General features: G+C 43.3%; 47 protein-coding genes, 2 pseudogenes and 1 riboswitch (1 of these 50 cut by a window edge). Of the genes and pseudogenes, 15 read left to right on the top strand and 34 right to left on the bottom strand.

Translation table 11 applies throughout. The features are described from left to right. A protein-coding gene (locus tag BK575_RS04970; RefSeq protein ID WP_078409175.1) for a methyl-accepting chemotaxis protein crosses the window boundary here: on the bottom strand, window positions 1-562 show its start. It extends 1,427 nt beyond the left edge of the window; 562 of the gene's 1,989 nt are visible here — the first part of the coding sequence; its start codon is at window positions 560-562; its stop codon lies off the left edge, out of view. 313 nt (window positions 563-875) lie between these two features. Continuing rightward, window positions 876-1,184, bottom strand: coding sequence for a hypothetical protein (locus BK575_RS04965; RefSeq protein ID WP_078409174.1), 309 nt, complete (start codon window positions 1,182-1,184; stop codon window positions 876-878). Between the two features lie 130 nt (window positions 1,185-1,314). Beyond that, window positions 1,315-1,417: riboswitch (SAM riboswitch) on the bottom strand. 876 nt (window positions 1,418-2,293) lie between these two features. Here BK575_RS04965 and BK575_RS04960 point away from each other — a divergent pair. Both BK575_RS04960 and lepB read left to right on the top strand, forming a co-directional pair. Beyond that, window positions 2,294-3,034: a YgjP-like metallopeptidase domain-containing protein gene (locus BK575_RS04960; RefSeq protein ID WP_078409173.1), complete on the top strand. Its 741-nt coding sequence runs from the start codon at window positions 2,294-2,296 to the stop codon at window positions 3,032-3,034. 275 nt (window positions 3,035-3,309) lie between these two features. Next, the gene (lepB, locus tag BK575_RS04955; RefSeq protein WP_078409172.1) at window positions 3,310-3,870 is read left to right on the top strand and encodes a signal peptidase I; all 561 of its coding nucleotides are present in this window, start codon (window positions 3,310-3,312) and stop codon (window positions 3,868-3,870) included. Between the two features lie 276 nt (window positions 3,871-4,146). Here the strand turns inward: lepB and BK575_RS04950 are convergent, their stop codons facing one another. Genes BK575_RS04950 through gloA2 form a run of 3 tightly spaced genes read right to left on the bottom strand, consistent with a single transcriptional unit; the run spans window position 4,147 to window position 5,943 of the window. After that, window positions 4,147-4,689, bottom strand: coding sequence for a chromate transporter (locus BK575_RS04950; RefSeq protein ID WP_235867309.1), 543 nt, complete (start codon window positions 4,687-4,689; stop codon window positions 4,147-4,149). 48 nt (window positions 4,690-4,737) lie between these two features. Continuing rightward, the gene (locus BK575_RS04945; protein WP_078409170.1) at window positions 4,738-5,547 is read right to left on the bottom strand and encodes a glycosyltransferase family 2 protein; all 810 of its coding nucleotides are present in this window, start codon (window positions 5,545-5,547) and stop codon (window positions 4,738-4,740) included. A 3-nt stretch (window positions 5,548-5,550) separates the two neighbouring features. Next, window positions 5,551-5,943 (bottom strand): SMU1112c/YaeR family gloxylase I-like metalloprotein, encoded by a 393-nt coding sequence (gene gloA2, locus BK575_RS04940; RefSeq protein ID WP_078409169.1) that lies wholly within the window; start codon window positions 5,941-5,943, stop codon window positions 5,551-5,553. Between the two features lie 278 nt (window positions 5,944-6,221). On the opposite strand from gloA2, the gene BK575_RS04935 reads away from it, so the two are divergent. Beyond that, a complete protein-coding gene (locus BK575_RS04935; RefSeq protein ID WP_078409168.1) occupies window positions 6,222-6,776 on the top strand; it encodes a CBO0543 family protein in 555 nt (184 codons plus the stop codon). A gap of 22 nt (window positions 6,777-6,798) precedes the next feature. On the opposite strand, the gene BK575_RS04930 is transcribed toward BK575_RS04935, so the two are convergent. Then, window positions 6,799-9,582 carry an EAL domain-containing protein gene (locus tag BK575_RS04930; RefSeq protein WP_078409167.1) on the bottom strand — a complete coding sequence of 928 codons (2,784 nt, stop codon included), beginning with the start codon at window positions 9,580-9,582 and terminating at the stop codon, window positions 6,799-6,801. 207 nt (window positions 9,583-9,789) lie between these two features. Between BK575_RS04930 and BK575_RS04925 the strand changes: the two genes are divergently transcribed. Next, complete coding sequence (locus tag BK575_RS04925) at window positions 9,790-10,152, top strand: PilZ domain-containing protein (RefSeq protein ID WP_078409166.1); 363 nt, start codon at window positions 9,790-9,792, stop codon at window positions 10,150-10,152. A gap of 139 nt (window positions 10,153-10,291) precedes the next feature. Here the strand turns inward: BK575_RS04925 and BK575_RS04920 are convergent, their stop codons facing one another. The 4 genes from BK575_RS04920 to BK575_RS04905 form a co-directional block, all read right to left on the bottom strand. Then, window positions 10,292-11,071 carry an SGNH/GDSL hydrolase family protein gene (locus BK575_RS04920; protein WP_078409165.1) on the bottom strand — a complete coding sequence of 260 codons (780 nt, stop codon included), beginning with the start codon at window positions 11,069-11,071 and terminating at the stop codon, window positions 10,292-10,294. Window positions 11,072-11,487: 416 nt separating this feature from the next. Beyond that, complete coding sequence (locus BK575_RS04915; RefSeq protein WP_078409164.1) at window positions 11,488-13,653, bottom strand: S-layer homology domain-containing protein; 2,166 nt, start codon at window positions 13,651-13,653, stop codon at window positions 11,488-11,490. A 381-nt stretch (window positions 13,654-14,034) separates the two neighbouring features. After that, a complete protein-coding gene (locus BK575_RS04910; RefSeq protein WP_078409163.1) occupies window positions 14,035-14,868 on the bottom strand; it encodes a hypothetical protein in 834 nt (277 codons plus the stop codon). 82 nt (window positions 14,869-14,950) lie between these two features. After that, window positions 14,951-15,547 (bottom strand): hypothetical protein, encoded by a 597-nt coding sequence (locus tag BK575_RS04905; protein ID WP_078409162.1) that lies wholly within the window; start codon window positions 15,545-15,547, stop codon window positions 14,951-14,953. A gap of 375 nt (window positions 15,548-15,922) precedes the next feature. On the opposite strand from BK575_RS04905, the gene tagU reads away from it, so the two are divergent. Then, the gene (gene tagU / locus BK575_RS04900; protein ID WP_078409161.1) at window positions 15,923-16,822 is read left to right on the top strand and encodes a polyisoprenyl-teichoic acid--peptidoglycan teichoic acid transferase TagU; all 900 of its coding nucleotides are present in this window, start codon (window positions 15,923-15,925) and stop codon (window positions 16,820-16,822) included. Window positions 16,823-16,865: 43 nt separating this feature from the next. Here the strand turns inward: tagU and BK575_RS04895 are convergent, their stop codons facing one another. The 19 genes and pseudogenes from BK575_RS04895 to BK575_RS04810 all read right to left on the bottom strand — a co-directional run bounded on the left by BK575_RS04895 (window position 16,866) and on the right by BK575_RS04810 (window position 35,936). Next, the gene (locus BK575_RS04895) at window positions 16,866-17,567 is read right to left on the bottom strand and encodes a CpsD/CapB family tyrosine-protein kinase (protein ID WP_078409160.1); all 702 of its coding nucleotides are present in this window, start codon (window positions 17,565-17,567) and stop codon (window positions 16,866-16,868) included. Beyond that, complete coding sequence (locus BK575_RS04890; RefSeq protein ID WP_078409159.1) at window positions 17,560-18,309, bottom strand: YveK family protein; 750 nt, start codon at window positions 18,307-18,309, stop codon at window positions 17,560-17,562. Before BK575_RS04890 ends, BK575_RS04895 begins: the two co-directional genes overlap by 8 nt. A gap of 264 nt (window positions 18,310-18,573) precedes the next feature. Then, entirely contained in the window at window positions 18,574-18,741 is a 168-nt protein-coding gene (locus BK575_RS28310; RefSeq protein ID WP_169907545.1) for a hypothetical protein, read from the bottom strand. A 327-nt stretch (window positions 18,742-19,068) separates the two neighbouring features. Further along, window positions 19,069-20,076 carry a methyl-accepting chemotaxis protein gene (locus tag BK575_RS04885; protein ID WP_169907543.1) on the bottom strand — a complete coding sequence of 336 codons (1,008 nt, stop codon included), beginning with the start codon at window positions 20,074-20,076 and terminating at the stop codon, window positions 19,069-19,071. A 569-nt stretch (window positions 20,077-20,645) separates the two neighbouring features. Continuing rightward, window positions 20,646-21,487: pseudogene (locus BK575_RS04880) on the bottom strand (NAD(P)-dependent malic enzyme); the annotation flags it as partial. Between the two features lie 103 nt (window positions 21,488-21,590). Further along, window positions 21,591-23,018: a DHA2 family efflux MFS transporter permease subunit gene (locus BK575_RS04875; RefSeq protein ID WP_078409157.1), complete on the bottom strand. Its 1,428-nt coding sequence runs from the start codon at window positions 23,016-23,018 to the stop codon at window positions 21,591-21,593. An 80-nt stretch (window positions 23,019-23,098) separates the two neighbouring features. After that, window positions 23,099-23,321: pseudogene (locus BK575_RS04870) on the bottom strand (2-oxoacid:acceptor oxidoreductase family protein); the annotation flags it as partial. Window positions 23,322-23,402: 81 nt separating this feature from the next. Then, window positions 23,403-24,362, bottom strand: coding sequence for a VOC family protein (locus BK575_RS04865; protein ID WP_078409156.1), 960 nt, complete (start codon window positions 24,360-24,362; stop codon window positions 23,403-23,405). A 46-nt stretch (window positions 24,363-24,408) separates the two neighbouring features. Further along, window positions 24,409-25,197, bottom strand: a complete 789-nt coding sequence (locus BK575_RS04860) for an SDR family NAD(P)-dependent oxidoreductase (RefSeq protein WP_235867308.1) — start codon at window positions 25,195-25,197, stop codon at window positions 24,409-24,411. A gap of 41 nt (window positions 25,198-25,238) precedes the next feature. Then, window positions 25,239-25,766, bottom strand: coding sequence for an aromatic-ring-hydroxylating dioxygenase subunit beta (locus BK575_RS04855; protein WP_235867307.1), 528 nt, complete (start codon window positions 25,764-25,766; stop codon window positions 25,239-25,241). A 21-nt stretch (window positions 25,767-25,787) separates the two neighbouring features. Beyond that, window positions 25,788-27,089, bottom strand: coding sequence for an aromatic ring-hydroxylating oxygenase subunit alpha (locus BK575_RS04850; protein ID WP_078409155.1), 1,302 nt, complete (start codon window positions 27,087-27,089; stop codon window positions 25,788-25,790). A gap of 39 nt (window positions 27,090-27,128) precedes the next feature. After that, a complete protein-coding gene (gene nadX / locus BK575_RS04845; protein WP_078409154.1) occupies window positions 27,129-27,914 on the bottom strand; it encodes an aspartate dehydrogenase in 786 nt (261 codons plus the stop codon). 16 nt (window positions 27,915-27,930) lie between these two features. Beyond that, window positions 27,931-29,376 carry an aldehyde dehydrogenase family protein gene (locus tag BK575_RS04840; RefSeq protein WP_078409153.1) on the bottom strand — a complete coding sequence of 482 codons (1,446 nt, stop codon included), beginning with the start codon at window positions 29,374-29,376 and terminating at the stop codon, window positions 27,931-27,933. A gap of 13 nt (window positions 29,377-29,389) precedes the next feature. Continuing rightward, complete coding sequence (locus BK575_RS04835; protein WP_078409152.1) at window positions 29,390-31,078, bottom strand: thiamine pyrophosphate-binding protein; 1,689 nt, start codon at window positions 31,076-31,078, stop codon at window positions 29,390-29,392. A 28-nt stretch (window positions 31,079-31,106) separates the two neighbouring features. Continuing rightward, a complete protein-coding gene (locus tag BK575_RS04830) occupies window positions 31,107-31,898 on the bottom strand; it encodes an SDR family oxidoreductase (protein ID WP_078409151.1) in 792 nt (263 codons plus the stop codon). 34 nt (window positions 31,899-31,932) lie between these two features. Next, a complete protein-coding gene (locus BK575_RS04825; RefSeq protein ID WP_078409150.1) occupies window positions 31,933-32,853 on the bottom strand; it encodes a VOC family protein in 921 nt (306 codons plus the stop codon). Between the two features lie 319 nt (window positions 32,854-33,172). Continuing rightward, window positions 33,173-33,706, bottom strand: a complete 534-nt coding sequence (locus BK575_RS04820) for a cupin domain-containing protein (RefSeq protein ID WP_028396735.1) — start codon at window positions 33,704-33,706, stop codon at window positions 33,173-33,175. A 417-nt stretch (window positions 33,707-34,123) separates the two neighbouring features. Beyond that, window positions 34,124-34,939 carry an IclR family transcriptional regulator gene (locus BK575_RS04815; RefSeq protein ID WP_078409149.1) on the bottom strand — a complete coding sequence of 272 codons (816 nt, stop codon included), beginning with the start codon at window positions 34,937-34,939 and terminating at the stop codon, window positions 34,124-34,126. Window positions 34,940-35,129: 190 nt separating this feature from the next. Next, window positions 35,130-35,936: an alpha/beta fold hydrolase gene (locus BK575_RS04810; protein ID WP_078409148.1), complete on the bottom strand. Its 807-nt coding sequence runs from the start codon at window positions 35,934-35,936 to the stop codon at window positions 35,130-35,132. A gap of 595 nt (window positions 35,937-36,531) precedes the next feature. Between BK575_RS04810 and BK575_RS04805 the strand changes: the two genes are divergently transcribed. From BK575_RS04805 to BK575_RS04765, 9 genes are all read left to right on the top strand, one after another. Continuing rightward, complete coding sequence (locus BK575_RS04805; RefSeq protein ID WP_078409147.1) at window positions 36,532-37,821, top strand: MFS transporter; 1,290 nt, start codon at window positions 36,532-36,534, stop codon at window positions 37,819-37,821. 243 nt (window positions 37,822-38,064) lie between these two features. Continuing rightward, entirely contained in the window at window positions 38,065-39,477 is a 1,413-nt protein-coding gene (locus tag BK575_RS04800; protein WP_078409146.1) for a sigma-54 interaction domain-containing protein, read from the top strand. A gap of 613 nt (window positions 39,478-40,090) precedes the next feature. Next, window positions 40,091-41,074: an agmatinase gene (speB, locus tag BK575_RS04795; RefSeq protein ID WP_235867306.1), complete on the top strand. Its 984-nt coding sequence runs from the start codon at window positions 40,091-40,093 to the stop codon at window positions 41,072-41,074. Next, window positions 41,064-42,482 (top strand): sodium:solute symporter family protein, encoded by a 1,419-nt coding sequence (locus BK575_RS04790; RefSeq protein WP_078409145.1) that lies wholly within the window; start codon window positions 41,064-41,066, stop codon window positions 42,480-42,482. Before speB (BK575_RS04795) ends, BK575_RS04790 begins: the two co-directional genes overlap by 11 nt. Before the next feature lie 145 nt (window positions 42,483-42,627). Further along, entirely contained in the window at window positions 42,628-43,614 is a 987-nt protein-coding gene (gene speB / locus BK575_RS04785; RefSeq protein WP_078414640.1) for an agmatinase, read from the top strand. 4 nt (window positions 43,615-43,618) lie between these two features. Then, the gene (locus BK575_RS04780; protein WP_078409144.1) at window positions 43,619-45,073 is read left to right on the top strand and encodes an aldehyde dehydrogenase family protein; all 1,455 of its coding nucleotides are present in this window, start codon (window positions 43,619-43,621) and stop codon (window positions 45,071-45,073) included. 92 nt (window positions 45,074-45,165) lie between these two features. Then, the gene (locus BK575_RS04775) at window positions 45,166-46,539 is read left to right on the top strand and encodes a purine-cytosine permease family protein (RefSeq protein ID WP_078409143.1); all 1,374 of its coding nucleotides are present in this window, start codon (window positions 45,166-45,168) and stop codon (window positions 46,537-46,539) included. A gap of 3 nt (window positions 46,540-46,542) precedes the next feature. Further along, a complete protein-coding gene (locus BK575_RS04770; RefSeq protein ID WP_078409142.1) occupies window positions 46,543-47,343 on the top strand; it encodes a carbon-nitrogen hydrolase family protein in 801 nt (266 codons plus the stop codon). Window positions 47,344-47,648: 305 nt separating this feature from the next. Then, window positions 47,649-48,884, top strand: coding sequence for a GGDEF domain-containing protein (locus BK575_RS04765; RefSeq protein WP_169907541.1), 1,236 nt, complete (start codon window positions 47,649-47,651; stop codon window positions 48,882-48,884). Window positions 48,885-49,154: 270 nt separating this feature from the next. On the opposite strand, the gene BK575_RS04760 is transcribed toward BK575_RS04765, so the two are convergent. The 5 genes from BK575_RS04760 to BK575_RS04740 form a co-directional block, all read right to left on the bottom strand. Continuing rightward, window positions 49,155-49,757, bottom strand: coding sequence for a class I SAM-dependent methyltransferase (locus BK575_RS04760; protein ID WP_078414639.1), 603 nt, complete (start codon window positions 49,755-49,757; stop codon window positions 49,155-49,157). 247 nt (window positions 49,758-50,004) lie between these two features. Further along, window positions 50,005-51,405 (bottom strand): amino acid permease, encoded by a 1,401-nt coding sequence (locus tag BK575_RS04755; RefSeq protein ID WP_078409140.1) that lies wholly within the window; start codon window positions 51,403-51,405, stop codon window positions 50,005-50,007. A gap of 279 nt (window positions 51,406-51,684) precedes the next feature. Beyond that, window positions 51,685-53,025 carry an aspartate aminotransferase family protein gene (locus BK575_RS04750; protein ID WP_078409139.1) on the bottom strand — a complete coding sequence of 447 codons (1,341 nt, stop codon included), beginning with the start codon at window positions 53,023-53,025 and terminating at the stop codon, window positions 51,685-51,687. 118 nt (window positions 53,026-53,143) lie between these two features. Further along, a complete protein-coding gene (locus BK575_RS04745; RefSeq protein ID WP_078409138.1) occupies window positions 53,144-54,604 on the bottom strand; it encodes a CoA-acylating methylmalonate-semialdehyde dehydrogenase in 1,461 nt (486 codons plus the stop codon). Between the two features lie 188 nt (window positions 54,605-54,792). Beyond that, entirely contained in the window at window positions 54,793-56,385 is a 1,593-nt protein-coding gene (locus BK575_RS04740; protein WP_169907539.1) for a PucR family transcriptional regulator, read from the bottom strand. 351 nt (window positions 56,386-56,736) lie between these two features. On the opposite strand from BK575_RS04740, the gene BK575_RS04735 reads away from it, so the two are divergent. Beyond that, window positions 56,737-57,671: IS110 family transposase (locus tag BK575_RS04735; RefSeq protein ID WP_078409136.1), on the top strand; the 935-nt coding region annotated here is incomplete at its 3' end.

Genomic DNA, 57,671 nt, shown 5'->3' with positions numbered 1-57,671 from the left:
TCAATTCGAGGTCAATCCCTAAAACACCTTGAATTTCATTGGTTGACGAATCAACAATCGCCTTTGAGAGCGTAATGACCTGCTTTTTCGTGATCGCATCTTCATACACTTGTGAGATGTGGACTTGATCAGGTCCGCTCACTGCTTCCTTATACCAGCCTCTCGTCGTCGGATCGAGTGTCCCAGATTCAGGAGCCCCGTAAAATTGCTTATTCGGTGTTCCTACATAAATGGCCATTACATTTTTGTATTCATCCAAATAGCGGCTAAAATCTTCTCTGACCGCTGTCCATGCAGCCAGATCCTCGCTCTCGTTAACGGTTTGGGAAAAATCTTTCAGAAGCTCTGTTTGACTATAATACTGCACCGTTTTTTTGTACTGGTCTAAATACAGCTCAATCCGTCCCTTTGTTCCGGATAAAGTACTTACAGCCTGCTCTTTTACTTGTTCTTCCATCTGTTTTTTCGAAATTTGATAACTTAATGTTGCCACTGTGGCAAGCATGATAACCATCATGACGGTTACAATGAAGTTAAGCTTAATACTGATTTTTCGAAACATGTTTCCTCCGCCTTTTCTCCCAATGTCTTAATTTAATGTAGTCATATTACTTTTCGACAAAATATGAGCGTTCTTTATAGGCAAAAAGATACATTGTAGACAAGAAAAGCGGAGGCGACTGTTCAAAGAAGGCCGACTAAGGTCGCCACGTTAATCACCAACATCGGCACCCACATCCTGTGACCCCAAGGAAACAGGGATTGACCCCGTATACACTTTTGCCTTATGAGGGCAATCATCTTTTCCATAACGAGCTAGGAGCCGCAGCTGGACCATTGAAAAAAGGAGCATGGATTTTAACCATGCTCCTCTCTTATACCCGGGCTTCCGTGCGAACACGAAGTCCGACCGTTTCCAACTGTCCAAGTAAGTACTGATCGACTGCATACGGCCCTTCTTCCTTTAATGTCGCTGCCTTATTAATATCTAAAGCAACAGCGTAAGCATGATGAAGGTGATAGACGACCACTTCATAAAAGTTTTCCAGCTTCTGAAGCGTCACTTTGCATCTCTCATCGTCCGCCCGAAAACGGCTTTCCAAACTTCCTGCTACCGTTTGTACTAGTTCATCCGTTAATTCCTGCTTACAAAGATATCCTCTTACTAATCCGCTTAAACTCATAATACCTTCACTCTCTTTCTATTTGATTTCCCTCACATTAACAGGCAGTAAGAACCCGCTGATGGGAGTTTCCTTTACCAAAAAACAAAAAAACTCTTTCCGCTTCAGATGCGAAAAGAGTTCCATTTCCGTCTTATCATCCAAAGCATATGCTTTGCTGGTAGGAGCACCTTGCTTTTGGCAGGTTGCTGTGACGTCATTGAGCCAGATCTCTCAGTCACTCTGGATAACTTATTGAATTATCTTATAATATAGCAGACTACGCTTTTCCTGTAAATACCTATTTTATATATTTTAAACCTTGAATTTGACAAGCAAGTCCTGCAAGTCTTGCGCCAGCTGACTCAAGAAATGCGTAGCACCTGAGATTTCTTCCATTGCTGTCAGCTCTTCAGACAACGCTGCAACCGCTCACTCTGTTTTTCTCACTTTCGTAATAAACTCCTTCATATTGGCGACCATGCCCCCATATCCGGTTGGTTTCAATGGACAAGATGTATTTGCGCGTAAATAGGTACATGATGAGGCTGCCCAATATAACCGATCCGAGAGTAAAAAGAAACGTCATGCATTTTAAATCCCTCATATTCTTCCCTTCAAACCCCATTGGATGAACAACTGAATTATAATCGCTGTCCTATACAAAGATGTAGCTGTTTTCTTTATATAAAAATCCCGTTTATTATCATTTTAAATCTAAGGCTGTGAATAAATTTGACTTTCATGATAACTCCCCCATACTAGAGTGTACTTTTTCCACCACAAGAAATGTAAGGCTCTTTCACCGGTATTTCCCGCAATGCCGAAAATTTTTTTTCTTACTCTATATATCGTCAAATTGTACTATATCTAAAGGGCCGAATGAAACAAGCAGTCATCTATAAGTTTTATCCAAATCCAATATTCACCATGACGTTCGTGTTATTCGCAAATTTTTTCTTCCATTTCCTGAAATTATTTCCAAAGGTTTACCTAGGCGGATGGCACCAACCGCCTAGGTCTATAAATGGGGGAATGGTTGCTCTTTGACCATTCCCCCATTTATAGATTGATATTATGATAGATTCATTATAGAATGAAGATTTGTAGAAGGGAGTTCGAATAAATCTATGTTTAGTTATGTATCTGGAAATATTTCGATTGACTATACGGTTGAAGCACGTCCGAATATACAAGAAATCACGGTACACGTTTGTCCGAAAAACGGAGTGAAACTTGTAGGTCCGAGAAGCTTGAACGAAAGTAATCACCATTTTGTTCTTGCTCAAAAAACAGAATGGATTTTAGAACAACTCGGGGAAGCGAAACCGGGGACAAAAGCGGAAAAAGCTTCGGCGGAAACAAAACAAGCAATGCCCCAAACGAAAGAAAAGGCGGCTGTCGTTCCTTCTTTTCAAGACGGAGACAAAATCCCTTATTTAGGGCGTCAATACCGATTGAATGTCGTAAAAGAAGACCGCGAAGATGCCGAGTTAACCTTCCGAGCAAAATTCATTGCTTCGCTTCCTGAATCATGGAACGATATGCAAGCAAACGAAGGTATACAAGCTCTTCTAACGGACTGGTATATGACTCGTGCCGGCGATAAACTTCAGGAATGCTTAAAAACACTCTCTAAACAAATGAACGATGTCCCGGCCCAAATTGAATGGGACGATTTTCAAAACGAGCCAAGTCGTGTAAAAGCGGACGGCACGATTGTGCTGAACTGGCGCTTGCTGTCAGCTCCAATGGCGACGATCGAGTTCGTTTTGGCACGTGCAATCGCGGGCAACAACGCAGCCGATCTTTTCGAAGATGCCGCTGACCGCCAGCAATGGCTGGAAAAAAACGAACTAGTGGTTTTTTAATAAAACATATATTTCATTAAAAAACCACAAAGGACCTTTACTGCACCAATTTGTTAATATATTAGTAATAGAGATGTAAAGGTCCTTTTTTAGAAGACTTTATAGCAGAAACCAAAAGAAGTCGGCAAGAACCCCTTACGGAACTTGCCGACTTCTTTTGTGTAACGAATGGGAATACAGAGCATCCCATTCGTTACGCGGATTTAAATGACATCGTCTCAACAAGTGTGCTAAACTTGTCATAGTGAAGGGTTTAGCGAAAAAGGGGTGAGAAGATGGAAAATGGAGTGAAAAAAGAAATTTGGTCATATATCAAAACGCTTGTCGTAGCTCTTATTTTATCTTTTTTAATTCAGCAGTTTTTATTTCAGCCGTATACAGTTAAAGGGCAATCTATGATGCCGAACTTAGAGGAAGGCAATAAAATCATTATTAACAAAATCAATTACCTGCACAGTAAGCCTGAACGTTTTGATATGGTCGTCTTAAAATCACCGAACGCCGATGAGTATTTAGTGAAGCGCGTAATCGGCTTGCCGGGAGAAACGGTAGAATACCAAGATGACGTGTTGTTCATCAACAGCAAGCCGCAAAAAGAACCTTACTTGGAGGATTACAAAAAACAACTGCTCCCCTTTGAACAATTAACCGCAGATTTTACATTAAAAGAGATTACCGATGAATCAAAAATTCCCGAAGGCTACATTCTCGTACTTGGTGACAATCGCCGTATCAGCCGGGATGGCCGTCATTTCGGATTAGTAAAAATAGATAGTGTGGTCGGCGAAGTAAATATGCGTTACTGGCCGCTCAAAGAAGTTGCCTTCATGAATTAAGAAAAGCGCAAGCGCCTTGATCAAAAGAAGGCCGACTAAGAGCGCCGCGTCCTGCGGCAACGTCGGCATGCCCCACATCCTGTGGCCCCAAGGAAATAGGGATTGACCCCGTATACGCTTTTTGCCTTATGAGGGCAATCGTCTTTTCCCCTGCTAAGCTAGGCGCTGGAGCTAGACACTAGTCACTCATCAAAAAATTATACTTTCTTATTCTCTGAAAAAACGGGTCCAATCGAAGAGAGGACCCGTTTTTTCAATTCATATGCTTTCATACCTTTATCTTAGCGCCACAGCCCCGATAATGAGAGCTCCGAGTACCCCCCATGCCGGATTGATGCCAAGATAATGCACCATGATAAAAAATGCCGCCGCCATCGCAAACGGCAAAAAGGACACGACCGAACCGCTGCTCGCCGTAAACGCGTACTTGGCAAAATCGAATGCCAGCATGGCGAGCATGACGAAAATAATGGGCTGCACACCTTTGATCATCCCTTTTATAATGGGGTTACCCTGAAATTTATGCAGTACCGAAACAAGCACAATCATTAAGATAGCAGTCGGCATGACCACCGCAACCAGGGCTACCATCGCACCGATCCAGCCGGCCACTTTAAAACCGATATAGGCCGCTAATTTCGTCGCAATCGGGCCGGGAAGCGCATTGCCGAATGCCAGCGCCTCCCCGAATTCCTTTGTCGTCATCCACTTATAATGATCGACGACCTCATTCTCGTAAAGCGGAATGGTTGACGGACCTCCGCCATATCCAAGCATGGTCGCGCGTGTAAAACTGATAAAGAGCTGCCATAATACCACATTCCTCTCCCCCTGCCCCATAGTGACTTTTTATCCATGCTCCCTGCATTATACAAGACGTGAAACGAGCGGCTTTCCGTCCCAAACGATTTCACTGCTCGCTTCCCGGCTTTTCACTTCCGGTTCCTTCAGCAGTACCCAGAAATTTTTCACGGGTAATTCACCAAGATTATGCTTGGCGCATAACCGCTTCAAATACATATTCCGTTGTTCATTCAACTGAAGCGACTGATTGTCTCCTGTTATTGAAAAAGCATACAGAACGCTCGCCACCGGAACACGTTTCACATGAAACCTCTCTGCGGCACGCAAAAAGAAATCCCAGTCCCAATAGTTATGTACATCTTCATCGAAATAGCCAATCTTATCATGAATGCTCCGTTTATAGATGCTGCCGGAAGGAACATAGGTGGAAAACTTACGCATTTTTTCAAGGCTCCACTCATAGGCAAACAATAGGCGCTGGTTCGGAATCCTCGTATGATCCTTCACCTCATAGCTGAACATTTCCGCATCTGAAAACGTAAAGTCGGCCTCTTCCATTTCCTTGACCATCCGCTCGATATGCGTATCCCACAATAAATCGTCATCATCACACAATAAAATATAGTCACCTGCCGCTCTCTGCACACCAATATTGCGGGCCTGCACATGTCCGGCGTTTTCTTTCAAATTGATGATTGTAAGTGGAAGTTCCGGATAGCAGGTTTTCAACATGTCGGGTGACGGACCTCCGTCGTTGACGATGATGATTTCAAACGGTTGATAGGTTTGCCTTGTCAGTGATTCTATGAGCTCACCAAGCGGATATAAACGATAATAAGTCGCAATCACGACAGATACAGTAGGTTGGTTCATGCGTTAAATCCCTTCCTCATATAATTCGAGCGGCAAACCATCCGGATCCGCAAAAAACGTAAACTTCTGCCCCGTTAATGGATCAATACGGATATCCTCCACTGCCACTCCTTTCTCCTGCAGTTCTTGCACCGACTTTTCAACATCCGGTACCGCAAAAGCCAAGTGGCGCAATCCCCTTGCTTCCGGATATGACGGGCGTTCTGCCGGATTCGGAAAGGAAAACAATTCGATTTGATGCCCCTTGCCTACCTCAAGGTCAAGCTTATATGATTCTCGTTCGGCGCGGTACGTTTCGGCTATCACCCGGAACCCTAGAAGCTCCGTATAAAAAGCTTTCGATCGTTTGTAATCCGAACAAATAATGGCCACATGATGAATTTGCTTTATATCCATTCCTATTCTCCCCATTTCTTTTTTGAGCTATGTTACAGCGGACTACCCAGACCTTTAAGGGCTCTCACCGGCTGTCTAAACATAAAGCCATCGTTCACATTTCGTGATTTATTTATTAAAATACAAATTTTGGCGATATGCAACTATAATTGCTCGAACGTTATGGACTGACAGAAACGGAATCATTCGAAAGAACCATCTGTCAGCGAAGTTTTTTCTTTCCTTCCGTATAAGAGGACAATCGTCGTACAAGCTATGAAGAGAAGAGAGGTGATGTCATGAAGCATGAAATGAGCACCGAAAGCACCGCCGCTTTTTATAAACAAATTGTACACATACACGAAGACTATTATGAATTTTGGAAAGAGCATACGCTATTTCATTGGGAATGGTGGCTCTCATTGGCCCTTGCAATCATTCCCTGGCTTATCTGGATGAAAGTACATCGAAAAGAAAGCAGAAACCGAATGCTGTATGCGGCTTTTTTCTTAATTATCATCTCTTCATCTCTTGATCTTGCCGGTGTCGTTTTAGGTTTGTGGTATTACAAAGGAAAAGTCTTGCCGCTTTTCCCTAGCTATATCCCCTGGGACTTTTGCTTGATTCCCGTTATCGTGACATTGATGATTCAATACAAACCCCATATCTCCCCATGGAAAAAAGCCGTTTTTTTCGGCGCCTTCACCTCTTTTATCGGCGAACCGCTTTTTGTCATGATCAATCTATATAAGATGGTCCATTGGGAGCATATCTATTCCTTCCCCATTTACATGATCCTTTATTTAGCCGCTGACCGCTTAAGCAAAGCAGAGCGCTTCTCTCCCTTAACATAACGGACAGTTCACACACTGTCCGTTAGAGCGCAGTGACAGTAGTCAAGGCGCAGGATTTACGTTCAATTTGGTCGGCTTTTGCGGCGAATTCCTCTACGGAAAGAGGGCGGCTGAAATAATAGCCTTGCATTTCATCACATTGTTCTTTTATGAGCAGCCTCGCCTGCTGTTCTTCTTCTACCCCTTCAGCGACAACCTCCAAATCAAGGCTTTTCGCCAGCATAATAATCGCCTTTACAATCGTTTCTTCCTTCTCATTATCCATTAATGCCTGCAGAAACGATTTGTCGATTTTCAACGCATGAATCGGAAGCTTTTGAATGTAGCTCAGCGATGAATAACCCGCTCCAAAATCATCGATGGAGATATAAATCCCCATCTGTTTGAGCATATGTAATTTTTCGATGACGACCTCCATATTTTTGATGGCAACGGTTTCGGTGATCTCCAGCTCCAAATATTGGGGATCGAGCTTCGTTTCTTTCAATGCATCCATTACCATCGGAATGAACGATTGTTCCCCGAAATCGACACTCGAAATATTGACGGCCACCCGCATCGGCCGCATGCCTTGCTCCTGCCACTGTTTATTTTGACGGCACGCCGTTTTCAGCGCCCATTCGCTAATGGCTAAAATGAAGCCCGTTTCCTCCGCTACCGGAATAAACTCCCCTGGTGATACTCTCCCAAGTGTTGGATGATTCCAGCGGATGAGAGCCTCCACCCCCGCAATGAAGCCGTTTTTCGAATCAATTTTCGGCTGATAATAAAGCTCAAATTCTTCATTCAACACCGCTCGGCGCAGTCCTTCTTCCAGCAGCATGCGTTTCGTGCTCTCTTCGTGCATAACCGTATCATAAAAGGTAAAGCTGTTGCGGTGGTGCTTTTTCGTATAATACATGGCGATATCCGCCTGATGGATAAGTGGATCCAGTGCCATGCCGTCATCCGGAAAAATGGTGGCTCCAATGCTCGCGCTGACATATACCTCGAAATCCTCATAGCGAAATGCGGCCCCAACGCGGTTCAATAGTTCCCCGATAATGTGGATAACTTGCTGGCGGTCACGGTTTTGAAGCAATACTAAAAAAGAGTCCAGTCCGTACCGGGAAATAAGATCTGTCGACAAAATCACTTGTTGAATGCGACGGGCCACCTCTTTCAGCAAATAATCCCCTACATGACGCCCATGTGTATCCGTCACATATTTGAACCGGTCAAGATCAATCAGCAGCAATGCAGCCGATCCCCCGTGTTTTTTCACTCGTTCCAATGCGTTGTTCGCTAATGTGTTAAAAATCCCGGCTGTCGGAAGTCCTGTCACTAAATCTTGATAGGCCATATATTGAACGGTTTGTTTCACTTTTCGCTGCTCTGTTACATCATGAAGAATCGTCTGGATGTAAGAAATCCCCTTCATTTTAATGATGCTCGATTTTGTCTGCACATACATTTCTTCTTTTTTAGCATTGAAAATGCGAAACTGGTTGTATACCGAATCTTGAGTCTGCGGGGAACCCGATAATTCCTGAACAAGTTTTTGCACCGCGTCATGTTCTTCCATCGCGATAAAATCAAACAATGATTTTCCGATAATCCCTTCCCGCTTGTCCACTCTAACCAATTTCACCGTTTCTTCATTAGCGGAAATAATCCGCCCGTTCCGATGAACCACCATCGCCAGCGGCGCGTCATAAAACAGCCGTTCGTATCGATGGGAAGTCTCGCTCAATTCCGCTTCCACTTGTTTTTGTTCCGTGACATCCCGCATGGAAAAGATATATTCCCGCTCTCCGTCCAAATCGACGCTCGTTACAGTTAATTCGATGATTTTGTCTTCTCTTTGGTTGACAGACAACTTCGTTTCAAGCCGCTTTCCCAACAGCTGATCAACCCCATCGAATTCAGACAAAAAGGAGAATATGGGCTGACCCGTTACATCCATATTAAACAGTGCATCGGCGACTGGATTCATTACTATAATTTCACTTTGTTCATTCGTGACGACAATCGGGTCAAGCGATGAATAAAAAATTGCTCGTTTGGCCTTTTGCTGTCTGCGAATTTTCCTTTCAAGCGTCGTCACGACAAACATGAGCAAAAAAAGGAAGATTAAAAATAAAAGAATGAACCCTGTCACCCATTCCGTCTGGATAGGGAGCCGGAACGAATGAAGCTCTTTGCCTTTCGCCGTCAAATCCAGGCGCAGTGCCAGCATCGCTGTATAATGAATCGCCCCTAATGCGAACGTGACCATAAGTGCCAGTATCGCTTTAGATATGACATACAGCCGGCGGAAACACATCCGGAAGAAAAGCAGCCATGTCGCCGCAAAAGATGTCAGCAGCGCAATCCCGATCGAAGCAGCAAGCCATGTCCTATCATAAGAGATCCCTATTTTCCCTACCCCAAGCAAACTGACATGACGCATAAAGAAAAAACCGCTGACAAGAACGAGATTCGCCGCTAGAAAAGCAAGCGTTCTCTTTCCCTCTCGTTTTACCAGAAGAAAGCTTACATAACTGCTTCCGACTCCTATGAAAAGCGCCAGCACCGCATAGCCATAATGGTAATAGCCATCGGTAAACACGGGAAACGCCAAAAAACTGACCGATTCCATCGCCCACAATCCACCCCCCAGTACAACCGCACTGCTCATGAGCCAAGCCTGTTTCCAATTCGATTCCGCTCCCATCATTTTAAAAGTCAATTCCAATGACGTATAACATGTCACAAACGTAATCAAAAAAGAGAGAATGAAAAGGGGGGAATGATATGTATCCGCTAATACCTGATTGTCGATCATCTATAACTTCCTTCCTAGCTATCCATCTATTCCACTTAATAGCTTTATCCAGCTTTACATCCCCATGATACTAGATGGGTCATTCAGCGTACAGACAGCACAATGCAATTTCAAGAAAATGTACTATTTTTTTCACGAATTATTACCATTTTCTTCACTTTCCATAGTATCATAGGATTACATAAATCATAGACGGAGGTCATCATCATGCAATTTAAACGACAAGAGGGTTTTCGCTATGCATTTAACCCTCCCATCAAAGGAACGTTCCAGCTTGTCAAACGAAATAACAACCCGATTGATGTTAAGCCGGGAGCGGCTGAAATTCTCGACTTCAGTCCAAACGGGCTCCGTTTTTCTACCTCATTAGACATTCCGACACAAGGAACAAAATGGGAGCTTGTAACGGTTTTTACGTTAAACGAAGCCCCGATTTCCTTATACGGTTCATTTATATGGAAGAAAACATCCGGCATGGATTATCATTATGGTATCTCCTGCCAAAACAGCATAGAAACACAGGAGATGATTATGAGAGAGATGAAACAATATATTAAATCCATTTTTTAAACATGCCATATGTCAACGTAGCGGAAAGGTGTCAACTGCTCGTTTCATCCCAAAGTTTATGCTCTGTTAGAAGAAAAAAAGTCACTATCATACAGATAAGAAAAAAGACCTTTTTATATAAAGGTCTTTTTTCTTGTTCTTAAGGCAAATGAATAAATGTACGGGCAATGGTTTTTGCCCATAACTCATGCCCCTTCTCATTTGGAAAACGCCGATCCTCTTTCAAGTACTTCAGCAAATCCGGAGAATTGACAGCCGGCCATGCCTGCCAATGGTCAATATAGTAAATCCCCTTTTCTTGGGCAAAGTTTTTCAACTCAGCCACCTCCCGTGGATATACTTCTGCGCCATAAATCGGATTAGGAGGCTGCAGCATGAGAATGAGCTTTGGATGTTCTTTTTTCAGTTGCTCGATGATGTTTGTCAAATGGGAAAAAGTATTGTAAATACCTACCAATCCATTATCATAAATCATCGGCGCTTCAAGCAAAATGATATCCGGTTGAAGCGCTGACAGCTTTTCCGTTACCTTTCCTGCATCTAAATCAGCTGTCGTTTGTCCCGGATACGACTGAATTTGCACGTGAAACATCTCTTTTCCATATGTATTTTCCAAGTTTTGTCCCAGCTTGTCCGCCCAGCTTACCTCCGCAGGTGCTTCACTCCCGGATTCCACAACCACAAACCGGATGGGCTTTTTCGTATCAGCCGCCTGATGAATCGTCTCCGCTAAAAAGGAAGGCAATCCTTTCGTATACATTCCAATATCCTTTTCCTGCTTCTCCTCACCCATCTGTGCCGTTTCGTCAGCCTCTTCGTTATTCGCATGGGCAGAAAGCTTCTCTTTCCAATGCTGTTGACCCATAACTAATACAATGGCACAAATCATGAAGGCAATCACATTGATGGCCAGTTTCAAAAAAATCCCTCCTTTTCTTCCAGTAATCTACCTACCATTATATAACATACGCATGGAATATTTACCCATTATAATCAGTGTTGTTTTGACAAAAAACGAGCACCTCGTGTCGAATCTAGCTGATTTTTCTATAAGAAGTCCTCTTTAACTCTTTATATCACCATCCCTTCTCCTCTCTTTCTCTTTTTTCGTCTTGAGTCAGCGTGTAAAGATTCTCGTATAAGCAGTTAGATAAAAATGGAAGCATCATCTCACTCAATGATTTGGGCTCCAGCTATTCCCCGCCGATACCTTCAAACATTTGCCGAGTGTGAAAATAAAAATTGATAAATCGTTTGCAGTTGGCTTTTCGGCTGCTTATGCATAAAAAAATAGGACATGGATGCATTCCCATGTCCTATTTTTTATGTGGATCATTATTCGTTGATGAACTTCAACGTTTTTAATGTCTCATCTAAAATCTTCACCATTTGTGCACGAGTTGTCGGTGCATATGGATCGAAGTTGCCATCTGGACGGCCTTCCATGATGCCTGCTTGCAACAATGTTTCGATGTCTTTACGAGACCATTCGAAAATTTTGCTTTCATCTTTGAACTTCTCCACCTTCAGCGTTGTGTCCAATTCTTTCTCTTTATCATATGACACAAACTCTAACGCACGATTAATCATAACTGCTGCTTGAGCACGGTTGACAGGAGTGATTGGATCAAATGTGCCGTCGACTTTTCCTTTAATGATGCCGGCATTCACGGCAGCCATCAATTCAGGTACGAACCACTCGTCACCTTTTACATCCTTGAAGCGGCCATCATAGGCTACATCTGTCGATAAGCCCAACGCACGAGTCAACAGAACCGCCAATTGTACGCGTGTAGTCGATACTTGCGGACCGAACGAACCGTCAGCACGTCCTTGAACGATGTATTTGTTCGCTAATTTTTCGATTTGTTCTTTGTTCCAAGCTTTAGAAAGGTCATTGAATGTTTTGTTATTTTCAACAACAACATATTGAGAGTTTGTCATGGACTTGAACTTCGCTTCATCTTCCTCAAAATAAGTAGGAAGTGCAGTAAAATCACCATCTGCCTCTAAACGAAGAGCAACAGACTTGTCAGCATCAAACGACTCGTCACCTTTGATTGTACGATCTACATACGATTTGAATGTTTTAAGCTCTTTCGTCTTCCCATTCACTTGTGCTTCTACTGTGAATTCAACTACATCAGAGACAGCTGTCAGCTTGTTATTGCCGATAACGTTCTTGTCGTCCTTGCCAACTTTAACAGTAATTTTGATTGATACCTTGTCTGCATCTCCGCCTAACTCTTTCGCAATATCCGCTAAGTTGATTTCACTTGCAGGTAAGCTGTAAGAACCAGCATCAGACACAACATCAATTGTTGCTTCTTTGTTTTTCGCGATAATAGCATTGATTACCGCAGGTGGTAATGTTACATTTTGGGCACTATTACTTATTGTTACTTGTAAGGTTTTAAACTCTTTTGCGTCTTTAATTGCTTTTGCTACTTCACTGGCTTTATCGCTGATATTACCGCTGCCGATTCCAATATTCCCCTTACCGTCGTCTTTAGGACCGCTGTCAGATGGGGGTGTAGTACCGCCACCTCCGCCGCCACCAGTGCTAGTACCACCAAGATCAACGCTTTCAGAAACAACTTGGATGTCGTCTTTTAAATATCCAGTAACGGTTACAGTACCTGTATATGAACTTGGAATGACTACACCTGTAATCTCCTGGCCATTAACTTTCCACTCTAATGCTGGTGCAATGTCAGCTTCTACTTTAACCGGGCCGGCATAATAAGGTACTTTAAAGCTTATTGTCTTATTGGAACTTACGTTGAAATCAGCTCCTTTTGAATTTAGAGCACTTGTTAGAAGTGCAGAACGGGCATCTTTATTGTCATCTAAGTATTTATCATTTAATTCTTCTTGCAAGTCAAATAACTCTTCCACTGATAAGCCGATATAGCCCAGCTTTCCTTGCATAGCTGTATGTTGATTCTTTATGTTATTAACAGCTGTACGGATAATAGCCGAATAAGAAAGGTTGTTTGTATTTTGGACAATCGCTGTTTCTAGCGCAGGTTCCATATCTTTAAGAAAAGCAATGAGTTGATCAACTGTTACTTGACCATTTTGCTCGAATACAAGATTAAATTCATCAGCAAAGTCAGCTCTATAATCCTCAATTGCTTCTGAGAATGCTATAGCACTTTCATGTTTAGTGTAAATAATCTTTGCTGTTTCTTGGATTATCGTCGCAAATGCAGCTTTTTTCTCTTGGGTGTCCAAGTTTTTGAACGTAATGTCTAAACTATCTGCTGTTGTTTCAATATTATCGTATGTTAGTTTACTAATATCATTTAATGGTGCTTCAACTTTAGACTTGCTTGCAGATTTGTAAAATTGGTAAAAACGGCTTGCAAGCTCCTGAATATCTGAGGAAGCCTCTACACTACTAGGAGCCACAATTCCAGTTGTCACAACCGGCGTTAACGCAATCGACGCAGCCAAAATGGCCTTTACTGCTTTCTTGCTAAATGGGTACTTTTTCATAAGTGTTTGTCACCTCTTAAATTTATTTGTGAAAAATTGAATATGTATAAAAACATTCATACCAGAGTAATAGAATGAAAGGCATGTCTTATATAGATCCAATTTCATTCTTTTGCTTTCATGGCTTTCTATGTTGTCTCCCTGTACAAGGCTGGAAAGGTTCTCGTATAAGCGGTTGGCAAAGAGCTCGTAAGGGTCTTGCCAACCGCTATTGAGTCCATGAAATGGCATTCCTGCCATTTCATGGACTCAATAGGACGATATTCATATATTAAACTATTATTTTCCATTATTCAACATCTTAATCTATTTTCCTGTTAAGTTTGTGTATTTGACATATGGCAGAAGGAAGCGAAGAATCTCTTCTCCTCCGTCGCCTTATTACTGTTTGCTTAGCTCGATCAATCCAAATATTTTCAGGGCCTCATACTCCTCGGCGCTCAATCGCGATTGGACGATCGATTTGATTTCTGTTTTTTCTTCTGATGTCAATCCGCCCTGTGCCATTTGCGCAAATGACGACATTTCTGACATAGAAAATTTGCTCATCACGAATTTTGTTGCTTCCGCACGTGATTCAAACATCGGGCGTTCCGAATTATCTGATTCGCTTGTCTGTTCTTTTCCGGATGAAGACTTTTCACTCGCGTTTGCAGACTGATTTTGCTCTTCCTTAACGGATGACGGCTTTTCATCCGTATTTGCCGAAACACTTGCTGATGAGTCCTTCTTTCCTGTTATGGCAGCGGAAGATGAATCAGCCGGTTCTTGTCCCTCCGTTTGAGGCGATGTACCCGTTTGTTTGAAGGTTAAATCATCGTCTGAAATGCCGGAAGTTGCAATTCCTGATGCTTCCACCTCATGATCTTTCAGCAGCTCGGCCGCCTTTTTTGTTCCCAATTCTTTTTCCATCATTTCTTGAACGGTCGGATCTTTCAGCAGCTCATTGATTTCTTCTTTTGTTACTTGCCCTGCCACTTCATTAACCAGTTTTTCGGACGCTTTATCCATCACGACTTCATAACCCATGAATCCGGGAATTAATAACAACAGCAAGGACGCTGCCAGGCCGAAACGTTTATAGCGCCAAAAAGGTCTTGTTTCCCGCCGGTGGTTTTTCCCTATTTTTTTGTAATACACCTTATTTTCAGAGTCTTTGAAATAGCGGATTCCGAACCATTTTAACGGTGTCCACACTTCTTTCATTCGAGGCATAACACCTGTCACCTGCACTTTACTTAGTCTCTCACTCTATATTTCGGCCGAGCGGCAAAAATGTTAACAGGGAAAATTCAACTTAATTCGAAACAGCTCGTTGAACAGCCGCAATTTCTTCAGCTGAAAACTTCGAATATGCTATACTCTTCAACTTTGCTTTTTCATCTGCGGTTAACCCGTCTGCCGCCATTTGGCGAACCTGATTCATCTCAGATGCCGAAAAACGGCTCATCGCAAAACGGACAGCCTCATTACGGCTTGAAAACTCTTTTCCTCCTGAAGGCTTTGACTGTTCCGCCGGGGGAGTTTTCTCGGGAGCAGGTGCCTTCACTGCCGTATCGGGATCCGTCGGCTTACCTGCCGTATTCCCATTATCACCAGCAGAAGACGAAGAACTTTCGCTCTCTCCATTTTCCTGCTCTTTTGCCGCTTGTTTCTGAGAACCCGATTCTTTCCCTGATTGCTCTTCGGAACTCACTCCTCCCCCCAATTGAGCCAGCTCTTTTTCATTTTTCTTGATTTCTTCTTCGATCTGTTTCATGACTTCCGGATTTTTCTCCAATTCCTCGGAAATTTTATCTGCCGCCAAATTCATTCCATAATGATAAGCGGCATAACCGCCGGCTCCCAATATAACAACAGCTGAGCCTAAAATTACGATCCATTTTCTCATCATATCGACTCTCCATTCTACCTAGTTATCATAACAAATAAATGAAGCACAGTAAATTAATACCATAATTATAATCTATATAACCCAAAATAAAGCGGTTGAACCCAAAATGCTTTTTGGTTCAACCGCTTTGTCTTAAAAGTATGAACGGATGTTATGAATCTTATATTACTCTTTAGCAGCCTTATGAACAAAAATATTAGTTAAAATAGCTCGCCCATAGCTGATTCCCTTTCTCATTTGAAGCTATGCGGTCTTCTTCCACGTACACTCATTGCATCTTCCATCCTTTTTACTGGTAACAAGTACCTTTGTTAGCTCATGATGAATCTCTTATAATCGAATCAAATTACACTAAATGAAAGAGGACGATTCTATATGACAACTAGAAGATTAAAGAAAAAGAATTGGCCTAAAATCTTGCTATTTACAGCCTTGGGTCTGGCCATTGCAATAGGAGCTGCTGCCTATTCAATTTATAACACTGTTCAAGAAACGGTCAATCAAACATATGAGCCGTTGAAACGCGATAAATCAGACAAGCGTACCGCATTTACTGAAACAGAGCCGATTTCCATTTTATTGCTTGGCGTGGACGAACGTGAAGGAGACCGCGGACGTTCTGACTCCCTTATTCTTCTTACGATCGACCCAATTGAAAAATCGTCAAAAATGGTAAGTATCCCGCGTGATACGCGCACTGAAATCATCGGAAAAGGGATAGAAGATAAAATTAACCATGCCTACGCATTTGGAGGGGTGGATATGACGATCGATACAGTAGAACACCTTTTAGATATTCCTGTTGATTATTACGTACAAGTTAACATGGAAAGCTTTCAAGATATTGTAGATGCAGTGGGAGGGATAACTGTAGACAACAAATTTGCCTTTTCCTATGGAGGAGTAGACTTTCCAAAAGGAACGATTACCCTGAATGGAGAAGAAGCATTAAAATATTCCCGCATGCGTTATGATGACCCAAGAGGCGACTTTGGCCGCCAGGACCGCCAGCGTCAAATTATTCAAGCAGTTATCAAGGAAGGTGCAAGCTTCTCTACTCTCGCAAATTACAAAAATATTTTAAATAGCATTTCCAAAAATATAAAAACAAATTTAACATTTAAGGAAATGCAATACATTCAAGCAAACTATAAAGATTCGGTCCATAACTTAAAACAAGTACAAATAAATGGAACCGGCACAAAAATGAATGGTATTTACTATTATATTGTATCGGAACAAGAACGCGATATGATTTCAAATACGTTAAAATAGCATCTTGAACATGAAAAAAGACGGCAATGTAAGCCGTCTTTTTCTACTTCGTTCCGTAATAATAGTAATATTGTCCTTCTTCTTGCTTTCTTTGATTCAATACGACACCAAGAAGCTTTCCTTTAGCGGCTTGAAGCAGTTCTTTCGATTTCTGTGCCGCTTCAATTGGTGTTTGGCCGCTATGCGTGACTAGTACTGAGCCGTCGCAAAGATTAGCAATGATTTGGGCATCTGTTACCGCTAAAATCGGCGGTGTATCAAACAACACGACATCAAACTGCGAATATAGCTCCTCCAGCAGCTCTTTCATGAAAGAAGAAGCCAATAGCTCGGCAGGATTCGGCGGAATCGGTCCGCTCGTTAACACCGATAAGTTGTCAATGTCGGATGAATGAATCGCAGAGCGCCAACTCGTCTGCTTTGTCAGCACATTCGTCAACCCAATATGGTTTTCCAGACGGAACGTATAGTGAACGGTTGGTTTGCGCAAATCCGCATCCACCAGTAATACCCGCTTTCCTTGCTGGGCAAATACAACCGCCAAATTGGCAACCGTTGTCGACTTTCCTTCCCCCGGCTTAGATGATGTCACCATTAACGACCGCATCTCTCCATCGACATTAGAAAATTGAATATTGGTGCGAAGTGTCCGGTATTGTTCGGAAATCGGCGACTTCGGCTGAAAATGAGCAATCAAAGAACGCTGCGGAGAAGGAGCTGAGACCTGTTTCTTTTTCTTAAACATGTGTCGACTCTCCTTTCACACGATTCATGGAAACCGAAGGTCTTTGACCGCGTTTTCCTGCCGCTGATTGATCGATTGTCGTAATCGCTCCTATAACCGGAAGCTCCAGTAAACGTTCCACGTCTTGTTCGCTTTTAATCGTATTATCCAAATATTCTAATAAGAACGCTAACCCAACCCCAGTCATTACCCCTACAACAAGCGCGATCGCCATATTCAATAAAGGGCGCGGCTTCACCGGGTTTGGCTCAGACGGTACATCAGCCGTTGATAAAATACTTACGTTATCGACATTCATGATTTTCACGATTTCTGTTTTAAATACATTGGCGGTCGTATTTGCAATTTTTGCAGCCATTGCAGGGTCTTCATCCTGTACCGTAATGGCGACAACCTGTGAATCCTTTTCGCTATTGACCTGAATTTGTCCTGTCAACGCTTCAATGGAACGGTCAAGCTTCAACTCGTCCTTCACAAGCTCCAAAATAGCCGGACTTTTAATAATGACATTGTACGTATTGATCAATTGCAAGTTTGTCTGTACCTCAGCCGGATTATAAAATTGCTGTTGTGACTTTTCTTGATTGACAAGAATTTGCGTGGAATTTTGATAAATGGGTGTTAGAAAAAAGAAGCTAAGCACTCCGCTCACCGTCGTGGCGATAATCGTAATCAACACAATGAGCCATAAACGTTTTTTGAGCGTCTGAAATAATTCACGCAGACTAATGGTTTCTTCCATGATGACCCTCCAAGTATTCTCGTTTAAAAAACTACATATCCCATTATAATAGACCCATTGACAGATATCTACCAATTTTTCATAGGGTATGAGAAAATTAATACAACCTTTTCACGATTTCCCGCTGTAAGAGCAGGCTTCACCAAATTACTGAAAAAGAACCTGTTTCTTCTATTATATATTGCAATCGCTTTCTTTCGTTTTTCTGATCATAAAAAAATCCCTAACAGCTCAGCTTCAGGGATTACATCTACCATCTTTTATTCACTCGGCCGCCTTTCGGCTGTACAGCATTTGCAGCTTTTCTGAAATACCCTGTACAAACGTTTCCACCTTTACATCTTTCGTTTCCTTTCCCTCCACTTCACATTGCTGGAGCAGCTGAAGAAACTCTTGCTGGGAAATTGCTGATTCTTTCATTTTCAAACTCATGATTCAAAAAATCCTCCTAGTAACATTCATCGTTACTGTTTTATTCCCTTTTTTCGAATATTTACACGTATAAGCGTCAATTTACACTGAATTATAGCAAACTATTATTCTCCTGTAAATATCAGGATTTTATTCCTATATAAATCAATGGCCACGGGTACTCATGCCCATTGATTTATATAAAGATTGTCAAGCTACAATTCTGTTTTGTCATGATAGACATCTGCACCCAGCAGGAACCCTCTTCATTGTTTTCTGTAAAGCCTCCCCTGGTGTACTGTGGTGGTACCTAATATGTTGGCACGATGATCGAGACTACTCCATGAATCATAAGATAGATTCTACTACAATCACAGACCATCCCTTCCCTTTATAAGCGTTATAGCCTTCCGTTAAACAGTAAGCATATATTTGGTTATTTTCAAGCGTATAACTGCGTGTTTCTCTTCCCGATAGCACATTTTGAACGGCTTTCAAGTGCGTGAGCTTCGTTTTTAAAATCTCTGATCGATCCTTTGAAGCAATGACATAACCTTCCGAGTTAATGACATAAAGCTTGCTTTTTTCATCAATTTTTACACGCTCAATAATGTCGTAAATAAATTCCCAGTTAAATCTCGTCGTAAATACACCAATGATTTCTCCGGCATCATTACGAACAGGACTAGAATACCCCATTGTATATCCTTCCGCAACAGAAGAATAGTACATGTCAGTCACGTGAACATCATTAGTCTGAATGGTTTTCTGAAACCATTCTCGTTCGGACATATTTCTTCCAACTTGATTTTGGTTTTGAGCTGCTGCAATGATTTCACCCGACATATCAACGACAAATAAATCAAAATACACCTCATAGATTTCGTGAATGTTTTTCATAAATAATTGCGCGATTTTTTTCGACTTTACTGTCGGATCGATTAGACAATCTTTAATCGCGTCAAATGTAGCCCATGCTTGAACATCACAGTTTCTTTCGAATAAATTCCGATCAATCTTATCAATCGTATCAAATGCAATATCAACCGTTCGCAAAGCGATAATCTCATTTGCTTTATTCTGAATGTTTTTTATAATACTTTCGCTCTCCTTGCTTGCTTTTAAGCTTTCTTCCGCGAATTTCTTAATTTCTTTCGCAACAACAGAAAACGCTCTGCCGGCCTCTCCTGCGCGAGCGGCTTCAATCCCTGAATTTAAGGCTAAAATATTTGATTTCAATGATATATCTTGAATCTTCTTCATGACACCTTCCATTTTACGGTTATCCTGCTTCAATTCATTCATTACTGCCGAAACATTCAAGCTGCTCTCTTGGGTATGCTCCACTGCTTCCATCTCCTTTTATGAATAAAAATTCATTTCCAGCCCTCTACTATAGACTGAAATACAACATAATGATATTTTGCTATGCCGGTAGATTGAAAAGTGACAACTTATTCATATATACCTATATATAATTCACATAAATAATTTAACATGGATAAAGAGCGCCCATGTCACATTTTCTAAATCGATCTATATAGGTAATTATAGCTATTAATTTAGCAAAGCAGCTCATAAAAGTAAATGATAAAGACGAACATTTCACAAAATTTAAAAAACATTGTTAGGGTTTCTGACAATCCTGTTGTGACAAAACGTTATTTTTGATAATCATTTTTATAAACAGCATATGAAAACATTTTTTTCGTATAACCTTAATAATTGGTTTAAGGGTCGCAGCTATTATTTGTTAATCTTTTGACTATTACAATCCTATAAAACATTTGTCCCTTCAGGAGAAACTGAGAGGCTTTTATTTGTATCCAACATGAAGGAAGGCCCCGCAGAGATCCTTTCTCCACAGAGCCTTCTTTTTCGTAGTAATACATTCAACAACTTTGAGCTGACAGGACCTAAAAAGGTTATAAAAAAAGGGGGTGTTTTTCCGCTCCTAATGTTAATTGGCTATTTTTGATTTCTTCTATATCTACATGCTTCCGTGAAACACCCGTTTCTATTGCAGCGGCAGCAACAGCCGCTGCTACATCGGCCGCTACCCGGCGGTCAAATGGATCAGGTATGACATAATCGGCATGAAGGTCTTCATCTGGAATCAACTCAGCAATGGCATAAACAGCTGCAAGCTTCATTTCTTCATTGATTTCTGTTGCGCGAGCGTCTAAGGCACCGCGGAAGATACCCGGGAATGCCAATACATTATTCACCTGGTTCGGGAAATCCGAGCGGCCCGTCCCCACTACAAGTGCTCCCGCTTCTTTTGCATCCTCCGGCATAATTTCCGGCACCGGATTGGCCATCGCAAAAATGATTGGATTATGATTCATGGAGCGAACCATTTCTTTCGTCACGGCACCTGCAGCGGATACCCCGGTAACGCATCTGTCAATGACCCTTGCTTTTGTTCTTTATTGGTGATGCGGGCCATTTCTTCTTTAAATGGATTCATTCCAACAGGGCGGCCTTCATAAATGATTCCTTTTGTATCACATAAAATCACATCTTTTACACCCATGTGAAGCAATAACTTAACAATCGCTACGCCTGCGGCCCCCGCACCGTTTGCTACAACTCGAATATCTTTAATGTTCTTGTCAGCCAATTTAAGAGCGTTGATCAATCCGGCTGCCGTCACAATGGCTGTACCGTGCTGGTCATCATGGAAAATCGGGATGCTGCAATCTTTTCGTAATCGATCTTCAATTTCAAAGCATTGCGGTGCTGCAATGTCTTCCAAGTTCACTCCGCTTTATACCATTCCAAACTTGATTGCTCAATACTGAGCATAAAACGATCGTTTGTAAGGGAACGACCTTGCATTGGATCGAAAACGATTTCTCCCTTGTTCTCTAGCTGGCTGTTCTTTCATTATTTTTTTCCATTCCGCTTCTTTTGTCCTTCTGCAGCAGAACCGAAAGTGAAAGGGCCATCATCAGAGGAATCAGTGAATAAAAAAACGCATCTCCAACCGCAAAGCTCGCAGCAGCCGGCATACTGTTCCCTTCCTGGACATGTACAGAAATCTGATAAGCAAGCAGCGTCGAAAAAAAGGCAATTGAAAATGACGCACTGCATTGACGTACCCAGTTGTTCATGGCCGAGGCGTATCCCGCAATTTCCAGCGGCACGGCTGACATTCCGGCATTGGTGATGGGCATATTACAAAGTGCAATACCGATATAGCGGACAGATGTCCAGATGATGATATAAACGGTCGTTGATTCAATGGATAGGCTGCCCAGCATATACGTACCAACCATCATGAGGAAAATTCCCGCAACAATGAGCGGCACTGGGCCGGTTTTATGATAAAGTTTTCCTGACACCGGCGTAAACAGCACCATCATCAGTGCGCTCGGCATCATAATCAGTCCCGTTTCAAAAGCGTCAAGCTGAAGGCCTGTCTGCAGAAAAATCGGGAGCAAGAAAGCACCGACATACAAGCCCGTTGACAGCACTGCTTTTAGCAGTAAACTATACACAAACTTTCGATGTGACAATACGCTGAAGTTAAGCAGCGGAAATTCCACTCTCAGCTCCCGTCTTACAAATAAAGCTAAAAATAGTATGGCAAAACCGGCGGTCATCAAAGTCTTCGAATAGAGCCACCCCCAGGATCCCCCTTCTGAAAAGGTGATCAAAAGCAGCATACTTCCGATAAACGAAAACAAAAAACCCGGAAAATCAAAAGGTGTTTTCGCACCGGCCTCTGTATCAGGCAAAAATTTCATGGCCGCTGCCATCGCAATGGCGGCAATCGGCAAATTCAAACAAAACATCGCCTTCCAATCAAACAAGTCGATTAAAAATCCCGCGAGAACCGGACCAATTGCAGGTGCAAGTCCCGCTGACAAACTCCAAAGACTAAGGGCGTACGCCTGCCGTTTTTTTTCAATCGTCTGATACACGAGCGTCATTGTAGAAGGCATTAATATGCCGCTGCATATCCCCTGCATCATTCGGAAGAAAATCAAGCTTTCAATCGTCGGGGCAAAAATACAAAGCACAGAGAAAACAAAAAAACCACCCAATACACTTATGTACACTTTTTTATAACCGAACCGTGTACCGAACCATCCGGCAGAAGGAGCAGCCGCCCCTGCCGCAAGCATAAATCCCGTAATCGTCCACTGCGCCATCGACAGTTCAGCCGAAAATTCCGCCATAAAAGCCGGAACTGCCACATTGACAGTAGATGTATTCATGACCGCCAAAAAATTCCCGAAAAAAATGGCGGAGATGATCGGCCAAAATGCTTTTTCGTCTTTACTTTTCATACAACCGCCGCCTATAAATCAATTCTTTACATAAACTATTTCATCAATTTGTTAAAATGATTCAGATCAATGGTTTCCTAATCAAAGGCTACTAATCTATCAAGGTCATCAGCAATTGTACTTACTCGGCTCGTACTCACTCGAATCTTATTGTTTGTATGACCGCCTTTAATTCGAGATGAAAAGCGGCGGTAACCGTATAAAAAATAGCCAAGTCGGTTTAAATGCCGTAGAAAAGATTTCGCCCGTGCTCTCAATCCCTTCCCCCTGCTGGCCCCCGACTTTCCATGAAAGTTGTTTCACTCCTTATTATGCAAGTCCAGTTATTCAGATAATGCCTTATAAACAGGACCCTATTTTTGCTGATGCTTAAATAACAAATGTTTACGCATCAAAACGCTCCAGCAGTTCAATGATCACTTTATATGTCGATGTCGTATCCATATAGGCGTATCGGCCTTTTCCGTTAAAGAAATTTCCTGTCTGAATGACCGGATAGCCCATCTCTTCCAGCATCTTCATTTTCTCTTCCATATCCTTCACGACAAACGATATATGGTGAACACCTTCCCCATACGTTTCAAGATGGTGCTTCCACGTACTCGGAGAATCGCCTGGCTCAATCAACTCGATTTGGATCAACGGCGTATCGATGAACATATATCTTGATGTGCCTTCCGTCGGCTTTCCTTCATACATCACATTTGTTAATTCAGGAGGCCCTGAATGGATGACCGGCGGCTTTTCAACGCCAAGCAATGTACAATAGGCATCTGCAGCCGCATCCAAATCTTTTACGACAAAGGCAAGCTGTTCCACTTTGTTCGTTCCTAAAAGCGGCTGTATATGATCATCTTCCGGCTGTTCCCACTCCGTTTGTCTCGGCTCTGCACTTTCAAGCAGTTCCACCAACGTTTTACACTCATCTTTTGTATCTACATACACATACCGGCCGTCACTCGAGGTAAACTCACCCGTTTGCAATACAGGATATCCATGTTGCTCCATCACAGGAAGCCTCTTTCCGATTGCATCCACATCAAACGCGATATGATGAATGCCTTCTCCGACCGTATCTAAAAACTCACGCATCGTTCCCGGATGCCCGTCCGGTTCAATCAGTTCGAATTGGACGGTCGGTGTATTGAGAAACGCCAGCTTCGAACGTGAATTCGTTGGTTCATCTTTAAACACGACTTTCGAAACAGAGTGGTCACCCGTCAGAAATGGTTCCACCTTCTTAATGCCCAGCAATTTTGTAAAAGCTTCATTGGCAGATTCGATATCCTTTACGACAAAGGCAAGCTGATTAATCGTTCTGTTACCTGCTAATGGTTCCGTCATCTTCATCAACCTTCTTTCTACCAATCTAGTTTATGCCGGAATGAACTTAACCGAGTCCGCGCACCGACAATCCGCCGTCACTGGAAATGACTTCACCGGTGATGGCACGTGCTTCGTCAGAGGCCAGCAATACATATGCACCTACGTGATCTTCCGGCATCTGGGCAAGTTGAAGAACATTTCGTTTTTTAATGCTGCTTGCTTTCATATCATTATCGACGATTTTCACAAATGGACGCAGCGGCGGAATAACCGACAATGCCGTCAGTGTTCCCCCCGGGGCCACCGCATTGACCCGGATAGACGGCGCGAGTTCAAACGCCAGCTGGCGCATCAAGCCGATTTGGGCGTGCTTGCTTGCCGTATACCAAACGCCGCCCCCATCCGGATAAAAACTTGCACCGGACACCGTAAAAATAATATTACCATTCGTTTTTTGCAGTTCTTCAAGAGCTGCCTTCGCACTGAAAAATGAGCCTTTTACGTTAATATTAAGAAGAAAATCATACGCTTCGGAAAGCGCCTCGGGCGTCACATCGGCAAATTTGGCAAATCCATCGAACACGCCTGCATTCGCAACGAGAACATCTAGCTTGCCGAATTGTTCGACCGTAGCTTGTACCGCTCGCTCATTGTCTTCGTATTTGCTGACATCTCCCTGACAAGTAAGAATATCTTCACCGAATTCTTCCTTCATTTTCTCTAACGTTTCTTTAGAGCGGCCGATGATGCCCACCTTTGCTCCTTCTTGGATAAAACGGCGCGTGACCGCTTCTCCGATTCCTGACGCGCCCCCTGTAATTAAGACAACTTTATCTTTTAAAGCCATTGCCATTGTCTTCACCCCTCCTGTTAGCTTTCATCCGTGATTAATCGTTATATAAAGATGGCAAGATTTCTTGTATTGATGGTCGTTTGATCCACAATGAATACCCGCTTGGAAAGTTTCCATTTTCCATCTTCGAATAGAAACTCGTCATGTCGTTCGCCCGAAATCAGATCATGGTGAATATCGGTGCTGCGGCTTCGGTAAATAAGCAAATAGCTCTTGACGACGGCATTGGTCCCTTCCACATAGTCTTTTACGCGCACATTGCTGACAAAGCGGCGCGTTCTGGAAGGAGGAATTTCCGCCCATGCATAATCCGTTTTCAAACGTTCTACGCGAAGCTTCAACAATTCGATATCATCGTTGAACGTAAACATCTCCATCGAATAGTCCGGGCGCTCAACCCCTTCTTTATTGACCCGTACAGGCATTTGATAACGCAAGCTCGGGTGCATGAGATTGAACCAATCATCAAACTCGATATCATCCAGTAATTGCGCTTCATGATATAACCACTGTTCAAACTCATATTGCAGCAGCATGTTTTCCACATTCATTGTTTTTTCCATGTTCATACTTTTCCCTCCTCCCGCTTATCACTTCGTCATTAATTCCAGCCAATATTGATAGAAGTTACGCTGACTCGCTTCTGAAAATTTGTCATCGTACGCGACACCCGGTCCGACAAACTCGACAGGTTCGCGGTGAAGACCCATTGTATAGTTATAAGTGAGGTTCTTCTGGAAAGGCATCGGTCCTTGAGCGGCTTCCGTAATGTCCGTGAACACTTCCGTATCGTCTTGTTCAAAAATGCCAGACGGGCTGAACGTCAAGATAAATGCATCTCTCGAACGGTCTTTCCAATCTTGCGGAGCATGTTTTTCCACAAGCATCCAGGCGATGACTTCCATCTTATCGTGACTGATCGGACGCCACATTCTGATGGATGTGTTCGAGATCAATTGATCTTTGATTTTCGTATGGGAAATTAAGAACGACAAGTTCGGGAAAATGTTCCCGATCATGTTTTTCAAGCTGGACAACACTTCATATTGCTCTTCAGACAAATTACGCTTATATTCATCCTTCAATTCTTCCGGGAAGGCGAAATCAGGATTCGGCATTCCGAGATTCAGCCCGTGTCCGTTTTCCGTATAAATTTGAAAGCCTCGCTTGGAATACGTCGCATTCGGCACCATACCCAGCTTAGCGATGGAACCATGCGTCACCATCGTATGATATGAATCGCCGACAAAGTTATCTGAACCGACCTTCCAGTTGGATTTCACAATGAATCGCTGTGGAGCACCGACCACTTCCATTTCTGCGCGTCCTGCCACGATATCCACATACCATTTGAAATCGCCGAGAAACTCTTCGAGCGGCTCTGCCTGTTCATTCCATGTTCCAAATAAAAGACCTTTATACGATTGGAGCCTCACTTGGTGAAGACCCATTTTTGAACGGTCAAGTTGTCCGCCGTAAATATCTTTTTGAAGCGGTACACCGATCAGCTCACCTGTGTTTTTAAAGTTAAATCCATGATATGGACACGTAAAGGAAGACTTGTTCCCTTTATCAGCCCGGCACAGTTTCATGCCGCGGTGTGTACACATATTATAGAAAGCGCGGATGTCCCCTTCGCTGTCACGCGAAACGATGATCGAATAGCCGGAAAGCTCACGTGTCATGAAGTCCCCTGGGTTTGGGATTTCAGATTCATGACCGACAAAAACCCATGTTTTCAAAAATACCTTTTCGTGTTCTAATTCATAGACCTTTAGATCGCCCAGAAGATAAGCAGGGATAACCCCTTCCTTCGGTTTCACCGTTTCGTTCAAATGGTTGACCATTTGCTCTTTCGACATTTCTTCTAAAGATTTCTCCGTTTTAAGCATATCTCTGTACTCCTTCCTCTACGGACTTCGCTTCATTCATTACCCGACTTGAACTGCTTGATCTTTATTTTGCAGTGTAGCCAGTACACTTAACGCCGCTAAATAACTCGTTTTCGGATTGTTTGGCATCGGATCGTTCTCTACTTCAAGCTTCAATGTTCCGAATGAACCTGACGCTTCAATAAGGTGGCTGTTTTTCAACACATCCGGATCGGCAATAATTTTGACTTTCGTCTTTTCAGAGCCAAGACCAGCCAGTGACAGCACGATCGCCACATTAATATTTCTCGGAAACTGCTTAATCGCTTCCGCCGCAGAGCCTTCAAACAAAACGGTTTCCTTTTCTAATGAAGCACCTGCCGGCAATGCACTTGGCGGTTTTCTTGTTGTAATGGAAACGGTTTCAAGTCCGTTTACGGCCTTTGCCGATTTCAGTACATCGAGTCCGCCAATTGCACCAGATGGAAGGAAAATGCTTACATTTTGTTTTTTGCAAATTTCGCGTGCACTTTCTTCAAAAGCAGCATCGGCCATCACTCCTATGCTGCTTAATAATAAATCTTTTCCACTTTTGAGCACTTTCAATGTATACTCTTGGGCGGCTTCAACCGTTGCTGCTTCGATCACTAAATCCACATCAGAATGAATAAGGGAGTCAACATCACGATACGCCTCTGTCCCGAATTCCTCGGCTAGCTGCGCTGCGACTTCTTCGCGGCGGGCATAAATGGAAACGATTTCCCCCCCTGGAAGAAGCCCATCCTTATTGATTGCCTGAAGCAGAAATGTACCGATATTCCCGCACCCAATTAGCCCTAATCTCATGTTCTTTCATCCTTTCTCAATCCGCAAACCCGTATGAATCTGCGAAAAATTCCAATCCACAATGTCTCGTTTCGCGGGAAACACCACTTTCTTTTAAGCCCGGAAAATCAAGCGCCAAATCACTGAATACGGTATGAGTATTATGGAAAACAGCTCCTGCCTCGAGACGATCGGCCAACTCCAGCGCCAACTCTTCATTTTCGGTCCAAACAGACGCCCGCAAACCAAATTCGCTGTCGTTTGCGAACTTGACCGCTTCATCCACATTAGAGAAAGGCAAGATCGGGATGACTGGACCAAATTGCTCAACCCGAACCACTTCGCTTTGCTGATCCACCCCTGTTACAATCGAAGGCAGCATATAGTACCCTTGATTCCATGTTTCCGGATTTAGTTGAATGCCGGCAGTCATCACATTTGCACCTGATTTGGCCGTACGTTCAATCAACCCGCTCACATAATCAAACTGTGCTTTATTGTTTAACGGTCCCATTGTCACATCAGGCTGAATGCTGTCACCTACCACGACCCGTTCAAATTCTTTCGTTAACTTTGTTACCACTTCATCGTAACGGGATTCATGGACATACACTCGTTTAATAGCTGAGCATACTTGGCCTGCCGCCCGTAAAATCCCCATTTTCAGACGTTTGATCGCTGCGTCATCAAGGTAGGCATCCTCCAAAATAATGGCTGGATCATTGCCGCCCAGTTCCATATACACCTTTTGGAGATTTCCCGCAGACTTCTTCATGATCTCTTTCCCTGTTTCGGTACTGCCGACAAACGCGACGGTACGCACGCGGGAATCGGAGCAAAGCGTATCACCGATCACTTTTCCGGAACCAGTCACAATATTAATGACGCCTGGCGGAAAATGGTCAGCGACCACTTTTAGACAGGTCATGATGGTTAACGGACAATTGGTAGCGGGTTTGACCACGACCGTATTGCCGGTCAACACGGCTGGGATGACCCGTTTGAATGTTAAAATCATCGGCGAATTCCACGGTGTGATGACAGCTGTAACGCCTCTTGCCCGTCTTCTCACCTGAACCTTTTGGCTTCCCGGGAGTGTTTCCGGCTTCCACCAGTTAAGCAATTCTGCTGCGCCACCCTTCATGACATCCACACAGCGCAGTAAATCTTTTTTCGCTTCGACAAGCGTTTTACCGTTTTCCCGTACAAACAAAGTGACATTTTCCTCGATGATTTTCGCCAGTTCTTCTGCCGCTGCATTCATTCGGGCAGCGCGGTCTTTCACATCCGAGCGGGACCACGTTTCATAAGCCTTTTCTGCCGCTGCGATTGATTCATGGACGATTTCCTTCGAACAAATGGCCACTTGGCCGACTACTTCTGACGTGTTAGCCGGATTGACGACGTCGGCCGTTTCTTTTATGTCGTTCCACTCTCCATTAACAAGGTATTTTCCTGAAACCATTGGATAAGTCGAAATCATATTCAATCCTCCTTTATAATTTTTTCGGTTTAAATGCTTCCACCGCTCCTGGAGGTCCGCCGAACGGCTTCGCCATTGGCCCGACCGCATCCATATCGACCACGATCATGGAAGGCTTGCGTCTTTCCTTCGCTTTTTTCAGCTCGCTTACAAATTCATCTCCAGAACTGATTCGTACAGCCTCATAATGCATGGATTCCGCCAATTTCACAAAATCCGGACTCAATAAATCGACCGCTACTTGGCGTCCATATGCCGCGTCTTGAATATTGCGAAGAACCCCATAACCTGAGTCATCAAACAAGACAATGATGACCGGTAAATTTTCTTCCGCTGCCGTCACCATTTCGCCGACGTTGACCATAAACCCGCCGTCTCCAGCCATCAGCACAACCGTTTGATCCGGGCAGCCTACTTGTGCGCCAATAGCTGTTGGAAGGCCTTGGCCGATTCCGCCCCCTGATGCATGAATAGACGTTCTCGGTTCATAAATGTCGAATAAACGGCTTCCCCAAACGTTAGCTTGCACCGTTACATCGCGAACCAAAATCGTATCGCGCGGCAAAATGTCTCTCATGCCGTCTACGAATTGCTCATACGGCCCAAGTGTCGCACGAAGTTGGGCACGCACTTCGTTTCGAAGCGAACGAGTTTCTTCTATATAATTAGGCGCTGCCGAAACAGATTTTCCTTCTAACCTTTGAACAAGGGCCGCCAGCATCTCTTTTGCATCACCCACTAAACCGAATGTTGCTTGATAGTTGCGGTTGATGGCCTGCCAATCGGCATCAATTGCGATATGCTCCTGTGGCACTGGCACCTTCCAGTTGGACGTTTCGTTTCCTCTGAAACGGACACCTACGCTGATCAATAAATCTGCTTTTCTCAAAAACTCTTTTGTCAATTCATAAGCCGCAAAATGCCCGATACATTGGTCATGGTCTTCGGGAATCGAACCTTTCCCCGATTGACTTGTAATCACAGCCGCGCCAAGAAGTTCCGCCAACTTTTGCAGCTCCCGGGAAGCATTGGCCGTGATGACACCGCCTCCTGCCCAAATAACCGGACGGCGCGCTTGCGCGATTTTCATAACCGCTTGTTCAGGAATGAAATCCGCTGATGACGGTTTAGATACTGCAGGCTGCATCCCCTCAAGTGAAAGATCTTCAATAATCGCTGATTGAAAATCGATTGGAATTTCCAAAGATACCGGTCCTGTCGGAGCAGTCAACGCCTCTTGAATCGCTTTTCTTACGACAGCCGCTGCTTGTTCCGGCTTTCTGAGCCGCACTGCGTTTTTACACGCGCCGCTCATCATCGAAAGCTGGTCCTTGCATTCATGTATGTATCCGCGGCCAGTTCCGAGGTATGGAGACGCCACTTCACCGGTCAAATGAAGAAGGGGAACACCGGCAGCCCAAGCTTCTACTAATGAACCGGCCGCATTTCCCGCTCCTGTTCCTGTACTCGTAATGACGACACCCAATTTTCCCGTCGCACGTGCATAACCGTCCGCCATATTGACAGCACCGCTTTCCCCGCGCGAACAGATGAGTTTAATGCTTCCCTCTCTAAGAATGGCATCATAGATAGGCATATTATGAATACTGACAATACCGAAAGCGGTTTCAACACCCGCTCGCACTAACTCCTTTACAACCGCATCGGCGGTAGTAAACTGCATTTCTTCATATGTTTTCATGATTTCATCCTACCTTCGCATAATAGAATTAAAGTGCTTTACCAATCGCTCCTGCCGTTTCAATCGTCGAGCCCGCGACATAACTCGCTTTATCTGAAGCGAGAAAGACGATGACGCTGGCAACTTCCTCCGCTTCCCCTACACGGCCGAGCGGAATGTTCCGTTTTTTCGCAAGATCCCCATAATACTCTTCCGGGTCCATATCAGGCGCATTCTTCACTCTTCTGCGCTCCCATTGATCGGTCCGGATCAGCCCGAGGCTGACGGAATTCACTAAAATATTGTCTGGAGCCAGTTCTTGTGACAATGTTTTGCTTAAATTCAACAGACCGGCCCTTGTAGCCGCTGTCGCGACCATGTGACGCTCAGGCTCTTTCGCCAGTGTCGCATTAATATTGATGATTCGTCCGCCGCCTCTTTTCACAAGATGCGGATGAACAGCACGAACCGCATAAATAATCGCAAAGTACTTGAGCTGGATTTGCTCCTGCCATTGTTCATCCGTAATATCAAAAAAGTAACCCATTACGCTCTGCCCGGCAGCATTCACCAATATATCGATTCCGCCGAACGTTTCGGCTGCCCCATTAATGAAGGAATCCACATCTACTTTCGACGTCACATCACAAATGGAAGCAAAAATATCTTCTTTCTCCCCGAATAAAAGCAAGTGATGTCGGGCCTTTTCCATCCGCTCTTCGCTTCTGCCGCAGATGGCTACTTTTGCGCCTTCGTTTAGAAACATCTCGGCCGTTTTCAAGCCGACACCCGATGTGCCTCCCATAATGACCGCCACTTTTCCTTTCAATCCTAAATCCATCTCGTCACCCCTTTTCAATTTTTATTTTCATGCCTTACCGAACATCAACCGCTTCACTTACCCAGCCCGGGTCCGGATCTCCGCCCATCGCTTTACGAGCCTCAGGCTTCGGTGGTCCTGCAATTCCCCATTGATCCATTAAATGCGGCACCCGTTTCCATACACGCGCTCTCCACTCGGCCTCATCCTCGATCGTTTCGAGATAGCATGTATACTCCATGACAAAGCCTCCAAGGTCTTGAAAATAACAGAAAATATTATTTCCTGGTCCATGTCGTCCAGGTCCCCACAGCTCCTGCAGCCCCGCTTTTCGAACATTGCCTATGCCGCGCATAAGTTCATCGACTGAATCTACCTCATAAGCAATATGGTTAACGGATGCGTGTTGATCTTGGTTGAAGGCGATGGAATGATGTTTCCGATTACACCTTAAAAACGCCATTTGGTGTTCGCTCCAATCCGTTACTTTAAAACCCAGTACATCTGTATAAAACTCGACGATCATATCCAAATCTTTTGTGTTCATGACCACATGATTCAATTTCACGGGATCGACGTTTTTCTTGTTCCAAATCGATGTGTGAACCTCCACCCAAGCTGAAAGCTCAATCACGCGATTTTCCGGATCCACAAATCGAAGTCCATACCCCGCTCCCGCTTCATCCAGATAACCTGGCGGCTGGATAATCCGTACTCCTTTTGACTGCAAGATGTCAGCGGCCCGATCCACTGCATGCTTATCGACCATTCCGAATGAGATATGGTGCAAACCGCGCTTTTCCCCTTTATGAAGGCTTAAAATATGATGTTCCGGTCCGGCACCGCGAAAATAAACCACATCTTCTTCAGGTGCATCCACTCGATCCAGCCCCCAAACCTTTTCATAAAATCCCGCTTGTTCATCAAATTTTGGAGTGATCAAACTAATATGACGTAAATGAGTAATGCCAAGCATCTTTCTATCCCTCCCATTCAATCGCTATCCCTCTCAATAGATAACGCTTTCATTCCTTCCCCTAATCGAAATAGATACTTTATGATTCTTCATCATGAAGCTATTCTTCTATGAATAAATCCCACTTTATAAATCAACAAATCTTTATTCCATCAAAACGTATTCACAATTGATTATCCAAACAACTTGAATCCGCCCTCAAGGGTTCACCTATGCGGATGACGCCAACCCCGCAAGGGGGGTGTCATCCGCTTAGGTCTAGAAAATGGGGCATGGCCGCTCTTTGGTCATGTCCCATTTTCTAAATCAATCCATATAGTTAGCCTTTGATGATGGCTTCTCTTTCTTTGGCGCGCTGTTTACGCAATTCTTCAAGAGCGCTTCCTTCCGGGTATGTTGGTAAGTTCGGCTTCACCGCTCCAAGCATGACGAGCATGCGCGCTTCTTCTTTTCCGTCATTTCTAATTCCGCGGTACACTCCTGGAGGGCTGCTGATGCAATCTCTTGCCTTCAGCTTAATTTCATGAACTTCACTGTGGCTGTCTTCCTGAATCAATGCGGTCACTTCTCCTTCAAGGATGAAAAATACTTCTTCTACATCATCGTGGAGATGCAATGGTCCGATGCATCCTGGAGGAAGCACCATCGTACTTAATGTAAAATGCTCCGCTGCGATGACATTTGAATCATTATTCGCAGTAGCACCACGTCCTATATAACGCATTTGTGCACGTCTATAAGCCGGATCAATTTCCTCCTGGAACTTCAAAACATTCCAATCAAGTGTGCGATCTTCCAAGCGAGCTACATATTTTTTCTCAAATTCTTTAACGGAAAAAGTTTCTTTTGTCATAATCAAAATCCTCCCCTTATTTGGTTGTGCTTAAAACTCACATTGTTTTATATACAAAACAATGTTTTACTTATAAACCAATTCTAAGATGGATTTGGTTTGATGTCAACAATTGTTTTCAGAATATTTAAAAGTGTTTTCCATTTAAAACATTTCAGAGTAAATTCTCTTCTTATCCTTGAAACAAACCATCCATCCCCAAAACCGCCGCTGCCAAGGACTGAATAAAAGAAACTTCCATCAGTGGAGGTTTTCCCTCATCCCCCACTTAAACTTCTCGATCACTCTAAGCTTTGAAGTGGGGGTCTTACTGCCCGTTAATGCGGGATAAACGACAAAAAAGTGTGGATCCCCTTAAAGATAGGAATCCACACTTTTAAAAAATCATGATTTTAGATAAATGGACACTGCTGTTTCTCAGATGTCCGTTCGACTGGCTGCACTTGGAATCCGGCCGCTGTAACCCATATAATTCGAAAGCAATTGGGACAATTGCAATAATTTCGGCAAGGCGATTTTAACCATAAACTCTTCCTTGTAAGCCGATTCTGTCGCAACAATATTCAAAGCCGCCACCACTTCACCCGTCCGGCCAAAAATCGGTGCTGCCACAGAAGAGATGCCCGGATGGAATTCTCCACTTGTCATCGAATAGCCATTTTGGCGAATTGTTTCCAGCTGCTGCTGAAACTCACCAGGTGTCGTAAGCGTCTTATCTGTATAAGGAGTCAGGTTGGAGACATGAAACATTTGCGTCAACCTGTCCTTCGGCTGGTAGGCGAGCAGCAATTTACCATTCGCTGTCGCATGAGCCGGGAGCCTCAAGCCGATGTTTACATTGACGGCAGATACCCCCCTGATCGGCGCACTTCCTACATAGACCACTTCGTGTCCATCCAAAATGGATAAATGACAAGAGGCCCCGATTTCATCACGCAATGATTCCATATAAGGCTGGGCAATTTCTGGGAACTTCAAACTGTTTAAATAACTGAAGCCCAATTCCAGCACTTTTGGTGTTAAATTGTAACGTTTTGTATGTTCATCCTGTGACAGGTACCCCATATTTTGAAGGGTAAATAATAAACGATATGGAACCGTTCTGCTTACGCCCAGCTGTTTGGCTATTTCTGAAAGCGACAAGCTTGGCTGCTCTTCATTAAAAAGCTTGATGATTTCCAACCCTCGTACTAATGAATTGGCACTATACTTTTCTTTCTCTTCGCTTGCCATCCACATAATCCTCCCGCGATTTATTCTCCCACTTTTCCTGCACTGCCAAAAAACATGCAGAGAAAGAGGGCTCCGTCGTTCAATTCTGTTTCTACCGTAAATTAAAAAAAAGGGGAAGTCAAGCCCAACAGCATTCCTTCATGGACCTGCCCATCCCCCATTTAATTTGACTCTAAATAAGAATAATCCTTTATTTTTGTCCCACTTGCTGCTTTTGTAAAAACGCCGTCACGAATTGATTGAACGTCTCCGGGTCTTCTTGATAGCATAAATGCCCCGTATTCGGAACGATTGCCAGCTCCGACTGCGGAATCGACTCGTAAAAGACTTTCGATTCGCTCACCGGCGTGACCCCATCCAGTTCCCCGCACATGACAAGTGTCGGAACGGATATGGATGAAAGAAGATCCATTTGATTTAAGTTGGATAACGAATAAGAAACAGACCGATAACCCGGCGGACGCACTTGCGACATAATGCGTTCCGCTTCTTTCACGACCGCTGCCGGCGCATTGGGTGCCAGCAATGCTTTCGCTCTTTTTTTCGCCAGCTCTGATGGGTGCATCGTGTCGATGGCGTTCAGTCTATTTTGAAGCTTTCGCTCATTTTCTTCCGGGCTTACGCCAGCTGCGCCCCTTGTCGCATCCGAGATAATGAGTGCATCGACCATATCTGGAAAGCGGCTCGTAAAATCGAGCGCAATCGCCGATCCCATGGAATGCCCGAGCAGATAGACGGATTGAAGACCGAGACTTTCCAAGAATTCTTTCAACACATCGGCAAACTGGGAAAAGTGTTGAAATTCTTCTTTTGGATCGGAACTGTCACCATATCCTGGTGCGTCCCAAGCAATGACCCGGAATTGTTCCTTCAGCTGATTGAGCTGATGCGCCCATGACTGAGAGTTGTTTCCCAACCCGTGTAAGATAATGAGCGCTTTTCCTTCTCCAGCTTCACGATAATGAATGGAGTGTTGAGCTAATTGACTAATTGGCATACTTTAAACCTCACAATCTCATTTTTTCTTCTAATGAACATAAAAAAACATGCCTTCATGATGTAAATCAATCATGAAATCACCAATTATCGTTTTATATACAAAACAATGTTTATTTAAATAAATTATAGATTTTTCTGAATTTGATGTCAATACAATCGGCGATGTACTGTTCACAATGGCCCGCTTACAAAGAGGAGCTATTTTTCCATTTTATAGGCATGCCTGTATTTCCCACTCGAAAAATCATGAAAAACACCTATTTTCACGCATTTTTATGTCATAATGAGATGTTCCCCTTTTCAATAAAAGCGCTCAGATAAAAATTTTTATTGGAAAATGACGAAATATACAATTGACAAACAATTCTTAATATTTTATCGTAAAAAGAGCTTTTAGTTTTAAAAATAGAAACATCGTTTTGTATGTAAAACAAAAAAGAATTTAAAAAAGGAGGGATTCCTGGCGAAATTCGTTCGGAGCTGAAACTAGGCCTTTTCAGGAATGATCATGATCGATCAAAACACGTAGATTCATACACTTTCTATTCTAATGTAAGCGTTTTACTTACTAGTTAAAAAGGGGAGAGGATAATATGCTGCAGAGGCAAAAAAGATGGTTATATATCGCGGTACCGATTTTTTTCTTTTGGTTCTTTGGACAAATTGATAAGGTTGGTATCTCTGTCATTCAAACAGACCCGGAATTTTTGAATGCGCTCGGCATGACAGGTGAAGACAAAAATGCGAAAATCGGCCTTCTTTCGTTCGTATTTACGATCGCTTATGGGATATCCAATCTGTTTTGGGGCTTTATCATCGACAAACTGGGAGCACGCAAAACGGCCATTGCCGGATTATGCGTTTGGACGCTTACCATGATTTCCTCAGGTCTTGCCACTTCATATGAAATGTTTTTAGTAAGCCGGATCATTCTCGGCTTTGGTGAAGGAATGATGATTCCAGTCTCCGGTAAGTTCATTTCGGCCTGGTTTAATAGACGTGAACTGGGACGAGCCCAGGCATCATGGCTCACAGGAAACTATTTGGGACCGGCGCTTGGCGCTATTGTATTGGTCCTCGTTATCTCGGCTCTTCACTGGCAGGCGGCTTTCTTTATGCTCGCCGCGTTCAACTTGTTTATTAATATCCCGATGTTTATCTTCCTGACAAGAAATACACCGGAAGAGCATCCAGGGGTCAGTCAAGAGGAACTTGCCTTTATTCGTCAGGAGGATGATGAAGAAAAAGAAGTAAAATCGGCCGAGAATAAAAGCTTTGCGCAAGATTACCGTTTCTGGATTGTTTGGTTCGGCATGCTTGTCTGTTCGTTCCTCTTCTTCGGGATCAGCATTTGGCTCCCAACGTATTTGATGGAAGCAAAAGGATTTGAACGGGAAGGCATGACAAGCATTACGTCCCTTTCCTGGTTATTTGCGCTTGGGTTTGTTGTGACATGTGGTATTCTGGCGGACAAAACGAGACGTCCAAGCTTAATGGCGACGATTTTATTTGCCATGACAGCCGTGCTTTTGACAATTGCGGTATTCGCACCAAACCCAGTTGCAGCAGGCGTTTGCATGGGTCTTGCCATGGGATGTCAAGGCGGTGTATTCCATCTGAGCAATATGCTCATCATCAAATACTCCACACCGGAAACAGCGGGACGGGCAGCTGGCTTGATGGGATTCACCAATATTATGGGCGGTTTTTCAAGCTATATTATGGGTTGGCTTCGCGACTTATCAGGCGGAGACTTCAGTACCTCCATCGCCATGTTGATTTTCGCGGCCATTTTAGGTTTAGGTGCTTATGTATTCACGATTAAGAAAGAATCGACTGAGCTTCACTTAACTCCCCTGCCTGCACAAAAGGTAAACGCATAAGCAAAAATGCTTTTTGAAAAATGTATGAAGCCGTTTAATATAACTAATAAATAGATACACTCCCCTTCTTGTAGAGACATCGAAGATAGAGTTTAATCTCTAAATAAATCAAAAAAAAAACACAAACAGCCAAGCGCTTTTTCAAGCATTGGCTGTTTTTTTACTGTGTATTTTTGCAATCATGGCCCACCGAATATATGATAAAATTATGATAATTTCGACAACTATCAACGGAGGAATGGCATGAAAACCCGATACGATTTTTTAGAAATGGAAATGGATGCGATTTTAAAAGCTTCAAAGGATAATATTGTCGTGACAGATGGAGAGGGAACCGTGTTGAGGGTAAGCCCGAACTGTGAATCCGTTTATGGAAAAGAGGCTTCTGAGTTAATCGGTAAGTCAGTAGACGAACTGGAAGCGGAGTCTATCTTTTCTCCGTCCATTACAAAGATGGTGTTAAAGGAACGAAAAGAAATGCAGGTCATGCAGCGGACTCCTGCAGGCCGGATGGTGATGGCAACGGGACTTCCGGTATTTGATGAATCCGGCTCTATCATTCGTGTCATCAGTTTTTCGCATGATTTAACGGAAATTCAGCATTTAAAAGAAGATTATGAAGAGCTGCAGGCGCAAATGGAGCGATACCAAATTGAAATTCAAGAGCTCCGCGAAAAAGATCATGATGTCGATGAGTTTGTCATTAAAAGTAAAGCAACCCGGCAAATATGGCAGCTTGTCCAACGGGTGGCCAAGTCAGATGCCTCCGTCGTGTTTCTTGGTGAGTCAGGGGTAGGAAAAAATGTCTTTGCCCATGCTTTGCACCAGGGAAGCCAACGAAAAAATGAAAGCTTTATCGAAGTAAACTGCGGGGCCATTCCCGAATCGTTGTTCGAATCCGAAATGTTTGGCTATGAAGCCGGTTCCTTTACCGGGGCCAATAAGAAAGGCAAAGCAGGACTCATCGAATTGGCCGACAAAGGGACGCTTTTTTTGGATGAAATCGGCGAACTTCCTCTTGCCGTCCAAGCAAAGCTTCTTAAAGCCCTGCAAGAGAAAAAGATTACAAAAGTCGGCGGAGTCCAAACGAAGCATATTGATTTTCGCTTGATTGCTTCTACCAATCAAAACCTTGAAGAGATGGTAAAAAAGGGAACATTCCGGGAAGATCTGTTTTATCGACTAAACGTCATTCCCATCACGATTCCTCCCCTTCGTGAACGTAAAGAAGACATCTTGATTTTAGCCCATTATTTTCTCAAGCAATTCAATGAAAAATACGAGACAGACACGTTTTTCCATGCTGCAACAGTAGAAGAACTGACAAGCTATTCGTGGCCTGGAAATGTTCGTGAGCTGCAGAATATGGTGGAACGGCTCGTGATTACAGCCGATTCGAGAACGATTTATCCCCATGCCCTTCCGTTTTTCATCCAGCACGATTCCATGAAACTGACAAACGGCTGGACAGCAGATGAACTAGAAGAAACCCATACCTCCCTGCAAGAAGCCGTAGAAGAAGTAGAAAAACGCTGGCTCAAGCGGGCCTTTAAACGATTTAAAACAACCTATGAGATGGCTGAATATCTCGGGTTAAGTCAGTCAACCGTCGTCCGAAAGCTAAAGAAGTACAATATTAATGCAAAAACAAATTAAAATTCAAAAATAACTCAAATCTTTATCACTTAATTCACATTTGCATCAGTTTGATATCACCAATTCCCCCTCCTCCCCCCCTTTTGATTTGGCATGAATCTTGCAAATATATAATGGCGAATACCTTTAATCTAGGAGGGGCGTCTATGTATCAATGAAAAGATTCATCCAAATCACCCGTTTTTACATGGTTCGAACTCTTACCGTATAAGAAAACCAGCAGCTGTTTACCAGTGACAAATCACCGCCATTAATTCTCCAGATAACGATATTTCTAATCGTGAAATAAACAAAAAAATTAAAAACAACAGAAAATATTATTTGGAAATAATTGAAAACGCTTTAATTTTATCTGAACAAAAAGCACTTTTAGTATTCTTTTGTTTATTTTTAGATAAGTCTAATTTCCGACACTTCAAAAACTCCCTTTAAAACAAAGGAATTAAACAAAACAAACTGTAAAATCCTTAACTTATTTCAAATTTATGTCATAAAGTCTAACACAATTATTGAAGATGCAGATAGGTTTATGAGTATAATAATATCCATAAAGTCCATCAAATAAGCATTCGTTAGAGAGGGTCTTTTTCTTGACTAAACTAGGAGGGAAACGATGATGACGGAAAAGAATCATGTATCTAATTTTACATTACCTGATCCAGCTAAGATGCCAAGGTTCAGCGGTATCCGCAGCTTTATGAGATTACCTTATGAACCTGAAATCATAAAAAGGGATTTTGTCATATTGGGGGCGCCTTTTGATACAGCTGCCACTTATCGCTCAGGTACTCGATTTGGCCCGGAAGCCATTCGCCGCAGTTCGGTTCTTTTACGGCCTGCAAATGTTTACCACAAAATCAGGCCAACTGATTACTTGGATGGTGTGGATGGCGGAGATATCATGGTCATTCCCGGGAATACAGAAAAAAGCCATCAACACATTATGGAACATGTAAAGGTTTGGGCTGAGAATGGAGCTGTTCCAATTGTATTAGGAGGAGATCATTCCATTTCTTTACCGGAACTTCGTGCTATCGCTTCTGTACATGGACCTTTATCTCTCGTCCATTTCGATGCTCATGGCGATACGTGGGACGAATATTGGGGAGAAAAATATACTCACGGAACCCCTTTCCGGCGAGCGTTGGAAGAAGGAATCATCGATCCGTCCCGTTCTATTCAAGTTGGGATGCGAGGCACCGTTTACGATCCTGATGACATTCATGAGGCACGGGAGCTCGGCTTTCAGGTGATCACGTCTGATGAAATAAGGGAGATTGGCTTAAATGAAACGATGAGACTCGTACGAGAGAGAATCGGCGATCATAAAGTCTTTCTTACCTTCGATATCGATTTCTTGGATCCTGTTTATGCTCCGGGAACAGGAACACCTGAAATTGCCGGATTCACCAACACAGAAGCCCAGCATATGCTCCGCCAATTAGCCGGTTTGAATTTCGTAGGGTTTGACGTCGTAGAGGTACTGCCCGCTTTGGATCCTACAGAAGTAACGGCTCTTACAGCAGCAACAATTGTATTTGAGTTTCTAAGTTTACTAGCCATTTCCAAAGCAAGGGGGAATTCAAATGTTAAATAGCTTAGATTTGCTCGTTGTGTTTCTTTATTTTTCTCTATTAATCGGCATCGGGGTCATCAGTTCCAAAAAAGTAAAGAACGGCGAAGATTTCTTAGTGGCGGGTGGAAGATTAGGCTACGGCTTATATGTACCCGCCATGGCAGCGGTCGTCTTGGGAGGTGCCTCTACGTTCGGGAGTGTAAAGCTTGGATACCAGTACGGAATATCCGGGATGTGGCTCGTAGCCATCATCGGACTGGGCATATTGGCTTTAGGTCTCTTTTTCTCCAAAAAAATAAGCCGCCTGAAAGTGTTCAGTGTCAGTGAATTGTTAGGGCAAAGATTTGGCAGCAGCAGCCGATACATAAGCGCCGTCATCATGGTCGTGTACGATTTGATGGTTTCCGTCACCGCTGTCATTGCAATCGGAGTGATGTTCTCTTCCATCTTCGGCTGGAATGACAAAACAGCCATCATTGTCGGCGGAATTATTGTCGTCTTTTACACGATGCTGGGAGGCATGTGGGCCGTTACCTTAACGGACGTCATTCAATTTTGGGTGATGACGATCGGCTTGATTTGCATTTTGGTTCCCGCCTCCATCATGAATGTAGGCGGAATAGATCAATTAACGGAAAAAGTGCCATCCGAGTTCTTCAGCATCAGCAACATTGGCGGAGAAGCCATTTTCACTTACTTTTTGCTTTATTTCTTTGGAATCATGATCGGTCAGGACATCTGGCAGCGATCCTTTACAGCTAAAAATGAAACCATTTTAAAGAGAGGAACCATTTATGCCGGCCTATATTGCATGCTCTACGGAATAGGCGGAGCCTTAATTGGAATGACTGCCAGTGTCTTGCTGCCAAATATGGATGATCCGCAAAAAGCGCTGCCGCAATTGGTCATGACGATTTTGCCTCAAGGTCTTGTCGGCTTGTTAATTGCAGCCGTTGCCTCTGCTGTGATGTCAACTGCTTCCGGAACGATTATGGCTTCTTCCACCATTATTGTGAATGACTTATTATTGGCGAAAGCCAGCAAGGAACGGATAAAAGAGAAACAAGTGAAATGGACAAGAATGGCGACAATGGTTGTCGGAATTACCTCCATTGCGATTTCCCTTGCTTTACAGGACATTCTCGTCGCTCTTGATATTGCTTATGCGTTCCTTTCAGGAAGTATCTTCTTCCCTGTATTAGCGGCGCTGTTTTGGAAAAAGGTGAACCCGAAGGTGGTGCTTGTCTCTATGATCACAAGCGGCATCGTCGTGATCGCCACTCTCATTATAAAAGGACCATCATCGTTGGAAGGGATTATTTACGGACTCATTACAAGTGCAGTCTCCCTCGGAATAGGAGGAATACTGACTCAGTCAAAAGCTTCTTCCGCAAATATTTCAGCGGAATCGGATGCAAAAACGAATTAAAATTCGAAAATGACTTTATCTCTATGATTCAAGTCATTTTTGCATCAAACGTGGATCAATCTCTCACTGTTTTCCACTCTTTTAAGTTGGCATAACTCTTGCAATATACTATGACAAATACTTTGACTCTAGGAGGTTACTTATGATGTATCAACCAAAAGATTCTTCTAAATCCCCCCGCTTTTGCGGTGTTCGCACATTTATGAGATTAGAGCAAATAAAGACAACGGATCACATCGATTTTGCGGTTCTCGGTGTTCCGTTCGACACGGCTGCATCCTTCCGAACCGGGCAAAGACTGGGTCCCCAGCATATCCGGAACTTTTCTTCCCTGCTTCGTCCTTATAATCCGGACATGGATATTAATATCTTCGATTACTGCTCAGGCGTGGACTATGGCGATATCGATGTGATTCCAGGAAACATCCATCGAACATATGACAATATGGTTTCGGAATTAACCCCCCTGCTGAAAAAAAACGTAACACCGATTATTATGGGCGGTGACCATTCTATCTCTCTTGGAAACTTGCGTGCGTTCCACAAGAAATACGGCCCTGTCGCATTGGTTCATTTTGACTCACACGGAGACACCTGGGACAATTATTATGGTGAAAAATACATGCATGGAACGCCATTCCGCCGTGCAGTCGAAGAAGGATTATTAGATGTTAACCATTCCATCCAGGTCGGGATGAGAGGCCCTCTCTATAGTCCTGATGATATTGAAGACGCAAGAAGATTAGGATTTGAAGTCATCCCGATGCGAGAAGCCCGCAAGATCGGCTTTGAAGAAGTGATCAAACGTATTCACGAACGCGTCGGCGACCATCCTGTGTTCGTTTCATATGACATCGATTTTGTGGACCCTGCCTATGCGCCTGGAACAGGTACGCCAGAAGTCGGCGGTCCAACCAGCTTCGAGGCACTGGAATATGTGCGTGCGTTAGACGGCTTAAACCTTGTCGGATTTGACTTGGTCGAGGTATTGCCGACTTACGACAGCAATGAAATTACGGCTACTCTGGCATCAGCCATCATGTATGAAATGATTACATTAACCGCCTTGAAAAAGAAAAAGCAGCTTCTTCAACCAGCGGGAGAGCAAGTTCTACAAGCATCTAAGGAGTGAGTGTATGAACGAAACGAAGCAACTGTTCATCAGAGGAAAATGGCAAACCGGCGAGGGAGCGGAAAGAGCCGTCGTGAATTCCGCGGATGAAAGCATCATTTTAACCGTGAAGGAAGCTTCCGCAAACCAAGCTGCAGAGGCCGTATTGGCGGCCAAGTCCGCTTTTGACCACACCGATTGGGCCTTCAATAAAGAAAAGCGGGTTCAGCTTCTTTATAAACTGGCTGATTTGCTCGAAGAGAAGTCCGAATCTTTTGCAAAAATTGAGTCTATCAATACAGGAAAACCGATAAGGGAAGCCCGGCTCGATGTGAGTGACTCTGTCGCCTGCTTGCGTTATTATGCTGACCTTGTAAACGAACGACAGCCGTTGGAAACACAACAGCCGGATGGGTCGATCAGCAAGGTGATCGAGGAGCCAATTGGCGTTTGCGCCTTGATTGTTCCATGGAACTTCCCGCTGCTGCTCGGTATGTGGAAAATCGCTCCCGCACTTGCCGCAGGAAACACGGTCGTATTCAAACCATCGGAGCTGACTCCTTTAACCGCCATCCAGTTCACAAAGCTGATTGAACAATGCGGTTTTCCTCCGGGTGTATTTAATCTCGTATTAGGAGCGGGGCTTCCCGTCGGCGAAACACTCGTTACCCACTCTGGCACAGACAAGGTGTCATTTACTGGAGGATCGGAATCGGGACGAAAAATCAATCAGTTATGTGCTGCCACCTTCAAGCGAGTGTCTTTAGAACTCGGCGGCAAGTCACCGCTTCTCATCATGGAAGATGCAGATCTCGAAGCCGCCGTAGAATGGGCGGTCTTCGGTTCCTTCTTTAACCAAGGAGAAGTTTGCGTCGCTTCTTCTCGAATCCTTGTTCATGAAAACATGTACGATACTTTTACCGAAAAGCTGCTTCAAAAGCTGTGGAACCTTCGCATCGGCAACCCATTAAATGAAGAAACCGAAATGGGCCCTGTCGTTAGTGCAGACCATCGCAGCAAAATCGAACAGTTCATCGAAATCGGAAAACAAGAAGGCGCAACACTTCGCACAGGTGGAGACCGTCTCGGTGAAAAAGGCTACTACCTCTCCCCTGCGGTGTTTACAGATGTCCGGCAGAACATGCGGATTGTTCAAGAGGAAATATTCGGTCCTGTCGTCACGATCCAGACTTTTGCGAATGAAGCCGAGGCAATCGAGCTGGCAAACGGAACGAAATACGGTCTAGCCGCTGGCATTTTATCCGCCAATGTCAAAAAAGCGGAATCGCTGGCTTCCCACTTAAAGGCAGGGACGATTTGGATCAACAGCTACCACACCCCCTATGTGGATGCTCCGTGGGGCGGCTACAAGCAAAGCGGGATTGGCCGCGAACTCGGGCCGCAGGGATTATCGGGATTCATGGAAGTGAAACATCTGAATACAACCGAAACTCTCCAAAAACCAGAATGGTATAAGTAGAAGGATTGGTTCCGTAAAGTATCAACAGCGGGACCTCTTCACCCGCCTTTATTATTCTGAATATTTAAAATTTAATGTAAAGGGGTCATAAAATGAGTCAATTAACTGAACGCTTTGGCCATGACAACATCAGCCCGACACCAAAAAATGAGCGAAGCATGACGTTCTTCTCCACCTTCACCCTTTGGCTTGCTGCCAATGTCGTCATTACCTCCGTCATGACCGGAATGATGTTTGTACCCGATATTTCGTTTCAGGATGCCATGATCGCCATCTTCGTCGGATCGGCCATCGGAGCGATTCCGCTTGCCTTAACCGGTGTAATCGGGACAAGAACGGGACTTCCAACCATGGTCATTACGAGAGCCGCATTCGGACAAAAAGGAGCTGTTCTGCCCGCTCTCGTCAACACGATCATCCTTGTCGGCTGGAGCTGGATTCAGGCTTATATGGCAGGATTGAGTCTCGATTATGCCGTCAAACACGCAACCGGCTACAGCAATATTAACCTCTTTGTCATTCTCACCGAAGTACTCGTTGTTGCCATTACCATTTATGGCCACCGTGGTGTGGAAAGCATCGAAAAATGGGTATCCGTTGCCATGCTTATTTTATCCGTCCTCGTTTTCTACAAGCTGTTCACGACTTATAATGTATCAGCCCTTATTGAAATGAAGGTAAGCGAAAACCCGGTCATCTCCGGGGTGATTGCCTTTGATATCGTTGTAGCCACCGCCTTTTCGTGGATGTCCACCGTCTGTGACTTCAACCGCCACTGTCGCTCCGAAAAAAGCGGAATGTGGGGAACGTATCTCGGGTACTTGCTCGCTTCTCTCATCGCAATGGGCCTCGGTGCCGTTGTAAGTGGATTTAGCATTTTATCCAATATGGAACAAACATACGATCCAACCGTTCTTCTTGCCGCTTACGGTTTCGGATTGGTCGCATCCATCGTCGTATTTTTCTCTGTACTTTCCACAAACGTCATGGCCCTTTACAGTGCCACGATGTCCCTGATGAATGTGTTTCCAAAAACGGACTTCTGGAAACCTCTTTTAGCATTGGGGATGGTATGTACACTCGGAGCGCTTTTAAAGGAAACATTAATGACGAACTTCTTCAACTTTGTCCTGTTGATCGCCACCCTTTTCATTCCGGTATTCGCCATCGTCCTTGTCGATTACTTCTTTGTGAAAAAGGGCCATTATGATGCAGAGGACCTCGCCTTTGACAAGAAAGGATTGTACCGCTATCAAAATGGATTCAATATCGCAGCATGCGTCACGTATATCCTTGGGGCCTTATTTGCCTACTACTTTACGTATGTGCACCCGCTCAGCATCGGGGCTACCATCCTTACATTTATTCTATCAGGCTTATTCTATTTTGGATTGATGGCAGCTTCCAAACAGCTATCGGCCCATCAAGAGCATGAAACAGAGATCCCAACCAAGCTGGAGGTTTAATCAATGACACTCATACCCAAAATAGCGGTCGCACAGGCCGCTTTCAAAAATGGAGACCTTTCTTACAACCAAGATAAAATGGAAAAAATGGTGAAACAATGCAAAAAACAACATCCAGACACCCGCTTGATCGTCTTTCCAGAGCTTTCCGCCACCGGCTATTTTCTTTCCCCGGAAGTGAAGGACCTCGCTCAGCATCAAGATGGATCCATTTTTGATCACATGCGAAAAATCGCGGAACAATATGAAATGTGGATGGTATACGGATATGTAGAAAAGGATTCAGAAGGACAGGTGTACAATTCGATTCAACTGATTGACCCGACAGGAAAGCTAGCGGGAAACTATCGAAAAATTCACCTGACGCCGCTTGAAAAAGAAGTGTTTACACCGGGCTCTGATCTTGTGACCGTCGAAACGGAGCTAGGAACCATCGGCTTGATGATTTGCTGGGACCTCGCCTTCCCGGAGCTGGCAAGGTCACTCGCACTGCAAGGGGCAGACCTCATCGCAGCACCAAGTGCATGGGAAGCGCCGTATGATGCTCCCTTTATTCAATTTGCTGCAGCACGCGCCATCGATAACACCATCTATGTAGCAGCAGGCAATCAGATCGGAACCTCCGAAGGTTTAACCTTCTTCGGAAAATCCGCCATTTTCGCCCCCGATGGCACGACCATCAGCATAGCAGGTGAAAATGAAGAAAGGATCATCACCGCTTCTCTTCATTACGATTGGCGGGAGGATATTAAAAACACCTTCTTCACCATGCTGGCAGATCGCAGGCCCGACCTGTACAAATAAGGAGGAAAAACGTTGTTCATAAAAAAAATCATCGACTTATCCATCCCTGTCACCGTCGATACACCCATTTATCCCGGCGATCCTGTTCCGGATATGAAACCGGCGGTGGAGGTGGGATAAACAACTCATAATAAAGGCAGGCAAGTCAGGAAGCCCTCTTATCCGTGCATCTCAACCTCATTTTTATCTCGCATTCGGGTGGTGGCAGAAATCCCTAACATGCTACAATTGTCCTAAAAAAGATACAAAAAATCCCTTCTTTTTTGTATAATGAATCTACTAACTATTTGACAATGAGGTTGAGAATGAAGTTTATTTATCGATTTGAGGCTTCGGCTGAACAAAAGCAATTGCTGCGTCAACACTTATTCAATGAAAATATCCAACGCTGCAAGCTCTTTGCGAAAATTGTGATTTTGTTTGAAGCACTGCTGATTGCGATGAATATGGGAAGCAGCTATGCATTGAACGGATCTCTTTTCACATGGAATGTGTACATCGTGATGTACGTGCTGCTTCTTTCCGCGAGTGTATTTATGCTTTTGTATATTCGTGCGTTTGAGCAAAAAGAGACCTATACGAGCCAGCAATACAATCGCTTTCGAGCCGGCTTGCTGTCGCTGGTCGTTTTCTTTTTAGTGTGGGGAGCGGTGGTGACATTGTTTGATCAGCGGGGATACGGACATGTGATGGCATTTGCGATTAACTTTATGTGCGTCTCCATTTTGTTTCACGCTTCGAACCGAACAATCTTGTGTCTGTATATTTTGCCTGTGGCGGTCTTAATTATTGGTTTGCCGTTTTTCCAATCCTCAAGCACGGTTCTGATGGGCCACTATATCAATCTATCCGTTTTTTTATTTTTTTGTTGGTTGGCGTCTCGAATGCTGTATTGGAGCTACTCCGCAAACTTTTATAATCGTATGCTTCTGACAGAAACGAATGAAAACCTGGCAATTAAAATTCAAGAAAATGAGAAGATTAATGCACAATTGGCAGATGCGAACGAGCGCTTGAAACAGCTCACCTTAATTGACGAATTAACGAAAATCCCAAATCGCCGCGGGTTTCACCAATACATCAAACAAGCCTTTCACCATCCAAAAGGCACACGGAAGCTTTCGATTCTCATGATTGACATTGATGCCTTCAAACCATTTAATGATAACTATGGCCATCTTAAAGGAGACATTGTCATTGAATCAGTGGCCCAAGCCATAAAGCGCTGCGTCGATTCTGCCAACAGTATTGCTGCACGCTTTGGCGGAGAAGAGTTCATCGTTGCGATGTTCGATGCCGACCCATTGAAAGTTTATCAGATCGCGGAAGCCATAAGATTGTCCGTGTTCGAACTGAACATCCCTCATGACTATTCGCCGGTATCCCCGTATGTGACCGCGAGTATTGGTGCAGTGACAGAAGAGATCATCAGTGAAGAAGAAGTAGAGCAATTAATCGCACATGCAGATGATGCACTTTACAAGGCAAAAACACAAGGGAGAAATCGCGTGGAAAATTTTCAAAATTGGGTGGAAGTCTAGTAGAATGAAGCGGAAGTTTGGCACGAAACCAGTTTCTTATGACAGGTCCTTTCGGGAGGATGAGGCAAAAGGGTTTCTTTTACCCTTTCGCCTCATCCTAACATTTTCATTATTTACCTATAATCTTTAATCACTTTTTCAATTGTATTTTTTAGTTCTTCTTCATTCATATTACCGATTGGAATGTGGCCCATCTTCGTTTTCTTCGGATGGTTATCGTATTCTTTTAAATGGTCAACATATATATTAAAATGTACCCTATTGTGGCACTTAAAGTAACTTTATACTACTGGATATAAACATTGAGGCATCTTGATTCATAAAAATACGATTACCATGATAGAATGTCTTCATTTCAATTGATTTAAATCCAACTTCGGATAATATTTTTTTCAGTTCTTCATGCGAAAAACCGTTATGAACTTTCGGATGATTTATTTTATCGTTTTTGTCAAAGTCAATAATGATTAGCTTGCCGCCATTATTTAAAATGTTGAACAGTTCTTGTAAAATTTTTTTAGTATCCGGAATATGAAGAAGGACTAGTGACATTAAAACGATGTCTGCCTTAAGTTCAGGAGTTTCTTGAGTAAAATCTGAATAAAGTACTTTTGAGTTGGTCATTCCTTTGCGGGAAATTTTAGCTTTCGCAACCTCCAACATTTGTTTTGATGAATCTATCAACAAAATAGAATCGACTAAATCTGATAATTCTAAACTAATTAGACCAGTACCACTCCCATAGTCTATTAAAGATTTTGATTTACTATTTCGTAATTCTGGTCTTACTTCCTTAACTATAACTTTAGCTAATTCCATTCTTTCTTCTGTATCATATCTTTTTGCCATCTGTTCAAAAACGTTATTTTCCATATTCCACTCCGCTTCCCTTTTATTAAAAATTAAAGCTACATAGTAGTTATTATAGCAAAAATCAAAACCTTGAGGGGCATGGGGGCCTGATGGCAAAACGTGGATATTATACACTAAGAAAAACCCTGATTTCCTTAACACTAAGCAGGAAATCAGAGTCTTTTTACGTCCATAGCGGACAAAGTGAATGAGAAGTTGATGCTGCTGTTTCCTAGCATAAGGGGAATCATTCCTGAAGTTAATTGTGTTAAATCACTTCATCTTCCATGTCTGCCTTATTACTTTCTACTTTGCTGGATTTCCTTTTATTAAAAAGAAAATATGAAGCAACAACTAGAATGGCAATGAGCATCGTAAGAGCTACTTGTGAACGCATCGATTCATTGAATATCATCGTAAGCAAAATGGCTGTAATTCCTAAAATAGTGGCATAGTTAAGGTAAGGGAATAACCACATTTTCACTTTAAGCAATTCCACATTGTTACGCTCTGCCTTGCGGCGCATTTGCAAATGTGAACAAACAATAACAAGATAAACGAGCAACGCAATCCCTCCAGAAGCATTGACTAGGAAGAGGAACACTTTGTCCGGAGAAATATAATTGAACATCACTGCGATGTAGGAGAAAAACGTTCCGATCAAGATCGCACGAACCGGTACACCGTTCTTATTCACTTTTAAAAATGCTTTTGGAGCATCTCCTTGTTGAGCCATCCCATAGATCATCCGTGAAGTTGTGTATAATCCGGAATTCAAACAAGACAGAACAGCTGTCAAGACAATGAAATTCATGATTTGAGCTCCGGCTGGTATGCCTACATGCTCAAGAACCGCAACAAACGGGCTTTTTAGAAGATTAGCTGAATCCCACGGCAAAAGTGTCACAACAATGGCAATCGAACCAATAAAAAATACAAGAATTCGCCAAACGACACTATTCGTAGCGATTCGAACCGCTTTTTCCGGTTCCGCTGATTCACCTGCAGCTACAGCAACAATCTCTGTACCCATAAAAGAGAAAATAACGACTGTAATCCCTAAAAGAACAGGTCCTAGTCCATTCGGCATAAATCCGCCTGACCCGGTCAAATTCGTAAGCCCGGGCGCCTCTACTCCCGGCATCACTCCAAATATAACAGCGAGCCCCATTCCCAGGAACAACATAATCGTGACGACTTTAATTAAAGAAAACCAATATTCAAACTCCCCGAATGATTTAACGGAGTAAATGTTTGTCAATGTTAACAGAACGGTCAAGACTAGACTTAAAAGCCAAGCTGGGGCATCAGGAAACCAGTATTGAATATTCGCTGCCCCTGCCGTTGCTTCAATGGCAATGACGATTACCCAAAAGAACCAATATAACCACCCGATCGTATATCCCGCCCATGGACCGATTGCGTCACGTGCATAGGTAGAGAACGAGCCGCTGGTTGGATTGATGGAGGACATCTCTCCCAACATCCTCATGACAAAAATAACGAGCAGTCCGGCAAGAGCATAGGATATGATGGATCCTGGACCAGCGGAATGAATAATCGCGCCGCTTCCCATAAACAGTCCGGCTCCTATCACTCCTCCGATCGAGATCATCGTAATATGACGAATTTTTAAATCTTTTTTCAGGTGATTGTCATTAGGATTCATTGCAATTCCTCCTTGTATCGTCATTCCAAATAGATTCTTGGCAAAATGTAAAGTGAAATCGACTATTTCCTGAAAGTAAACGAGCAGATTTCAAGGGATATGTACATGATGTATATCTTATAATGAATATTCAGAAACATCCACTCCGAAAAAATGTAAGATAATTCCTTTGAAATCACCTTACATTTTAGATGTTACTTCATATATTTCATCGGCGGGCTTTAGAGAATAAAGCTTTTCTTCATCTCTAAAGCCCGCCGTTATTTCATGGCTCATTAACTACAGTTGAAAGATGCTTTCCTTTAACGTTTTAACAATAAACGTAAAGTCATCTTCTGTAATGCTTAATGGAGGGGAAAGCTGCAGAATATTATTGTATCCGGCAACGGTGTCACCATTTTTACCGATGATCAGGCCTTTTTCTTTACAAGCACTGATGACTTTGTTCATCTTTTCAATGGCAGCCGGTTCTTTTGTTTGCTTATCTTCCACAAGTTCAATCCCTAAAAGAAGACCTTTTCCGCGAACATCCCCTACGTTTGGATGCTCTTTTACATCCTCTAGTTCACGCAACAATCGTTCACCCAATTCCTTAGAGCGTTCGATGAGCTTCTCATTCTCCATAATTTCCAAGTTCTTCAAAGCGAGGGCGCAAGCAGCAGGGTTTCCTCCGAATGTATTCACATGGCGGAAGCGATCATAATCTTCACTGCCTGTATAAGCCTCGTAAATCTCTCTTCTGACTGCCGTTGCCGACAAAGGAAGATACGCACTTGTAATCCCTTTTGCCATTGTAATGATATCTGGTTTGACGCCATAGTTCATAAATCCGAACGGTTTCCCTGTCCGGCCAAATCCGCATATTACTTCATCACAAATAAGCAGTGCACCGTGCTTCTCGCAAATTTCTTTTACTTTTGCCATATATCCATCAGGAGGCATTAAAATTCCGCCCCCGGTAATAATTGGCTCCATGATCACGCCAGCTACCGTTTCACTTAACTCCCATGTCATAACCCGGTCGATTTCATCAGCACTTGCCAGTGTATGAACATCATCCGGATTGCGATACGTATCAGGCGGTGCTACATGCAGAAACCCTTGCCCTAATGGCTCATATTTGTATTTCCGCTGTGCTTGACCTGTCGCTGCAAGAGCCCCCATTGAATTGCCATGGTAAGCGCGGTAGCGTGAAATAAACTTAAGGCGTCCATGATTCCCTTTTTGCTGATGATATTGACGAGCAATTTTAAACGCTGTTTCGTTCGCTTCCGATCCACTATTCGAAAAGAAAATAACGTAATCATCACCAAGCCACTCATTCAATTTTTCTGCTAGTTTAATAGCAGGAACATGACTTTGTGTCAGAGGGAAGTACGGCATTTCTTCAAGCTGTTCATAAGCCGCTTTCGCAAGCTCTTTGCGGCCATACCCAACATTCACGCACCAAAGACCGGACATACCGTCTAAATAACGATTACCATCGATATCGGTCACCCATGCCCCTTCTGCCTTTGTGATAATTAAATTTGATGGATTAGGCGCTGCTCCCCTCATTGCATGCCAAAGATATTTTTCATCTGTTTTTTGCAAATCTTTTGCTTGTTCTGTCGCTTGCATAATCCTCCACTCCGCTCTATTCTTTAATGGTTTTACATCCTGACTTTTCTAAAAGATAAGAAAGGATAAAGTTTTGTACTTAGTTTTGGTGTCTAGCTCCGGGCGCCTTGCGCTTTTCTTAATAACGAGCCGTAAGCATTTTCTTGCGGGTATAGAATTCTACGCCATCTTTTCCATTTGCATGAAGATCGCCATAGAAGGATTTCTTATAGCCCGAGAATGGGAAGAATGCCATTGGAGCAGGAACGCCAAGATTGACACCAAGCATACCTGCATCAATTTCTTCGCGGAATTCACGGATGGCTTTAGCGCTGTTCGTGTACAGGCATGCACCATTTGCGAATGGAGACGCATTCGTAAAATCAATCGCTTCCGTCAAATCGTTTACACGTACAATCGAAAGAACCGGTGCGAAGATTTCATCCTGCCAGATTTTCATTTCCTGTGTCACATGGTCAAAAATCGTCGGGCCGACAAAATAACCTTCGCCGTTTGCTGCATCATCTTCACGTCCGTCACGAATAAGTGTCGCGCCCTGCTCTACACCTGATTGAATGTAGCCGATGGTCCGCTCTTTATGCCCTTCACGAATAACAGGACCAAGGAAAATACCATCTTCCAAGCCATTGCCAATGGTAATACTGTTAGCAGCTTGAAGCAGTCTATTAACGAGCTCATCTGCCACGTCTTCCTCTACGACCACAACAGACGCCGCCATGCACCGTTCACCGGCTGAACCAAAGGCAGCACTGGTAATTTCTTTCGCTGCAGCACTAAGGTCCGCATCTTTTAATACGATTGAATGGTTTTTTGCTCCCGCAAGGGCTTGTACACGTTTGCCGTTAGCTGCTGCCGTTTTGTATATATACTCAGCCACAGGCTGAGAACCAACGAAGGAGACGGCTTTCACATCCTCATTGTCAAGGATGCCATTCACAACGTCGTGTGCGCCATGCACCACATTTAAGACGCCGTCTGGAAGACCCGCTTCCGTAAATAATTCGGCTAAACGATTAGCCAACAACGGTGTTCTTTCAGATGGCTTTAATACAAACGTGTTTCCGCATGCAATCGCGAGTGGAAACATCCAGCACGGAACCATCATCGGAAAGTTAAACGGTGTGATTCCCCCGATTACTCCAATCGGATAACGATACATCCCCGATTCAACACCAGTCGCAATATCCGGAAGCTGCTCTCCCATCATTAAAGTAGGTGCACCTGCGGCAAATTCTACACATTCAATCCCCCGCTGTACTTCACCGTAAGCTTCTCCATAACTTTTTCCGTTTTCTAACGTAACGAGCCTCGCTAACTCTTCCCAGTTTTCAACCAAGAGCTGTTGATAGCGGAATAAAATACGGGCACGCCTTGGCACGGCGACCTTTCTCCATGTTTTGAATGCTTCTTTGGCCGTTGCCACAGCTCGGTCCAAATCTTCTCTAGTCGAAAGCGGTACACGGGCAATAACCTCTCCCGTTGCCGGATTTGGTACTTCTTCAACTTGTTTGCTCGTGGATTCGATCCATTGTCCGCCAATATAGTTTTTCAATGTTTGTACATCTTTGGTTACTGCCATAGTGAAACCTCCTGTTTTTTGTTAACTGTCCTATGCATCTATTATATTTTAAAAAGAAAGCGCATTCAGTAGACAGTATGTAAATTTATTAGCATAAATTTCACTACATTTTGGTAATATACAGTATAAATATTGACAAAAAGTAAAATAGAACGAAATGATAGAGTAAATATTTCACTAACCTTTATCTATATAGATTTAGACGCACATACATATTCATAGGCAGTAACAGCAAACTCGATTGCTTGTCGTTTATAGAAATCCATAAAATCTTCACCCAACAGCTCATGTAATTTTTGCAGCCGCTGGTAAAGCGTCTGACGAACGATGTATAAGGTTGCCGCGGTTTCTTGCTTAGAACCATTGCATTTAAGATAGGCTTTTAACGTTTCCATTAATTTTCCGTTATGTTGCTGGTCATACATGAGTACAGGCCCTAAATAATCGGAAATAAAATCATCCAGCGTTCCTTGTTCGCTCGCTATCAACACCAGCCGGAAAACATGCAAATCCTCATAAAAAGAATGGAAACATTCTTTGGGCATGTTCTCTTGAATGATGGATGTCTCTTGGGCCGTGTGATAGCTCTTCTTTACATCGCTTAATTTATCGATGAATGTCCCGATACTGAATTTAATTTGCTTAAAATGTTGATCGCCTGCCAATTCTTTTTGAATATGATGGATTCCCGCTTCAATTCTAGCTTTCCAATCATTGTTTTTTCGTTTATTTAACAAGATAAAAATGAGTTGGTTTTTCCTGATGGTCGATAAAAGAAAGAAACCATAGGACTGGAAAATAGAACGAAAAAGGATTTTCAAATGAGTAATGTCTGAATGTTTCTCATCTAATTGATCCGTTTTAAAAAGTAAAACAACACATCCATTTGGTTTAAGCGTTAATTCCAGATCAGAAAGGTATCTGTATATTTGTTCTTCACTATGCGCTCCTTCCAACCATTTTTGAATCCATTCTGTTTCCTCAGTCTTTCTTCGCTCTTCGACATATAAGACACGTAAAGTGTTTTGTGCCAGCGCTGTCGCACTGCGGTCTAAAATAAGCGATTCAAACTCGGTAATCGAGTCGGATTCAGAAATGATCATTAATTCGGCGAATGTCTGATTCAAGGCTTGTATGGATTGATGGGCGATATTCATATGTCTTTGTATCGTTTTCTCCTTCAAGAGCTGAAGAATGTTCTCTTGTTCCTTTAACGTTTTTTTCGATAGGATTTGGATTTCACCTTGATTTGGAATAAATAAAACGGTCATCTTTAAATGATCATGCAGCAACTTTAAGATTTTCTGCTGCGGATTCGATGTTAGAAGCAATTGGTTTAACTGATAGGAATACTCTTCTAAATCCGAAATCATTTGATAATGTTTTTTTATTAAAAGAGTATGTAATTCTTGTGTGATATCGACAAAACGCACTTTATTGTAAAAAACAATCAAAGGAAAGTTATGTAAATCGGCTAATTCGATAATTTCTTCCGGGATGCTGGGTATATATGTTCCTAATTCAATGCAAAGTCCCGCCGCCTTGGAATCGATAAGCTGCTTGAAGAATGCAAGAAAAATCTCTTTATTCTCTTTCCATCCAATCCCTGTAGAAAGGATCAATTCATTTCCGTTTAAAAGCTTTTCAACTTCGGTTACTTCCATAACATGAACCCATTTCACGGTTTGGTATAGTCCAGCTTTTCCTGCTATCACTTTTGCATCTTGAAAATTCCTGCTCTCTAATATTTCCATTATCGATAATTTAACGTCAGAGTTCATGGTTACCTTACACCTCTTTAGGATATGTCCAGTTTTTGTTCTTTCGATCATCTACTATTATTATATATTTTTAATAAAGCTCTGGTGTAAACATAATATGAGTTTGAAACAAAACATACTAAGATTAGTAGCACAGACCACGGCCATGGTCTGTGCTACTATTTTTTTATAGTAGAAGTGAAGAATAGGTCGACCCATCCTCAGGACCTTGAGTTCGTATTTTAAACTGGCCTACTTCACTTCCCTTATAAGAATCAGTTTCAGTATGTTGGATCCTGGAGATCGTGTATAAGAAAAGGGAATCGATAAGGTGATGTGAACGCTTCTACCGTAAAGTTAGGAGGAATGGATATGCCAAGTGTAATAGCTTTTGATGTTAGTATGGGGAAAAGTTATATGGTCATCTATAACGCTGACCGAGTTTGCATCTTTGAAGGAGAAATGCTTCATAAACGCTCCTTTTTTGAAAGACTATATAATCAAATCAAGGCCCTAATCCAAAAAGACGCACAGGCCCCTGATATCGTATTTGAGGCCACAGGTGTGTATTCTCGCCAACTAGAACGATTTTTCACGGAGTACGGCTTTCCGTATTGTTTACTTAATCCTTTGGAATCTAAGCTTCAAACAGCTTCCATGCGCATGCACAAAACAGACAAAAGCGACGCTCATCGTCTAGCCCAGACGCACTTTACGGCTACACGGCGCATCAAAAAGCCGCAGGAAGCTTATTATGACCAAATGCGTGCTCTTTCTCGCTACTATAAAGAACTGGATGAAGAACTGAGCCTGATTCGCAGCCGCATACACACGCTTCTGCAACTTACTTTTCCGGAAATGGAGTCCTTGTTTACCCAAAAATCAGAGTTGTTTTTGAATATTCTACAGTTGTTCCCACATCCTGATTGTGTGAGACACTTGTCTAAAACGGTGGTCCGTAATCGACTACTCACGAATACAGAGAAAAAACTAGCTCCTAAAACGGCAGAGAAAAAAGCCCTGCAACTGTTGGAAGCTGCACAAGACTCTTATCCGGCCGTAGACGCTGAGGATGTTCGCTGTGATCAATTAAGAGTCTATGCCAAGCGTCATTTAGCGATTTTAAGACAGCGTGAAGCGTTGATTAAGCAGATGGCCGAGCTTTCAAAAGAACGGAAAGACTATCAGGTGCTCATCAGTTTTCCCGGGATTGGCCCGAATACGGCTGTGAGGTTAATTGGAGAGATAGGAGATCTGACGCGTTTTGACAACCATAAACAGCTGAATGCCTATGCTGGAATTGACAT

The organism is Priestia abyssalis, from assembly GCF_002019595.1.
Classification (GTDB): Bacteria; Bacillota; Bacilli; order Bacillales; family Bacillaceae_H; genus Bacillus_BA; species Bacillus_BA abyssalis.
This window is presented reverse-complemented; position numbering and strand designations above follow the sequence as displayed.

Excerpts from the sequence above, each read along its gene's own strand:
- BK575_RS04935 (WP_078409168.1), top strand. The coding sequence starts at position 6,222 with ATGAAGCATGAAATGAGCACCGAAAGCACCGCCGCTTTTTATAAACAA.
- BK575_RS04755 (WP_078409140.1), bottom strand. The coding sequence starts at position 51,405 with ATGAATCCTAATGACAATCACCTGAAAAAAGATTTAAAAATTCGTCAT.
- BK575_RS04855 (WP_235867307.1), bottom strand. The coding sequence starts at position 25,766 with ATGAACATGGAAAAAACAATGAATGTGGAAAACATGCTGCTGCAATAT.
- BK575_RS04790 (WP_078409145.1), top strand. The coding sequence starts at position 41,064 with ATGTTAAATAGCTTAGATTTGCTCGTTGTGTTTCTTTATTTTTCTCTA.
- BK575_RS28310 (WP_169907545.1), bottom strand. The coding sequence starts at position 18,741 with ATGAGTTTGAAAATGAAAGAATCAGCAATTTCCCAGCAAGAGTTTCTT.
- BK575_RS04780 (WP_078409144.1), top strand. The coding sequence starts at position 43,619 with ATGAACGAAACGAAGCAACTGTTCATCAGAGGAAAATGGCAAACCGGC.
- BK575_RS04925 (WP_078409166.1), top strand. The coding sequence starts at position 9,790 with ATGCAATTTAAACGACAAGAGGGTTTTCGCTATGCATTTAACCCTCCC.
- BK575_RS04805 (WP_078409147.1), top strand. The coding sequence starts at position 36,532 with ATGCTGCAGAGGCAAAAAAGATGGTTATATATCGCGGTACCGATTTTT.
- BK575_RS04840 (WP_078409153.1), bottom strand. The coding sequence starts at position 29,376 with ATGATTTCGACTTATCCAATGGTTTCAGGAAAATACCTTGTTAATGGA.
- BK575_RS04945 (WP_078409170.1), bottom strand. The coding sequence starts at position 5,547 with ATGAACCAACCTACTGTATCTGTCGTGATTGCGACTTATTATCGTTTA.
- BK575_RS04770 (WP_078409142.1), top strand. The coding sequence starts at position 46,543 with ATGACACTCATACCCAAAATAGCGGTCGCACAGGCCGCTTTCAAAAAT.
- BK575_RS04760 (WP_078414639.1), bottom strand. The coding sequence starts at position 49,757 with ATGGAAAATAACGTTTTTGAACAGATGGCAAAAAGATATGATACAGAA.
- speB (WP_235867306.1), top strand. The coding sequence starts at position 40,091 with ATGATGACGGAAAAGAATCATGTATCTAATTTTACATTACCTGATCCA.
- BK575_RS04890 (WP_078409159.1), bottom strand. The coding sequence starts at position 18,309 with ATGGAAGAAACCATTAGTCTGCGTGAATTATTTCAGACGCTCAAAAAA.
- BK575_RS04800 (WP_078409146.1), top strand. The coding sequence starts at position 38,065 with ATGAAAACCCGATACGATTTTTTAGAAATGGAAATGGATGCGATTTTA.
- BK575_RS04810 (WP_078409148.1), bottom strand. The coding sequence starts at position 35,936 with ATGCCAATTAGTCAATTAGCTCAACACTCCATTCATTATCGTGAAGCT.
- BK575_RS04765 (WP_169907541.1), top strand. The coding sequence starts at position 47,649 with ATGAAGTTTATTTATCGATTTGAGGCTTCGGCTGAACAAAAGCAATTG.
- gloA2 (WP_078409169.1), bottom strand. The coding sequence starts at position 5,943 with ATGGATATAAAGCAAATTCATCATGTGGCCATTATTTGTTCGGATTAC.
- lepB (WP_078409172.1), top strand. The coding sequence starts at position 3,310 with ATGGAAAATGGAGTGAAAAAAGAAATTTGGTCATATATCAAAACGCTT.
- nadX (WP_078409154.1), bottom strand. The coding sequence starts at position 27,914 with ATGAGATTAGGGCTAATTGGGTGCGGGAATATCGGTACATTTCTGCTT.
- BK575_RS04930 (WP_078409167.1), bottom strand. The coding sequence starts at position 9,582 with ATGATCGACAATCAGGTATTAGCGGATACATATCATTCCCCCCTTTTC.
- BK575_RS04745 (WP_078409138.1), bottom strand. The coding sequence starts at position 54,604 with ATGGCAGTAACCAAAGATGTACAAACATTGAAAAACTATATTGGCGGA.
- BK575_RS04820 (WP_028396735.1), bottom strand. The coding sequence starts at position 33,706 with ATGACAAAAGAAACTTTTTCCGTTAAAGAATTTGAGAAAAAATATGTA.
- BK575_RS04825 (WP_078409150.1), bottom strand. The coding sequence starts at position 32,853 with ATGCTTGGCATTACTCATTTACGTCATATTAGTTTGATCACTCCAAAA.
- BK575_RS04830 (WP_078409151.1), bottom strand. The coding sequence starts at position 31,898 with ATGGATTTAGGATTGAAAGGAAAAGTGGCGGTCATTATGGGAGGCACA.
- BK575_RS04850 (WP_078409155.1), bottom strand. The coding sequence starts at position 27,089 with ATGCTTAAAACGGAGAAATCTTTAGAAGAAATGTCGAAAGAGCAAATG.
- BK575_RS04835 (WP_078409152.1), bottom strand. The coding sequence starts at position 31,078 with ATGAAAACATATGAAGAAATGCAGTTTACTACCGCCGATGCGGTTGTA.
- BK575_RS04960 (WP_078409173.1), top strand. The coding sequence starts at position 2,294 with ATGTTTAGTTATGTATCTGGAAATATTTCGATTGACTATACGGTTGAA.
- BK575_RS04895 (WP_078409160.1), bottom strand. The coding sequence starts at position 17,567 with ATGTTTAAGAAAAAGAAACAGGTCTCAGCTCCTTCTCCGCAGCGTTCT.
- BK575_RS04865 (WP_078409156.1), bottom strand. The coding sequence starts at position 24,362 with ATGACGGAACCATTAGCAGGTAACAGAACGATTAATCAGCTTGCCTTT.
- BK575_RS04905 (WP_078409162.1), bottom strand. The coding sequence starts at position 15,547 with ATGATGAGAAAATGGATCGTAATTTTAGGCTCAGCTGTTGTTATATTG.
- BK575_RS04875 (WP_078409157.1), bottom strand. The coding sequence starts at position 23,018 with ATGAAAAGTAAAGACGAAAAAGCATTTTGGCCGATCATCTCCGCCATT.
- BK575_RS04910 (WP_078409163.1), bottom strand. The coding sequence starts at position 14,868 with ATGCCTCGAATGAAAGAAGTGTGGACACCGTTAAAATGGTTCGGAATC.
- BK575_RS04885 (WP_169907543.1), bottom strand. The coding sequence starts at position 20,076 with ATGGAAGCAGTGGAGCATACCCAAGAGAGCAGCTTGAATGTTTCGGCA.
- BK575_RS04750 (WP_078409139.1), bottom strand. The coding sequence starts at position 53,025 with ATGCAAGCGACAGAACAAGCAAAAGATTTGCAAAAAACAGATGAAAAA.
- tagU (WP_078409161.1), top strand. The coding sequence starts at position 15,923 with ATGACAACTAGAAGATTAAAGAAAAAGAATTGGCCTAAAATCTTGCTA.
- speB (WP_078414640.1), top strand. The coding sequence starts at position 42,628 with ATGTATCAACCAAAAGATTCTTCTAAATCCCCCCGCTTTTGCGGTGTT.
- BK575_RS04775 (WP_078409143.1), top strand. The coding sequence starts at position 45,166 with ATGAGTCAATTAACTGAACGCTTTGGCCATGACAACATCAGCCCGACA.
- BK575_RS04915 (WP_078409164.1), bottom strand. The coding sequence starts at position 13,653 with ATGAAAAAGTACCCATTTAGCAAGAAAGCAGTAAAGGCCATTTTGGCT.
- BK575_RS04860 (WP_235867308.1), bottom strand. The coding sequence starts at position 25,197 with ATGGCAATGGCTTTAAAAGATAAAGTTGTCTTAATTACAGGGGGCGCG.
- BK575_RS04740 (WP_169907539.1), bottom strand. The coding sequence starts at position 56,385 with ATGAACTCTGACGTTAAATTATCGATAATGGAAATATTAGAGAGCAGG.
- BK575_RS04815 (WP_078409149.1), bottom strand. The coding sequence starts at position 34,939 with ATGGCAAGCGAAGAGAAAGAAAAGTATAGTGCCAATTCATTAGTACGA.
- BK575_RS04965 (WP_078409174.1), bottom strand. The coding sequence starts at position 1,184 with ATGAGTTTAAGCGGATTAGTAAGAGGATATCTTTGTAAGCAGGAATTA.